Origin of the sequence: Parabacteroides distasonis ATCC 8503 (assembly GCF_000012845.1) — a bacterium.
GTDB classification, from domain to species: Bacteria; Bacteroidota; Bacteroidia; order Bacteroidales; family Tannerellaceae; genus Parabacteroides; species Parabacteroides distasonis.
This window is the reverse complement of the sequence record NC_009615.1, coordinates 3,470,172-3,527,842: the sequence shown is the minus strand read 5'-3', so window position 1 is coordinate 3,527,842 and position 57,671 is coordinate 3,470,172. Positions and strand designations below refer to the sequence as shown.

Sequence of the window (57,671 nt, the reverse complement as noted above, 5' to 3'; positions counted from 1 at the left end):
TGTAGCGGGAAAGTACCTCGATCTCCCGTTTCAGTTCTTCCATGGAGATATAGCTCCGCCCCACGTCTTGCATGAATCCTCGTATGCGGAAAGCGGGCCAGTCGGTGATCTCGCAGCCTTGGATGGAATATCGCTTCCCTTGCCGCTCGGTCAGTTGGCGCAAGGTTTGTATCGCCCAATAAGCTCCTTGCTCGGATACCGCCCGGATGGTTATCCCCCGGGAAGAGACGCTTAGTTGATAAGCCTCCTCGGAGTTGAGGGGGATTCCGTCCAATTTGTCAACCAAGGAAACCTCTATCTTGTATCGGCTGTCCGGTTGGACGCTTACCGGCAGCTCCTCCAAGAATTCCATTAGGATGGAACGGAGTTTCCCTTCGGAAGAAACCGCGATTTCCTTCGGATGGAACGAAGCGTTTGTCCGGACGTATTTTTGGGGCAAGGGCAATAAAACAGGATTCCGGGCCATCAGAGGCCCGGAATACAAGAAACTTAAAACAATTGCAAAATGCAGTATATATCGCATATACTTAGATTATTGATGAATGAGATCCTGTAATTTGACAGCTTGGAAGGTCATATGCGCTACGCTTGACTCGTAGAAGATTCCTACCGTTTCCTTATCGATCATCGAAAGACAGGAATATCCCCACCCCTCGGCCTCGTCTAATAAGACTTGATGCTCCGTGGGCCAAGTAAGTCCACCGTCCAGACTCGCCTTGATCGTGATATGATTACGCCCTTTCGTCGTGTTCGGGTTGGAGAAGAGTAGAAGGTCCTTGCCGGTGATGTTATCCTTGGCGTTTACCTTGATCAAGCTGGCCATACAAACGGATTCCTGTAAGGCGCTACGGCTGGAAGGATGCTCCGTCCATGTCTTGCCTAAATCCTTTGTAGTGGCTACGGCACGGCTACCGCCTCGGTTATCGCGCATATTTAGCATCAATACGCCCGGTTCTACCTCGGCAACTTGCGCCTCGGTGGTATTCGTGCGGGCCAAGTTGTGTAGATGCCATGTTTTCCCTCGGTCTTTGCTATACATGATACCGGCGTTCGGCACACGGGTAGCGTCGATAAACTGGATGGGGAAGACCAAAGTACCGTCTTGCATCGTGATGCCTCGTCCCGGGCCTTGCAATAAGAAATACCAAGACGGGTCTTTTACTTGAGACGTGATGTTGATCGGTTCGCTCCACGTCTTACCATCGTCCTCACTTTTCACGAGCATAAGTTGGGCGGTCTCGTCCGGTGTCATTCCCGGCATGGAGTTCCACCAAGCCCGTTCGTTACCCATACCATGCGTCCATGCGGCTACTACCCAGATCGTATTGGTCTTTTCGTCTACCAAGATCGATGGGTCTCCCACGCCGTTTTGTCCGTGGGGCAGGCCATCCGTTTGTTTGAAAGTCATGGCTACTCGCATCGGTTCCCAAGTTTGTCCCTTATCGGTACTGCGGCTTACTCCGATATCGATTTTCTCTTGCAGGTCCACGCTGCTATTATAGCGAATATCGTAGACTCCGAGTAATGTTCCGTTATTCGTCGTCACTAATCCCGGGATGCGGAAGGCCGCCGATCCGTCATCCCCGGCTTGGCGTACGCCGATACCTACATGGCGTTCGTCCACCTTTCCTTTCCAAGTGATGTTGATCGGTTTGTTGTTGATCTGGGCGTTAGGCATCGTGGTCGCTACTTTTGCCAATAAGGAAGTCTCAGGCTTCATCTGGATACTTACCCAGAAATAGTTGATGCCTTTAAGCATCGGTTGCTTAGAGGTTAGTTTTACCGTGCGCGACAAGGGGGCGGTAACCTCATCTTGCCGTACGGAATAAGATTCAAGAGCCTTACGGGTATTTCCCGGTATATGGCTGGATATGTACGTAACGGGACTGAAATGTTCCCCTTTGCGGGAAGGAGCTTCCACTCCGCTATAAAATAGACGTATCGCTTGGATGTCCGACAGGTCGACATTGTCTCCGATCTGTATCGTGATCTCGTTTAATACATCCCCTTTTTGGGCCGGTATCCGCATCTCGTAAAGTACATTGTCGATCCGGTCTATCAAGATGGGGATTTGTTGCTCTCGCACATAAATACTGTCTGCCGCAAAAGCCGTTTGTACGATGAAAAGAAGGCAGAAATACAGGAAAGTTTTTTTCATGATGTTTTTTGTTTGTAGGTTGAAATTAATAGATATGTGAATTCCAAAGGTAGCGATATTCATTCATATGAACAAAGCCCCTTTGGAATTCGTGCCAAAAACCTAGTTATATCCAATCGCCTTAAACCTATGTACGATTAGTATCCGGGAGTCTGTTTCAATGCGGGATTGTTTGTCAATGCCCCTTCATTGATCGGCCATAATAAACGTGATTCTTGTGCTGTGGTATATTTTAATACATAATCCTTACCGAAGCGTCTCAAGTCGTACCAACGTTTACCCTCAAAGAAGAACTCGCGAAGTCTCTCTTTAAGGATAGCTTCCATCACATTCTCGTCGCCCGCCTCAAACGGGTTATCGTTATAGAAACTTCCTTTGTCATTCGGATAAGCCACCTCGTTCTTATGTGCGTTAAAATATTCGGAACCGTAAGCACGCTCGCGAACGGCGTTGATCTCTGTAGAAGGATCTTCTCCGAGCAAGGCCTTAGCCTCGGCTAATAATAGCAAGGCATCCGCATAGCGATAGATAGGATAATCATCGTACCAACTTCTCTCGTTACTACCTTCCAAGGTGGTTCCTTGGAACTTGTATTGGATTGGTGCGATATACTCCAAGGTGCCGTCTTCGTGCTTTTTATAAACGGCCTTCAAGGTACCTTTCAAGCGGGTATCACCTTCGCGGAATGATTTTAGGTAATGATCTTTCTTTACTTGGTAGCGCATTAAGCCTTGTAGGTTGTATCCCGGTATTTCAAGGAATGGAGTTCCTGTCTCGTCACAGTAGCCTGCCATGTACTCACGTTGAGGTACCATATTGTTACGCCAGTTATAGTCTCTCCACATCATGAAATCATCCTCCTTACCACTATGGAGTGCGAAGATCATCTCGCTGTTCTCCTTATTGTTGAAAGAGAAAACGTCCGTGAATTTCTCTTGCAGCTTTAAGTTGCCGTTTTGTTGAAGATCTTGCAAGGCTGTCTTGGCTACGGTATAATCGCCCGTGCCGCCACCCATCTGGCGTCCGCTCCATAGATAAACCTCACCTTTCAGCATCAAGGTAGCGGGTTTAGACCAATAACACTTTCCTTGTTTATAAGAATAATCTCCGCCAAAAGCTTTTTCCGAGGCATCGATATCCTTCTTGATCAGATCCATCACCTCACTCGCTGGAGAAGCGGCCTTATCAAGGTGAGAGATGTCCAATTCGCTACCTAAGGTTGGCTCCGTAGTAATGATAACGTCTCCCCAAGAGCGTAACAAATGGAAATAGATATAGGCGCGTAAACCGTAAGCCTGCCCTAAGTAATAGTTCTTTTCGGCCTCGCCTAATAAATCGGTCTCGTTCGTTCTACGGATCATCAAGTTGATTTGGTTCAGTGTCGTATAAAAATTAGCGAAGTTGCTGATTCCTGTAAACTCTGCGTTGATCGTATTGTATGAGAAACGCTCTACGCCTTGGGTAGCCTCGCCTCCGAACGGCTGATCTCCGTAGATGTCCGAGCGAGGTTCGCCCAATACGAATATGTTATAACTGGATTGTGAACGGAGCAATCCGTGTAAACCTATGTTGAATGCCTTAAACAGGTCCGGGGATTTCCAATAGTTTGCGTCGGAAATACTACTTACGGGTTCCATGTCCAAGGAGTCGCATCCGCTGAAATTCAGTAATGAGACTGCTGCCATCATGGCTATAATTATCTTTTTCATAAATGTCTGTCTTTTTTAATGGGTTTGACTAAAATGTTACGGATAAACCAAGAAGAACCGTTTTAGGAGTTGGGTATCTACCGTTATCAAGACCTTGACCATAGGTAGTATCTACCGCCGGTTCCGGAGATACACCGGTATATCCTGTGATGTAGAACAAGTTTTGTCCGGTTACATAAACAGAGGCATTGCTCATCAAGGCTTTGTTAATCCATTTCTTTGGTAGGTTCCAAGTCAATGTGATTTCACGTAAAGCTAGATAATCACCCTTTTCGTAGAAGCGGGAGCTGTTGTTGTCAACTGCTGTCAAACCATTGTTGGAGCGAGTAATATTCTTCTTGCTCAACTGATCGGCATAGTAGAACTTAGGTATATCCGTATCCTGGTTTGTCTCCGACCAACTGTCTTTCACCATATCGATGATGTTAAACGAACCTTGATATTGTCCAAGTGAACGTGCGGCTAAGTCGTTATACAGCGTATGCCCTAACGCATAATCAAAACGAGCGTATAAAGAGAAATCTTTATAGCCTAATGTCGTGGAGAAACCACCGGTTACTGTCGGGAAAAGATTACCTACTTTCACGCGGTCTAGATTGTTGATTACGCCATCATTGTTCAAGTCGGCCCAACAAACGTCACCCGGCTCGATCGGTTGCTTACCTGCCTTATCCTTTAAAGCTTCCCATGCGGCGGGGCCATACAATTCTCCAATTGCGTCGTAGCGGTTATTGGCATTCGCTTTCACGTCATCCCAATCCTTGAAGATATGATCTTGCTTGAAGGCAAATAAATCACCCAGCTTACCACCTTCTTGTTTTCCGCCAACCCATACGACTTCACCCTTTTGCGGGTCGTATACTTGGTAACCTCCTTGGCGGTTATTTTCGTTCCCATTGGCCGGAAGCTTGACAATCTTGTTCGCTACCGTAGATAAGTTTGCTGATACATCCCAACTGAATCCGTTTACGTTGTTTAGGATATTCGCTTTTACTTCCATCTCGAAACCTTGGTTACGTAAAGTTCCCAAGTTGGTTTTGATGCTGTTGAAACCAGTGTAATTGGGTAAATCCAAATCTGTCAACAAATCGGAAGTCGTACGATTATAATAGTCTAGGATAAAGCTCAGGCGATTGTTGAAGAATCCTATATCCAAACCTACTTCGAAAGATTTACTTTGCTCCCAACGTAATCCACCGTTTACCAATTTGTCATTATAGAAACCTACAGAGCCATCATAGTTTGTTATGATCGATCCGTTCGCGTCTTTCTGCCCATAGCTGCCATATACGTCGTAGTATCCTAATCCGTTTACGTTACCGTTCACGCCGTAGCTGATACGAGGCTTCAGGTTAGAGATCACATCTACCAACTTCGATTCCTTAAAGAACTCCTCTTCCATGATATTCCAACCAGCGGAGATACCCGGGAAGAAGCCCCAACGGTTATCGCTCAACTTGGAGATTCCGTCATAACGAGCTACGACCGATAATAGGTATTTGTAATTGTAGTTATAGTTTACACGGGCAAAGCCAGAAAGGATACGATAGCCTTCCTTGTAGCTATAGGTATAGGTACGATTACTACCAGCGTTCAAAGTAGGGATGTCATCCGACGGAGAATTTTCGGTCCTTGCGTTCAGCGTATATTGATGCCAATTGAAATACTCGCCACCAAGCATTGCCTCCAGATTGTGTTTTTCTTTGAATGTGTCTGTGTACGTCAAAGTAACACTATGTTGCTGTTGGTTCTGCTTTATATATTTGGCCTCAGCCTTACGGGTAAGATTCGGGTTAGTGGCGTTTTGTTGTTGGTAAGATTTCTCGAACTTATCTGTTTGATCGTCTACGTGGTATAGGGCGCTATTCTCTTTCAAGATTAATTTCTTCGGGATGATCTCTAGATCAAAACCGATATTATAGGTAGAGCGGCGGGTTCCATTCGTATTCGTTAATTTATCTTTGTAGTAAAGAGGGTTTCCATCACCCGTGCCGAAGCCTGAAGCGGGAGATCCGTCTTCCATGTATGGGTTCCATGTAGGGCGTTGGCTCATTGTGCGATAGAAGAACTCATATGATCCGATCCAAAGACCCGGCTGGCGAGACCATGTATAAGTCGTTCCAGCGTTGACTGTCAAGATCGGAAATATCTTATAGGATCCATTGAATGTCCCGGAGAAACGCTCGTAGCTGGTTCCCTTAATGAGACCGTCTTCTTTGTAGTAACCTAAGCTGGCTGCGAATGTACCTTTGTCGTTACCTCCTGTGATATTGATATAATGATCTTGCGTGAAAGAAGGGTCTTGGAAGGCTGCGTCTTTCATTTGCCCTGAGTAATCCTTGAATAAGATTTGTTTATTCGGATCGGTTGGGTCTTGCATTTGTTGCCAACCTTCTGCCAAGAGGCCTTTGGTACTGTCATCCAAATAACGGATATCAAATAGGTCATTCCCGATACCGTATCCCATTTGGTTATCCATGCCTGAACGTCCTGTTCTTTGGTATCCTAAGCGATTGTAGTAAATATAATCGTGAGCGTTTAAGTAATCATAACCTGTGCGAGCAAAGTTGGCACCTCCCTTGAACTTGTAAGAGACGGAAGCGGATCCTTCTTTACCACGTTTCGTGGTAACCAAGATTACGCCACCATTGGCACGGGCACCGTAGATAGCGGTTGAGGCTGCGTCTTTCAATACTTGGATAGACTCGATGTCGGAGGGGTTGATGTCGGCCAATGAGTTGCGCACGATACCATCTACAACGACCAATGCGCCATTATCCTTACCTGTTATGGTAGCTCCGCCACGAAGTACGATATTTGGGTTTGCTCCCGGCTGACCGGTCGTGTTTACGACGCGCAAACCAGATACGGTTCCTTGCAAGGATTGTCCGGCGTTAGACATCGCTGCGTTTTCCAGTACGGCGTTATCCAATTTAGAGATAGAGGTTGTCAAGGTCGCTCTCTTTTGTGAGCCACCGTAACCGGTTACCACTACTTCGTCTAGCTGTTCGGCGTTTTCTTGTAGGATCACGTCTACTTTGGCTTTCCCAGCTACTGGAATTTCTTGTGTCTTGTACCCAATGAAAGAAAATACTAATGTGGCGTTTTTGTTGGATACGGTGAGAGTGTAATTACCGTCGAAATCGGTAATCGTTCCATTTGTCGTGCCTTTTTCAACGATAGACGCACCGGGGACACCCATGTTATAGGTATCCAGCACTGTTCCGGAGACTGTCTGCTCTTGTCCGTACATAAATGCCGGAAGTAGGAGCGCAAGCATTAAGAGCAGTAGATTCTTCTTCATAATGAATTACTTTTTTGTTGTTTATTTAGTTTATTGGATGAGATTAATTAGCATTCGTCGGTCATATTAGCGACTTTCGGACGTAAGAAGATCACTTGGATTAAAAGTGCGATGAGTACCAATCCGGCTAGCATGGCGAAGTCATGGCCAAGATTACCAGCGTCGGTAGATTTTCCTAGTATATCCGTGATGGCGGCTCCGGCAAATACACCGGTCATATTCATAATTCCATAGGCTGTAGCCCGATAACGGGGGGAGATGAATTGGCAAAGGATAGGCATATTATTGGCGTCGAATATACCATAACCGATACCGAAGCAAAGACCACCGCCGATAATCATCGGGAAGTTGTGCCCAAATCCTAGTAATAGGAGAGAGGGTATCGTTAATGCCAAACCGATGGCGCCTGTGTATACACGTCCCCGGACATTCCGCTGGATCCATTTATCGGATAAAATACCTCCGGCGATTACCCCTATAAAGGAAGAGATAGCGATCGTGAATGTAGATAACGGACCGGCCTCGGACATATCCAACGAGAGATTTTCAGCGAATAGGGTAGGGAGCCAGTTCTTTGTCGCCCAACCCGGTAAGCTCGGCGTGGCGAAATAAAGAAGAATGATCCAAAAAGCGATGTTCGTGAATAACATCCCTAATCCTTTAAACGCACCGGAAATCGGATTCTCTTTCGGATAATTTTCCAGTTTTACGGCTTGTTCCACATGATCTTTCTTATCGTGTAAGAAGATGATCAAGACCACGCTATAAGCGATGCCGATGATACCAAACCAATGGAAAGTCGTTTCCCACGTATAAGCGCTGGCCACCGTAGCTCCGAATCCCCCCAAGGCTTGGCCTACGTATAGACCTGTCATATGGATACCTACGGCTAATGAGCGTGTTTTCTCTTGGTGATAATCTGTGATAAGCGATAATCCGGCAGGAATATACAGGGCCTCACTGACCCCCATCAAGGCACGTAGGTAATAGATCTGATTGAAATCCGTGCAATACCCCATCATCAAAGTCACGAAGGACCAGACAAATAAGCTACCCACGATTAGCCACTTCCTGTTTACCCTGTCTGCCACCATACCGGCTACAGGGCTCATGAATCCGTAGATCCAGAGGAAGACCGCCATCAAACGTCCGAAGTTCGCCGCAGACTCTAGTTCCACGATATCCACCATCATAGCTGATTTCATGGTTGATAGCATCTGGCGATCCATATAGTTCAGTAAGGCGACAACCCATAGTAAACCGACTACGATCCAAGGATATAATTTCTTATTTTTCATTTGATTGAGGAAAATAAAAAGGAAAACAAAGCCTTAGAAACATCAGGAGCCACGGTTGTGACCCCTGATGTCAATTGACCAATTTTCAGTATTTTAGATAAAGTTATTTAGAAAGAATTTCGTCGCAGAGTAAACTACATTTGAGAAGCATTCTAGGAATGTGGAACGGACCTTTGAATAGATTGCCTTTGGCAGATTGAGAGAGACTACCATCGAAGTGTAGGTAGCCATACCATTCCCCATATTCTTTGTCGGGGAGATGATTAAATGTGTAATCGTTTATTAGTTTGTGCATTTCGAGATATTTGGCGTCGCCAGTCGCTTGGTAGGCGTAAAGCGTAGCGATAACCGCCTCGCATTGTGGCCACCAGAACTTCATGTCGTGCCAATACTCTTGGGGAGGGAAGTTTTTGCAATCCTTGAAATAGTTGATTCCGCCGTACGTCTTATCCCAGCCCCAGTCCCAAGACCAGTTGAGGATTTGTAAGCCCATCTCTTTCAGTTGAGGGTCCCATCCTCGGTATTTGGCCTCTTCTAAGATAAACCATGCGGTCTCGATGGAGTGGCCGGGATTGATGGTACGCCCGGCGATAGAGTCGATAAACTCACCGTTGGGTCCTACTGTCTCCAAGATAGCCTTGAATTCGGGATGCATGAAATCACGGCGTAGCTCGGCTATGGAATCATCGATTTGTTGTGTAAGTATGGGATCGTTTATGGCCTCACGGATGCGTGCCGCCGTATCGATCAGTATCATGCAGAAAGAATGGCCTTTCGCCACGAGACCTTCACGAAATTTAGGCTCCAATAATCCCGGGGTATTCTTATAGTGTAATACTTGCTTGAATAAGTTCACGGCCTTCTCAGCATAGCCTTTGTCGCCTGATGCCAATGCATAGTGAGCCATAGCGATCGCCGCGAAAGTCTCGGAGAATACGTAACGGCGTTTACGTACAGGGATGCCTGTCGCTGTCACCTCGAAGAACATACGTCCGTCCGTATCAAAACAATGTTTCTCGATGAAATCGATACCGTTTTTACAGGCTCTCAGCCATTCTTCGTTCTTCTCAATGTGATTATAGGCATATGCCAAGATAAAGGCGAATCGTCCTTGGAACCAAACGGATTTAGTGGAGTCCATCAGAGTACCATCCCGGTCTACGCAAGTAAAGTAACCGCCGTTCTCTTTGTCCAGTCCGTATTTCATCCAAAAAGGAAGAATATTGGAAAGAAGCTCATTCCGATAGGTCTTGCCCCAATAAGCTAGATATTCCGATGGATTAGATAAATTGTCAAACGCTGCCATACCTTAGAATTTATTACATCTTTCAAAGAAATTGATAGCCTCTAATTCCGCTTTCATTGCGGCCTCTTCTTCGTCCGTCATATTCCGGAACGGGGTACGGTTCTTGCCGAGATCTAATCCGATCAATTTCATGATGCGTTTTCCTCCGACGATATTACCACGGTAATTGCAGATAACGTTAATAACCTCCTGAGAGAAGTTTTGTCTCTCGCGAGCTGTCTCTAAGTCACCGGCTGCCCAAGCCTCTAGGATACCGGTTAATTCTTTTCCGTTATAGTTTGTGGTACCACCGATACCTCCTTGCGCTCCACCCATCGCAAGGCAAGGAAGAATCGTTTCATCCTGTCCGTGCAACATGTCGAATTTACCATCCTTGTATAAACGACATTGATTGTATTCGTATAAGCTCTCGTATGTATATTTGATACCGGCGAAATTAGGGATACGCCCGTCTACTGCTTTTAAGAAATCCAGCATAGGGAGGAAAGCGTTGTTAAACGCAGGGATATGATAGTAGTAAAACGGTAAGGCAGGAGCGCCGCAAGCGATCTCCTCGCAGTACTTTACCAATTCCTCAATTCGACCGATACGAGGGAAAGGGGTAGCCATAGCGCCAATACCCCAAGCGCCGATCTTTTGAGCATGTTCCGCTAAATTACGGCTAGACTTAACGCATGTGCTACCTACGTGCACGATTACCTTAAAGCCTTCCGGAGCTGCTTCCATCCATTTCTCGGCCAATTTCATGCGTTCTTCCTCTGTCAGCATATAACCTTCTCCGGAAGAACCATTGATGAATACGCCTTTCAGCCCGTTTTTCACAAGAAGTTTCGCATAATCTTCAATGGGCTCGTAATTAACTTCCCCGTTCTCGTAGAACGGAGTAAAGGGAGCATCGATCAATCCTTTAATTTTATCCATATCTGCGTTATTTTTATGAGTTTTAACCTCTGATTTTAATTATGCTGCAAATATAAATAAAATATTTTAATAATATAGTGGTGTTTTATCGAGAAAATGAAATAATTATTTATTTTTTATTTAATTCCTTTGAAATACATATTAAATCATACCTAGAATTTTAGATCGAGATAGCAGGCAGGCTCCTAATATACCCGCTCTTTCACCTAATTTGGATACTTTGATCTGAGTATCACGGGTTACCAAGTTCAAAGAGTACTTCCTGACGGCACTTTTAATAGGTAGGCTTAAATATTCTCCCGTCTGCGACAAGGGGCCGCCCAGTACGACCAGTTCCGGATTGAAAATGTTCATCAATCCGGCTATTCCTTTACCTAGATTAAAACCGATCTCCTCCAGTATCTCAATGGATAGCATATCCTCTTTGTGAATGGCGTCGATCAAGTCAGAGAGCCCGATGTATTCCCCGGCATCGATTTTACTGGCCAATATGGTGTTGCTACCCTCTTTATACCGCTCAAGGAGGGTACGGTATAGGGCAGAACCGGAAGCTCCAGTCTCGAGGCATCCTTTTTTACCGCAATGGCAAAGAATCTCATTCTCGAAGAAGCTGAAGTGCCCAAATTCTCCGGAGAAACCTGATTTCCCGAAATAAACCTTGCCGTCTATGATGATACCGATACCTAATCCCCAAGATATATTGATGAATAGGATATTTTTCTCTCCTTTTACGACTCCTTGAAGATATTCGCCGTAAGCCATGGAACGGGTGTCATTCTCTATATAGATCTTTATATGTAGTTTTTCCTCAAGGATTTGAGACAAGGGCTTCTCCTCAAAGTAAAAAATGCTATAGCTATATCCGGCGAAAGGATTTACCCGTCCGGATATATTAATGCCAATGCTTAATATTTTTTCCCTTGGGATCGGCAACGAGTTTATAAATTCATTGATGCATTCGCAAAGATGGTCTAAAGCGGCTGGTGTGTTTTCGAGTGTATAAGGGATATTCTGCTCAATGCGGATCTTATCTCCTTTAAAATCTAATATGGCTAGATTCAGTTGATCTTTCAGTATATCTACGCCCACAAAATAGCCGGATATGGGATTGAGCCCGTAAATACTAGGTTTACGCCCTCCGCTAGTCTCTTGTTTTCCAAAGTCGAGTATATAACCGTCCTCTTGTAATTCGCTAATTAGCTTAGTGACGGTGGGGATACTGAGATTCATTTCTTTACATACCTCCGCTATAGTAGCGTCTCCATTGGCCATATAATAATGTATGATCTTCTTTTTCAGAAGGCCACTGCGAGTATTGTCATCGGACGAGAGCAAGAACTTAGTTGTCATGGTTATACCTTTATTGAGTGATTAGGGCAAAGGTACAATAAGTTTTTTCAAAAACTAAGCGTAATAAAATAAAATTTTTTCATAAGGAGCTATCTTAATTGTAAGAATTTGTAATAGAAGTTGAATACCATAGTCTGCGGCGGACTCTGTCACTCGTGACATCTGTGATAAACGCATAGGAAAGAAAGGATAATATTACACTAAAATCCTTCTTTCACGATCCGTTTGATCGGGAGGAAGAATCGTTCGATCAGGCGTAATTCTTCCGTTACGATCTCCGCGGAGGCTTGCGTCTCGGGCGAGACGGGCAGGTCGATACCGTAATTGGTTCTCAGCCCCTCTGGAAAATCGATATCCGCCGTATAGTACTCGTCGGTGGGGACCAATGAGATATTCGATACCACGCCGTTTACCACTCCAAACTCCTGATCCGGGAAATTGGAGAAACGGACGATCGCCCGCTGGCCTCTCTGGACTTTTCCCGAGCGTGCTATCGGTATGCGCACCTTCCCCACCAGCCGGCCCTCGCCTTGCGGCACGACGGTGAAAGCCACCTCTCCGGATGGGATATATTGGTTCTCATTCCAGTACTTGGTGAAAGTCACGACACCCCCTACCGGGGCGATGAGGCAATAACGCAACCTCCACTCGTTCATGCTGTTCAGCAATTGTTCCCGGGCGGTCTGTAATTCCTGCCGTAGCGTAAATTCTTTCTCGCTCCGCTCCAGCGTCAGATCCAGCAAGGATTGCTCTTGCTCCCCGATCTGTATCCGGAGATTCTCGGCCGAGGCTGACGCCCCTTCCAGCGAATAACGGCTTTGCAGCAGGGAAGCCCGTGCGGTCTCATGCTCGTAGGAAGAAATCACGGACCGGCTATACAATAATGAATCCCGGGCGTATTGCCGCCTTGTCAAGGCGAATTGCTCCGAGAGGGTCTTCCGCTGCCGTTCGGTCTCGTTATAGTAAGCCTTATACAACGCTATCTGTTTGCGGATGGAGGCCATTTTTTGCGGATAATAATCGATCTCCCTGTAATTGACGCAGGCATGGAGCGCCGACAGTAGTCCCGAGTAAGCCGCTTGCATATCACCCAGCGATAGCTCCTTGTACTTTGATAATGCCTTGTCCAGGCTATCCACGTCGCTTCCGGATCGTTCCAACGCCTTATCCAGATAGATGGCATCGTCCGTGTCGGCGTGATTCTCTATGACCGCCAGCCAATCCCCCTGCCTTACCGGACGATTATCCCTGACGAGCAGCTCCTGTATCTTCCCCGCCGCCCGTGTCACCACCGCCGTTGCGGGATGTTGCCCCGTCAATGTCATGTCAGCCGTGATCACGTCAGGATACTTGAAGAAACAGCTCCCCACCAGCAACGCTACGACCACGAGGAATAACAGCGTTATCCCCCACCGTACGATCCAGGCCGGCACTTGCCCCATCACCTCCTGTACCTCCTCGCTACGTAACTCTATATCTTTATTATTTTTCATAAGGTGGTTTATTTCGTTTGGTGGTAACTACGATAATCCCTCTTTTCCCTTTTGGACCGTATATAGCAGCATCAACACCTTTTAGGATAAAAATTTCTTCTATTTCGGTCACAGGAAACGAAAGTATATCATAATTTTGATATGGAACGTCATCAACGACAAATAAAGGTGGCTCATAATTTTTTACAGGATCCGTTTGGAATGAAATGGCTCCATAATCTTGAATAAACACACATTCCTTATACACATGATCTACTACATACCACGAAATGTTAACACTCCCCAATAGATAAAGTAAGGACCTCATATCCTGTATATGCCATTGTTCTATGTTTTGTCGATAGATTACACGACTGGATGGCAAAGATCCAGAATACAATCCATTATATTTTTGTTTTCTTCTCATGCTTGCGATAATAGAAACTTCATCGAGATTTACGGTTTTCCATATATCCGGATTTGGTTGTGATAAGTTTTTAATGGGAGTAACCTCTAATGTCATAGCTATTAAATCCCAGGCCAAACTCAATCGTGAGGGATCTGAATCTATTTGGTTCTTAAGTGGAAGCAATCCCATTCGGAAGTCTGGAGGCAATGACTGGAAATCAGTCTGTTCTTGTATGTTTAGTACGACACGGCCACACAATAGATTCTTCATAGAATCTACTAAAGCGAACGAGGATATCCCTTTTGGAAAATGTTTTTTGTCAAAAACTAAATAAGAATCTTTAGGATTCCAGACTTTTTGGAAAAAAATAGAATCTTCCGATTGGGCCACTAAATATAATAATTTCATTGGCACTTCCCTCGAAGAGTTGATAACGGATAAGAGCCATTGTTCTTTATTTTCAATTATTTTAAGACCAAAGCCATTTTCACTCATCATTGGCAAATAAAAATTCTTACGGATTCTATCTCGATTTTCGCATTTTAAGATATATCTTTCTCCTGGATTTGCATAAATATGAAAGTAGCCTATTCCGGGCAATAGCGTTTTCACGGATTGAACCGTATCCCCTCTCTCATTTATAATTACTCCAGTGATGGATATCTTTTTCTTGTCAATTCCTTCCGCTGTAAAAACTATTTTACATGAGATATTTTGAAGAATAGATCCACTTTCAGGATAAAACGTAACAATATAGTCGGTCTCCCGTTCCGATGCAGAAACGGGAGATACCAAAAAAAGAATTTGGATAATACTAATGATAATAGATTTCATAAATTTATATATTCATTAGTACCGGCAAATCAGGTAAGCGACGTTCAGGGCACACTTCTATGTTGGGAGAACAAGTTCCATAGTTTCTAGGGCAATTAGTACCATCTCGAAAATTTCCACATGGATCAGAAATGCCAAAAGCCGCATTACATGAGTATCCTGTTGCTCCACAATTTGTATTACGCTCGTTACAAGGCCGTCCTCCTATAAGTTTAGCCATTGTAAATTCATTTAGACGGCTTTTTTCAATCACTTTAAAATTTTTCATAACGCAATGATATTAAGTTTTTAAATAAATAGCCTTTTTATTATAATCTTATTCAGCTATTTTGTGACAAATGAATTTTTATAAATTCTTTGAGAGAACCCTTAAGGTATGTACATGTATCATAATGTTTATCTTTAAATATATTTTCTATCCGTTTATGGGGGCAACCTCCAAAACAAATAGGAAGATAAGGACATTTAGAACATGTTTTATCTTCCAGTGGATCTGCGGCATAGAGGTATCGGTTAAGAATTTTCTGATCTATGGATTGAATAGTTCCTTCTGAATCCAATTTTGCTATGGCATATTTTTGATCGCCTATAATTTCCCAACATTTATATAAGTATCCTTCTGGATCTATTGTAAATGTGTGTTTATTTCGAATAGAACATTCTGTAAAAGAGGAATCTGGATATCCACATAAATTGGTTACGATACCTCTGTCATAGTAGAGCTGTTGTATAAACTCAGATTTCTCTTGTCTATTGAAAAGTAAAGAACAAGAAGAACTTGATTTAGAAGAAGTAGATGTTATAAAAGCAGGATAAATTCCAATCAATGGGTTGCTCTTATATCGTTGTAATATGAAAGAATATAAAGTTATAAATTCAGAAGAATTCTCTTTATTCATATTTACTCGTATACTAATTCGTATTTCTGGGGCAGAAGATGCTAGCAAGTCTATATTCTTTATAGTTCTAGAAAAAGTATCGTTTTCATTTTTTGTGAATTTTATCTTGTTGTGAGTCTCTTTTAATCCATCTAGCGTAATTTGTATGTGTTGTAACTTCATCTCCTTAAAGAGTTTTATAATATCCGGTGATATCAAGAACCCATTAGAGATTATTGAGAAAGAATAATTTTTATCGGGAATCAGAATCATCTTACGATAAAGTGATTCTATTTGCTTAATGCCTAGAAGAGGTTCTCCTCCAAACCAAACTACGTGAATATTTTTAATGTTTTCATATTGTTCTATGAATTTAATAATTGAGCTTATGACCTTTTCTGTCATATAAATATTACGTTTGCAATTTTCAAAACAGTAAGAACACGAGTAATTGCAATCCATGGTTGGAGCTATCGTTAGATTTAAGATATTGATGGAGCGTCCTGCTAGGATAATACTTTTATACAGTAAGAACTCATCCCGATCATTTTCAGTGATCATATGGTTTTCTTTCAAAGTTTGATAAAGTTCATCACATCCCAAGTCTTTCTCTTGTAAAGGTGTATGTCTATTCTTGTTGACTAATAAAATCTTATATGTATCCTCTGCTATTTCGATCAAGGCATTAGACAATGTATTATATGCATAAAATTTACTGTCTATCTCAAATAGGAATGTGTACATTGATATTTTCATGGTATTTGCATATTTAGATTGTTAAGTGATTAATTCCCCAACTCCAACTGGTTCTTCACCAACTTATAATAAGTCCCCCGCAAGGCCGTGAGCTCCTGATGCGTCCCTTCCTCCACGACGCGTCCCTTGTCCAGCACCACGATCTTGTCCGCGTCACGTACCGTGCTTAGCCGATGCGCCACGACCACCACCGTCCGTCCTTTGTAGAAGGCGTGCAACTGCTCCATGATCTCCCGCTCGTTGTTGGCGTCCAAAGCGTTCGTGGCCTCGTCAAGGAAGATGAAGTCGGGATTCTTGTACACCGCCCGGGCGATCAGGATACGCTGTCTCTGCCCTTGGCTCACTCCGTTTCCCTCCATGCCGATCTTCGTATTATAGCCCAACGGGAGAGAATCGATGAAATCCCGGATATTCGCCACCGTCACGGCATGCAGCAGGCGTTCCTTGTCCACCACCTCTTCGCCGGGGGCGATGTTGTTGGCGATCGTATCCGAGAAGATAAAACCATCCTGCATAACCGAACCGGTCTTGCTACGCCATACGTGAGGATTCAAGTTCTTGAGGGAGGTATCGCCGATCCTCACATCCCCCTTGTTGGGGTTGTAAAAACCGAGCAGGAGTTTCACGATCGTCGTTTTTCCGCTCCCGCTGGCCCCCACGATGGCGGTCACCCTGTTATGGGGTATCGTCAGGTTGATATCCTCCAGCACGTAATCCCGGTCCGCGCCGTCATAGCTGAAGCTGAGGTTTTCCAGCCGTAGCGTCCTGTCATCGGGAAGAACATTCAGCCTTATCCCGCCTGCCTGTTCCTCGTCCTCCTTCCCGTGTATCTCGCCGAGCCGCTCCAGACTGATCTTCGCGTCCTGTAGGGATCGTGAGAAATCGATCAATTGCTCGATAGGCGAAGAGAGCTGCCCCACGATGTAGGTCACCGACATCATCATACCCAGCGTCATATCCCCTTGCACGACGGCCCGCGCCGCGATGAAGGAGATGAGTATGTTCGTGGTCTGGTTGAAAAAGACCGCCCCGAGTTGCTGATATTGTTGTAACGCCAACCCCTTGATCCCTATCTTGAAAAGTTTTACCTGTATCCGTTCCCATTTCCATCGCATCTTGGTCTCGCAATTATTGAGCTTGATCTCCTGCATTCCGGTGATGAGCTGGAATAGGTTGCTTTGCTCCCCGGCCGCTTGCGAGAAACGCTTTACGTCCAGCTCCCTCCTCCATCTCATGAAGGCGAGTACCCACGCCACGTATAAGCCGTTACCCGCCAAGAAGAGTCCCAGTATGGTCCAGTCATAGTAGGCGAGCACGAACCCGAACACGATGAAGTTGACAAAAGAGAAGAGCGTATTGATGGATGTCCCGGTCATGAAAGCCTCGACGCGGTCATGGTCTCCGATGCGCTGCATGATATCGCCCACCATCTTGGTATCGAAGAAATGCAGGGGCAGGCGCATCAGCTTGGCGAGGAAATCGGAGATCAAGGCGATATTGATCCTCGTGTTTACGTGCAGCAATATCCAGCTCCGTATGAAGTCCACGGATAGCTTGGCGATAAAGATCACCAATTGCGATATAAGGATCAAGGTTATGAAACCTAGGTTGTTGTCCCGTATACCGGTATCTACCAAGCTCTGCGTGAGGAAAGGCAGGATGAGTTGCAGTACGCTGGCTGTCACCATGCCCAGCACGAGCTGTGCCATCTCCCGCCTGTAGGGCGATATATATCGGAAAAAGAATCCGAGGTTACGTTTCCTGTCTCTCTCCTCGTCCTCCATCCCGTAGAACTCCGGCCCCGGTTCCAGCAAGAGCGCCGTCCCGGTATCCTGCCCGTCCACCTTGGTACTGACCCAGCACCGCTTGAACTCCTCCCTCGTATAGGTGATGAGTCCCGCCGCCGGGTCCGCTATGTAGAACTTCCCTTTCCTTATCTTGTAGCAAACCACGAAATGCCATTGGTTCCAGTGCAGTATGCAGGGTAGGGGACATTCCTTTTCCAATTCCTCCACCGTGATCCGCACGCCCTGTGTTCGGAACCCGATCGCTTCCGCCGCCTCGCTGATACCCAGCATGGAGACTCCTTCCCGTGTGATGAAGGCTTTCTCCCGTAAGTTCTGGATCGAGTACACACGACCATAGAACTTGGCGATCATACGGAGGCAGCTAGGACCACAGTCCATAGAATCCAATTGCTGATAATGTGGAAACGATCTTAGCATAAATTAAAACATTAGGATATAGACATGATTTAGTTCTTATTTCTTATACTTGATCAGCATTATGACGGGATTGGAATCCTCATTCAATTTCGTCGCGATTTCGTTTAGCCTACCTTTGAGCTTCCCTTCTTTATAAGCCTCAATCAGTTCAGGCGCATCAAAGGGATACCAGTTCGCGATATCTTGATTAATAGATGAAATCCAATAGATCGGTCTTTGATATAAAAAATCAGTATTATATATTTGATATTTGAATATAGAATCTTCCTGTTTGTCGTATACCAACCTACTCACCGGTATTTTTCTCGTTTTAATATCGAGTTTTTTTCTACGGTTCTCATAAAATAATAACGGCTTGTCACCTCCTCTACAAAAAGAAATATTTCTGTATCCATGGAATATATAGAGGGTGTCCTCACGATAAAAGGTTTAATATGACCATTTGGCGAATAGGAATATAGGGTATCGGATGAGAGATTCATAAGTATCCAATTATCGGAAGTGGCGGTTGTAGCAAAAAAAGTAGGAATTACTTTTTGATCATTATCTCCGAATATAACCAGTGTTTTCTGTTCTTTAGAAGGAATTGTAATTTTCTGGATAATACTTCCGTCATACTTTGAGATAATCAAATGATAAGGCTGTTGGTCTGCCACCATTCCATAGCCTTTGTTATCATAAGTGATCAGATTATCCTTGTCATAATTAAAAACCTTAAGGTAGTCACTTTCGGGGTCTAGGAAATTAAAGCTTCTTTTAAAGTCCCCGTCTAAATCATATACTGATATTTTCCCTGTATGTGTAACAAATAGCTCATTGTTTTCCTCATCTAGTGTAATTCCTGCAATCCCCGGATATTCCTCGACACCTTGTCCTAAACGGTTTATTTTCCGTATAGCTTTTCCCGTTTTCCGGTCAAAAATGAATATGTTCCCGTCGTTTGTGTTGTTTTTTACTATTATAAATTTTTCGTCGACATCCATGACATTACCATGTGTGATAAATTCGTCAGTCGTTTCCAGCGCAATATATTCCACATCCATAATATCCTGAAGGATTAGCTCCTTTTCTGGGTAATCTTTGCTAACATTGATCGTGACAAGCTCGTCTGTCGATTGCTTATCTTTTCCACATCCCGCTAAGGCAAAGAGGAGGACTACTGAAATTAAATTTACTTTCATGCTAGTATTTATTTTTCTTATGTTTTATCAGCATAATCACCGGATTAGACTCTTCATCCAATGTAGTTGCGATCTCTTTCAGTTTGCCTTTCAATCGTCCTTTCCCGTAAGCCTCGGCAAGTTCGTGGGCTTGCAATGACTGTCCGATTACGAATTCCGGATCTAAAGGTCTCGACGTCATATCCACTTCTCTTTTGCTGGTATAATCACCATTGTATATTTTAGGTATGAATAAAGAATTTTCCAGTCTATCGTACATCAATCCGGAAATTGGAAACCCTCTCCCTGTTTCAAAATTAAATTCCGCTTTCAACAGGCTCATGAAATAATAACGGTCGGTAAAAACGGTTGGTATAAGAAATACTTCAGGAGGATCCATGGAGTGTATGGAGGGGGTTCTTACGATAAGGGGGATTGTCGTATTAGCATCCGGCAAATAGTGGTATATGGTATCGGATGATGTCTCCATAAGTACCCAATTGGTATGATCTGGAACTATTTGATACATGGCGGTTGGTACTGGAGCGGCCCAGTTCTCCCAGTTTTCCCCATCTCTTGCGACCGGGCTTTTAACTTCATCAAAAGGAATTGATATTTTCCGGGTGATACTTCCATCCTGCTTGGAAAAGATTAAATAATATGGAGGTATGGCGTTTGACGGGTTTTCCAGACTATTATCTGGTACATAAGAGATCAAATTATCCCGGTCGTAATTAAATGTATTTATATGAGATTCCGTACCTTCGGCTTTGAAACTCCTTTTAAAATTTCCGTATAGATCATATACAGAGATTTTACTTCCGGTATAGGCTATAACAAATATTTCCTTGTTTGCCTCATCCAGAACAACCTCCGTAATACCTACATATTCCTCGCCACCTTGCCCTTTCCTGTTTATCTTCTTCAAGGCTTTGCCGGTTTTTCTGTCAAAAACAAACAAATTCCCGTCGTTGGCCCAGTTGGTTATTAATATAACTTCTGCACCAATGGCCATTACTTTGCCTTGGGTAACAAACTCATCATTTGTTTCCAACGGGATGTATTCCACATCCATGAAATCCTGTAGTGTCAATTCCTTTTCAGGATAATTCTTTGTAACATCAACTGTGATGAGTTCATTTGTTGATTGTTTATCTTTTCCACATCCCGCTAACGCAAAGAGAAGGATCGCTGAAATTGTGATTATCCATTTCATTATTCTTACGATTTAAGGTTAAACACTTAGGGCGATACATTCGCTCAATCATGCCTAATTACAAAAATAGGTTATTTTTTCTCGATATCTCTTCTTTTTGCTCAAAACTTATAGCGGTGAATGGAATTCTATCCGTTATTTACATAATTTAGGCAAAGGCTTAGCAATGGATGTTGTTTCCTCTCGCTATCTTGCTATCTTGTGGGTCACTTATCAAAAGGTCGAATAGTTCGTTTATTTCCGGGTCGTTGATTCCCAGATCATCCTTTTCGGACTCCAGATGCCAGCTGACCCATGTTTGTCCTTCCAACTTATCCAGTCTTCGCTATCTAAAAAAGCGATATACTCACCTTGGGCAATCTCCAAACCTGGGTTACGGGCAGCGGACGCTCCCTCGTTCTCTTGATGAATCACCTTGATACGATCCTCTTTCTTAGCGTATTCGTCAGCGATCTTTCTGGATAAGTCGGTCGAGCCATCATCCACCAAGACAATCTCCAAGTGCAGATCGCCTTGGTACATCAAGGAATCTATGCATGTGGTCAAATATTTTTTGCTTCTTGGAAGGCCCTTGTATAATCACCGTTACCGGCTATCAGCAAACGACTATTAGGATGAGCTTCTAAGACCATATGGAACGCTTTGATCAAAGAACTCACACCCTTTATTTCGTCAATCCGATCGGCAAAAAAAATAATTGTTTCTCAATTTTTGTATTATAAGAGACAGCCTCCATTGGATTCATAACCATTAGGGATTGGTTTGTTTTTTGTGTTTTATTAACATGATTACCGGATTGGATTCTTCATCTAAACTTGCGGCAATTTCTTTTAATCGTCCCTTCAACTTCCCTTTTTCATAATCCTCAATGAGCTGGGAAGCCTCGATACTTTGCCAAGATGCGATTTTATCGTCTACAGGAAGTGATTTCATATTCACCGCTCTTTTCTCAGAATAATCGTTGTTATATACAATATATTCAAAAATAGCCTTTTCTTGTTTGTCATATAATAAGTCTGTAGTGGGAAATCCCTCATGTGTCTCGAAGTTATATTCTTTTTTAACCGTTTCCATAAAATAATAGCGGTTAGTAAGAATCCCTAGGAAGAGGAATACTTCCGGATTCATGGATTGTACGGATGGGGTCCTTGCTATAATCGGTATCATTTTATGGTCTGATTGGTACTTATATACTGTATCGGATGATTGTTCTACAAGTACCCAACAATCAAAATAGGGAATTATAGGATTATAGTTATCAGGGATCACGTTGTAATATATATCCTTTGCTTTATCAGAATAGTTTACAGCCATTGATATTTTTTCTTTAAATGGAATCTGGATTTGTTTGGTTGTTCCATCCTGTTTAGATATAATAGTAAAAGCAGGCTTGTCTGTTACCCAATAATTATTAGTTATTAAACTTGTTTGGTTGAAATTGTATAAATGAAAGAAATAGAGTTCATCACCTCGTTTAAGGCTTCTTTTAAAATTCCCATCTAAATCATATACTGATATTTTCCTTGAAAAATGATCGAGTACAAATATTTCATTTTGTTTTTCATCAAGCACAATTCTTTGGATGAACGTATATTCTTCTCCACCTTGCCCTTCTCTATTTATTTTTTTTAATCCTTTTCCCGTTTTTCTGTCATAGATAAAGATATCTCCATCTCTGATTCGGTTTCTGGCAAGAATAATATCCTTTCCGATTGCTAGGACAAGACCTTGGCAAATAAAATCGTCCTTTGTTTCCAAAGGAATATATTCGACATCCATAAAATCTTGAAGAATTAGTTCTTTTTTAGGGTAACTTACCGTAACATCAACAGTGATAAGCTCATTTGTCGATTGCTTATCTTTTCCACATCCCGCTAACGCAAAGAGGAGGATCGCTGGTATTGTGATTATCCATTTCATTATTCTTCCGATTTAAGGTTAAACACTTGGAGCGATACGTTCGCTCAATCATGCCTAGTTACAAAACTAGGTTATTTTTTCTCGTGATCTCTTCTTTTTGCTCAAAACTTATAGCGGTGAATGGAATTCTATCCATTATTTACATAATTTCGGCACAGTCTTAGCAATGGATGTTGTTCACCCTCGCTATCTTGTGGGTCACTTATCAAAAGGTCGAATAGTTCGCTTATTTCCGGATCGTTGATTCCCGGATCATCCTTTTCGGACTCCAGATGCCAGCTGACCCATGTTTGTCCTTCCAGCTTATCCTGATCATTCTCTAGCTCATAATGCAATGTGGGAAGGTGGAAAACGACTATAGTCGCCTGTTGGAAATATTTCCTGTCGGTGGTTATCACCCAATCAACGGGTACATCCTCTATTTTCAACTGTAGATCTTCCCCATTTATCGTGTTGAATACGAGCATCACTTTTTTACCAGCCTTTATTTGGCAATCTACGCCTGCTACCCAATCAGACACACGCCAATCCGTATATTCTTTCAGCCCGGCTTCTGCCTTGTAGTAATAATTTCTGCATCTTTGTATAGATTCCGGAATCATTTGCCCGCAATCCCTCCAAAATCGATCCAGATAATGTTTGTGTACTATGTATGAGGAATCTTTTATGTTGGGAAGTAGTGTGAATGCCTTAGAATAAAGCCTGAGGATGTTTACATACCACCAGCTTCTCAAGTCAACGCTCGTCTTAGAGGAAACAAATTGATCAGAGAATTTAATCAATCCCTCAGTAACTTGAAATAATGATTTCAGCCTTCGGGCTAGGCTTGTCGTATGCATGACCGATTCTTCGTTCTGGCGGTAATAATAAAACTCAATGTTGGTGATAACCATCCTCTCCGCTTGGCAAAGGACGATGGGACACCATAACTCATCCTCATGCATGATGCCTTCCTCAAAACGAGCCTGTATTTTATGCAGATATTTCCTATTGTATATGTATTTGAAGGGCATGGGCAAATAGAAACAAGTTTTGACTAATTCTATGAAACTTTCTTTACCGGAAAGCAATTCTTTTATAGATCCGTTGGAAATACATTTAAAAGGTTTATCCATACTTCCGTCTTGATGACATAGCCACATATTTCCCATCACGACATCGGCATGATGTTTCACCGCCTCATCATATAAAAGAGATAATGATTCATCTTTAATCCAGTCATCACTATCTAAAAAAGCGATGTACTCTTCCGTGGCAATATCCAAACCAACGTTGCGGGCTGCGGATGCTCCCCCGTTCTCTTGATGAATCACTTTGATACGCTCCTCTTTTTTAGCGTATTCATCAGCAATTTCCCCTGACAAATCAGTCGAGCCATCATTAACCAATATAATCTCCATACGAAGGCCACCTTGGTTCTTCAACGAGTCGATACAAACCGTCAAATATTTCTCCACGTTATATATCGGGATAATGATCGATATGTCGATTTGATTGAGCGTATCCATATAGTATCAGGTTCGTTGATTATTATTTACATTCTTGGAATAAGGATTTATAAAATGCGATCATGTTTTTCCCGAATACTTCCGAGGAATATTTCTCCAAATACCGTTTGCGACCGTTCTTCCCGAGTCGTTTCGCTTCTTTCGGGTTCTGTAATAGGTAGACGATCTTCTGCGCTAACAGGGAGGTGTCGATCTCTACACTATCAGGAGATACTATTAATGGTACTTTCAATCCGCAAGATTCGTCTACGACCTCGTTCAACCCGGATGTGGCGGTTGCGACGATGGGTAATTCATGCATCATCATTTCGACAGGTACATAACCAAAAGGCTCGAATAGGGAAGGTACGACACCGACATCAGCTAAACGGTATAACTCAAAAAGCGAGGTTTGATCAACGAAACCAGTGAAAGTTATTTTGGAGAAGATAGGATTGGCTTCGGAGAAAGAATTTTGATAATCGCCATCACCAACTATCCATAAACGGCAATTGGGGCTTTCTTGTAAAATTAATTGAAAGGCTCGAATCAAGAAATGAGTTCCCTTGATCTCTTCTAACCGTCCGACAAAAATAATCATTTGTTCTTCTGGGTACAAGTGCCATTTTTTTCGTAATCTCTTCTGGTCAACTTCTTCTTTTATCTTGTCGCTCATTCCGTTTGGAATAATTATTATACGATTTATATCTACTCCATAATCGTGATACAATAATTCTTGCATATAGTTTGACAGGCTGATCACTTGATCCATTCTTTCATAACATGTCCTTTCCTCCTCGAATGATTTTTGGATTAAATCTTCCAATTCATTTGTTTCTTTTTTTCGTAAGATAATTCGAAGTTTTTCTAAGTTATCATGAATAACTGAACTCCATTCAGAAAAATGAGTGACAGTAATCACTTTGCAATCAAATGCAATTTTTAGTTCTAATGCAAGTGATTTATCTCTGTATGAATTTAAATGAAAAACTAGATTTTTTTGGTCTTGAATATAATTTCTGAGTAGATAGACAATATTCCGAGAGTAAACTTTTCGTTGTTCTTGATCTAGAAGATTCCATTCTTTTGAGATCGGCTCTGGGAAATACCAGTATGAAACATCTTTCACTTCTTTTTTTTCGATTTGAAGTTGGTCACATAATATGTGAACTACATGGATGTGGATACTATTACTTTTACTTCGCAAGGCGGTAATCAATTCACGAATATAGGTACCTACTCCGTATAAGCCACCTCGACTTTTGTTCGAGAAAATATATAGATTAATCATTTTTATGGTATGTTGATAGAATATACTTACAACTTATATTATAAAAGCTGTTGCCACGAAGTCTCAATTGCTCCAAGGGCAGTCAATCTATACATGCCCTCACCTGCATAACCACCAGATAACCCCATATTCTCCAATGTTAAACTAGGTTTAAGCTTCGGAAATATTCTGTTCGACTCTAATTCTCTAGTGTGTGCACGCAAAAAAAGATATATGTCTTGTTGTTCATTTGCTGATAGATCATTTCTATTATTTTTGATACTCTCTGTGATAAAAGATAAACATTCGTTGCTCATTTGGCTTTTGGCACGATGAAGCCAATACCATCCATATCCAATCAATCCTTCATCACGACTGTAATTAGGGAAAGGGTCGTGAATGACGGCTCGGTACATCCGCTTATCGAAATCCTCAAATAAATCTTCCTCAATCTCAATAAGATTATTGTAGGATAAATAGTTGATCCCTACCCCAATACCAGCTATGCCTTTCTCATAATCTGGACGATAATTTACATGGAGCTGTTCTTGGATTGCCATGATCAAATCCCATGCATATTCTTCGAATAATGTTTTTCCTGTATAACGAGCATAATGGAAGAAGAAAATAGCTATTCCTAACTTGCCATGTAGTAATCCTGGGCATTTTGTTAATGTCCCATTTAAAAGAAGCCAATCTGCAATTTTTGTTAGTTCCATAATAATTACTCTAGGCAGTTACTTCTTTTGTTTATATTTTGCAATCATAAGAACTGGATTGGATTCCTCATCTAAGCTGGCTGCAATCTCTTTTAATTTGCCTTTTAAATTCCCATTTTTATAGGCATCAACTAGATCAGGTGCTTCTAATGTTTTAACAAAGGCTATTTCTTTATTTATAAAGGCTATTCCTCCATAACCCAAACTTACAAATTCTTTATGCACATAATCAGCATTATAAAGAGAGTATTCATAGATAATATTTTCTTTCATATCATACATTAAATCTGTTCTTGGAAGTCCTACCCGACTTGAAAAATCATATACTTTTTTTACTGTCTGCATAAAATAGTAGCGATCAGTAAGAACTGATGGATATAGAAATATCTCGGTTCCCATTGATTGTATGGAAGGAGTTCTTGCTATAAAAGGGACAACTCTTTTATCAGTAAAAACCCGATATATCGTATCTGATGAGTGATCCATTAAAATCCATGAATCATGAAATGGAACAAATTCTTCATTTCGAGGTCTTGCAGATTTAGTCTGTTCCTTATTAATAATTAAACTGGTTTTTTTCTTGTCATATGGAATATGAATTTCTTTGATAAGTCTTCCGTCCTGTTTTGAGATAATATAAAATATGTTTTTGATTTCATCGGTAAATAAATTGTCTCCATCATTACAGATTAAATAGTCACTTCCTAAATTGAAAACCCGATCATAGGATGCCCCTTCTATATTTTTAAAACTTCGTTTAAAATTACCTTGTAGATCATATATATATACTTTTTTAGATCGATTATCAACTACAAATAATTCTTCATGTTCTTCATCTAGGGTAACTCGCAAAAGAAAGCTATATTCTTCGGAACCAGAACCTTGCCTATTTATTTTTCTAATACCTTTCCCTTTTCGGTCAAAAATGAATATATCACCATCTGAAGATAATTTCAGATTTCTGACAATAATCATATCCTTACTGATATCTTGCATATACCCCATAGTCGTAAACGTACGACTGGTGTCTAGCGGGATATAATCTATATCAAATATATCTTGGAGAGCAAATTCTTTTTGAGGGTAATCTTTTGTGACATCTATTGTGAGCAAATCTTTACTTTGTTGCATATTTACACAGCCTCCACTCAAAATAGAAAGGAGGACAGATAATGCTATAATTTTATTTTTCATTACTTTTTATATTTTAGAATTAAAGATTCTCACAATTTGGATTATGAATATTTACATGACAAAGGTTAGTTTGCCCAATCATTATTTCATAATCAGAAGGAGACGGACATAGCCATTGATAAATACATGCATTGCAAGGCTCTTGATTGCGTACTCGCAGCCAAGATTTTCCTTCTTCTATTTCTTTCTGTATTAACTCAAAAATACTATGAGTACATATGTTGCCTAATGCTGGATAATTTATATTCGAATGCACATCTCCATTTGGCATTATGTTGATTTTCCCAAAGTCATTATTATTTATCATTTGTTTGATAAAAAAGTCTTTAATGGACATTGATGTAGATAATATATCGCTCTTTTTTAGAAAAACATTTTCTTTGAAAAAATCGATATTATACCCTGTGTATATTGGATTAAATTGATATTTGTCAATTTGATATTCTTCGATAATTTCCCAAGCTTTTAGATAATCATCTAAAGATGCTATATCAAAAATAAGTTCAAATAGATTATTCTGATCTTTTAACGATTGTGTAGTTATGATTAATTGTTTTATATCTATAGGAAAATGAATATGTATTTTGTATAAAAAAATATTTTTGCATACTGATGCTGGAATTGCAAAATTAATATAATTGCATATTATTTTTTTTGACGAATTATATTGATTCAAAAAATCAACAAGCTTGTCAAATTTAGCAATGTGTTTTAAATCCCCACTGATGCTATATGTTATATTATCTGGCATTGACTGCAAATAATCAATTAGCTTATCTTGATCTAAGATATGATCAAGATGAATGATTATTTCGTTTAAAAAATGCAATAAGTTGGCATTTTTTATAAAATTATACTTTTCGTTACGTTTATTGCAGAAATTAGTATGTGGTAATATTTGTATAGGTTTCCCTTTAGATAAAGATATATCTATAATATCTCCCATGTATTTTTCTCTTAAATTTGTAATAAAAGAATGTATATCATTTTGTCTATATTGCTCATTTTTCAATATGGTAACACCGCAATTTTCATCTTGAAGTAATTCTTCTAATAGATTAATTACTTTTTCATTATTAGAGATTATGGTTTCTTTGTCTAATGTGTTATACAATAACATATAGCCATTTGCAATGTTTATATGCACATAAGGCTCAATCATAAACCAATAGTCACTTGTTCTTTCCATTACTCTGTTATTAAATGATTAATTATTTGAAAGAATTCACTAGGACATTTTTCCAAATATGAAAAAATGCGATTTAGTTTATCTTCAAATGTTTTTTGATTCTGAAAGTCTGGACAAACAAATTCCTCTACACCTAGTTGATCCAGATTATCCAAACTTAATAAGCAAGTGGAGCAAGCTCTTCCTCCGTAGCAATATTGACAAACTTTTTTGCAGTGTACATAATAAGAATTGTACCTTTGTACAATTTCAGGAATGTTAATAAATACATGATCATTTACTTTGCCTAAAAAGTTTTTGTAGCTAACTTTTTCACAAGGTAACAAGTTATTGTGCGTGTTTAAGAATATTCTTGTTTGAAAGGGCAAACAAGTTCCCGTTGGGAAGGAATCTATCAAATCATACAATAAGTAGAGTGTGTTTGAAAGATACAAATTGAGAGAATAATGTTTCAAAAACTTTTTTGATTCATTAAATGGGATCAATCGATTACTTACTATGGGTAATACGTCAGATCCTTCCTTTTGGAATTCCTTCTCGCTTATTTTTCTGGAATGAAAAATATCATCAAAAATATTTTTTTTATTAAGATTTATATGATCTGAGCTTAATTGTGATATTCTTGGAATTTTACCATATCTATTATAAATGAACTCGTAAATTCCTTTTATGGAATTGCGATTATTTAGTACTGCATTAAAATTCACATATTTATCGAAATAACTAGGATGTTTTAGTTTTATCATATCGGTATTCATTAAAACATCATGAAATGAATTTTTGTTGTTGCTTGCATAGGTACGATAACTATGAGCTTTTTCGTTTCCATCAAAACTGATTAATAACTCTATATTATTTTCAACTATAAAGTCGATATATTTGTGTATTAAGGTGGCATTTGTTGTCATATTGAACATTAAGTCCAATTTTTTGTTTTTGTTTAAAAGTTTCGCTTCTTCTATTATTTGTTGTATAGCAGGAAAATTGACAAGTGGTTCTCCCCCAAAAAAGCTAATTGTTAATTTGGTCTTTTTATGTTTTACATTGAAAATGTATCTTAGGAAATTTAAAGCGTATTTTATATTTATATTTTTGGATTCTTTTTTTGAGAAGTTGTATAAATCACCTAGTGAACAATATTTGCATTTTAAATTACAATAATCTGTTATTTCAAATACAATAACTTTCGTTTGAGTGATATTTTCCTTTATGCTATTTTCGCTAATATTAGCTTTAAATTCAAAAGGTTTTGCTTCTCCAAAAAAACCATGATTTACAAGATAAGAGTATTTTTTCAAATAATAAGCATCTATATTTATATCTGTCGACTTTTCATGAATTTTTTTTAATTCGGGATGTATTAACATAGATAGTATGCGTTGGGTATCATACAAATAGAAGTTGTTATTTTCAGTGGAATGTATTATTGATTTCATTATAGTAGATTAATTAAACAAAAAGTTCATTCTATGCATTACATTCAAAAAATATTCAAGGTCGGTAAAGACCTTGAATATGACAACTTGGAGTCTTTGTAATAAGATAATACTAGTCGTAGATGTTGATAGCAGTAGATTATGAATACTTATCAACAGTTGCATTCGATATGCTGGTATTTGGAGAGCAGCCATCAGGACAATCAGATCCACCTTTTAGGATTCTCATTTCACGTTTCTCCAACTCATTCTCACTAAGCTTATTCAGCTTTAATTTTCCAAGGATTTGCTTTTTGTCTTTTTCCATAACTATTCGTTATTAGATTGTTAATAATTTGTTCTTTACAGAAGTAATATTACAAATGTATAGTATTTAATGCGCAAAAACAATAGTCTATTTGGGCTTTTTTTGTTTTTTTTGCGCAGAAATTCACCTTCTTAGTAGTTTCTTTATGATCCAACTGCGAATTGTACTTTCTGCGATATCGACCATGGAAGCAATTGAGCGGATGCTTTTACCTTTATCTAATAATATTTGTATTTCACACATCAACTTTTTATTGATTTTTTTGGGGGAGCTATGTATTGTTTCATTTGGAAAATCGATCTTTTTTTCTTTGTATGGGTGTAGGAGGTTACAATGGTTTGCTCTTTCGATGGCTTCTTGTATAGAATGAACATTCAATTTAACGAATAGGGCCTTGATTTGATTTTGTATCGTATGTTTACTACGACATAAGGTTTCTGAAATCTCATTTGAATTTAGTCCTTGCCGGGAAAGATTTAATAAAATTCGTTCCCGCTCGTTTAGGAGACTCATTGTATGTGTGCTCCAAGAACCGACTGCAGGTTCATATTTTTCATAAGTTAGCGAGTTTTTGTAATGTAAGTAGAAGCCGTTTTTTTTATATGCTACACTTTCTACAGAACAGATTAAATAGCTTATTTTTTCATTCTTCCAAACAGGAATCATTCTTTGGTAGAGCACTTGTGATAGTGGATCTTTAGTATAAGAGTTCTTACGAATCAAGCGGACTGTACATGAAATATGATCTATCTCATTTCGCTTTTCATGTAATGCTTGTAGGTGTTGAGGGATAATTTCTAAAAAGTTGTTCCATAAAGATAGATCTTCAGGATGGATAATCAGAGGAAATAAATCAAAGTTAAGTTTCATAGCTTCCTTTACAGAATAACCACATAGTAATAAATCATCCGGTTTGATATAGATGAAACGTTTTTTTGATATATCTAGTACGTAAAAACTACCAGTAATAACCGCAGAAAACATTCTACAATATTGAATCAGAAGAGGTTCTTGTTCTTCTGAAATTTCAATTATATTATTTATATATTGGTAGATCGACTCTTCAATGGGGTTCATAACAACATCTATTTATCAGTTATTTTCTATTAGTTTAGCCAGCTGCCGAAAAAGTAATGTATGGCAAATGACTTCTCTATCTTACTCTCTACATTCTTGGTTGTTTCATTGTTTATGATTGTTTTTATATCTGTATAGGTTAGAGGTGCTATTAGTTCTGCTGGAATTAATGTCACACGCTTTTGATAATTGCTGTTTTTGTATACTTGAGTGGTCATGCAGGGGCCTGTTGTATTAAGAATCAACTCGCAAAGATCAGAGTACATGTTGCTATTTTTCTCAGTACAAAATACAGTATCGATCAGCTCTTTGAAATAAGGATGCTCCGGAACTGTCGCCATAAAAGCATTTCCAACAATGTAAGGCACATGGATACGGAAAGCGTGAGCTTCCGGTTCCAATCCCATGGCACATTCTGTATTACATAATATAGGAGTGATATTTTCCGTACATTCATAATCCATGTCTACATATAGACCACCAAACTTATAAAGTATTAAATACCGGATTGCGTCCCAACGTTGTACATTATGTGGAAAAGCATTATAGGCCGGAATAAATTCCGGATAATAGGTTTTCAAAAATGTCTCTATATCATTTTTATTCCAAAACCGATACTCCCAATCGGGATTTAGCTCTTTCCATGATTGGGAAATCTCGACTAAAGAAGGAGGTGGTCCCGCTAAATCCTCATAGATCTGATGAATGATCTGTGGAATTTTAGGATGTATATGATTATTTCGGATTGCGGTGACAAAGTGCTCTTTTAAGTAAAAGTATTCTTTAGGCATATACAGTTCCTCGAAAGATGTATTATATTCTTTGGTTTGTGAATATAAATCGGCTTCTATGTCCGGACAGATGAAAGATGGATGAACAATATGGTCGATTTCCTCGTTTTTGATGTTTGTAAAAGGATGATTCTTTATGGCATGGGGCGTTTTGTCATTATATGCGATCTTTGTTATTAAATTTTTGTTTGGAATGATCGATAATCTATTATTGATAAGGTTTGTGTAAGCATATTTGGCCTCCCAAAAACCTTCATTGTCATGATTCGCCATATTGAAGAGTCTGTTCCAACGATATTGGAATGGAGCGTGAGAGGGTAAATTTGATAAGTAATCTAATTGTTTAAAAAGGTCGTACTTGTTTTCGTGAAGGCAGTGCTCTTGCCAAACTCTTCTCCAACCAGCCCATCCGGATACGTGGGTTAGGTTTGAATAATAGAAAGTACCGTCTCCCCTGTTTTTCCCGAATTGGTAATTGCTTCCGGATATGTGTCCGATGCGTTCATCGTGTCTGAACTTTTCCAGCAATGTCGTACAAAAACCAAAGAATGAAATGGAAGGTACACAATCATCTTCTAGAATGACTCCTTCTGGCTCTTGCTCGAAGAACCAAGAAATCGAATCAAAACAGTGTTTGTCGTATCCTTGATTTTTTTCCTGATATAGTTTAAATACTTGGCATTCCCAGTCAATGTGGGAAACAATGAACGTTGTTTCCTTACTTATTTTACGCTGTGTGTCATTAGTTGATCCATCTACTGCGATATATAGTCTTCTCGGTTTCACCACTTTGATGCGATCAAATACTTGCTTTATATTTGATCGATTAAAAGCTATAAGGAGAATCGCTATTTTGGGGTCGTAGATTATCATAATATGTATTAGTTCTTGATTAATGACAAACTTAGTATTTTTGTTAGGTTACGCTTAGAATTCCTAATAACATAGTTCAATGCAAGCATTCAGGAAAAACGTATCATTGGGGGCACTGTACAGTGATTATCACAATAGTGATGGATCAACTATATAATACTGTTTAATCCTGAAGCTTGCATATGATAAAGAATAATACCTAATTATTTTGTATGATGAATTCTCCCATAAGCCAACCTAACTGATGCTCTAACTTTACGTAAAATCGTCCTGTACTCTCATTGTTTAAAATGATAGTTATACATTCTCCTGTTTCACCAGAGATGTTGTCTTCCATTATTACAGTACCTTGTTCGTCGGTTATAGTGATGGTTAGGTTTTCAAGCGCATTCATAAAATCCACACTCAAAATGTTCCCTTGTATGGATAATGAAGGTGGAAGAGGATTAATTGAGCGATAATATTTATCCCCCCATTTCCCTCGTGTCTCAACCGGATCTCCATAGACCAACTGCACAGAAAGAAGAGCTATAAGCCCTAATAAAATAGCAAATCTTTTTCTCATGGTATTAAATTTTCTTGTAGGCAAATGTAAGACTTTAAGGATGAACTTGTTTTTATAAAACTGCACATTTTGTAATAAAAATTTGTGCAGTTTTGTAAAAAAATAAATGTGAAAGTGTTATATATCAAGTATATATCTATCAAACTCCTTAGCCGGAACATCTTTGTTGAATGCTTTTTTATATAATCGCTTTCGTAGCATCGTAATATTTGTATCGCTACAACATAACAATCGAGCAATAACTGTTGGCTTTACTTGTATCTTTAGTAGATAACATAAACGTTTCTCTGAGATGGTTGATCCGGGTAATGTTTTACTTAATGTAGAAGCAAGCGTAGGATAAATGAGATCGATTTTATCGAGAAGAGCTTGCCAGTCTTCCGGGGCCGGTGTCCAATTTTTCTTATCATGGAATTGTGCATATAATGATGAATTTTTAAAAGCTATCTCTTCCGCACGGTTTTCTTGAATATGCTTTTTATGTTTGAGTGATTGTATCTCATTCTCCAAGTGCGTGCGCATAGTATTCAAACTCTCTATTTTCAAGTTTTGATCTTGTAAATGTTCTTTCAAAGAATGTAAAGTTTGCTCATTCAAGGCTATTTGTTCTTCATAGTCGTGAATCTGGTTTTCATAGATGGACAATCGTTCTTTGTTTTGGATATCTTTTTCTTGTTGTCGAAGAATTAGCTGACTTTTTTCTTGTTTGTGTTTAAAATAAGCATAAGTTGATAGCGAAATTACTAAAAAACAGACTATCATAACGATTATGATCCTCAAATTAGATACCGCATTCTTGGCTTGTTCTTTTGTTAGTTTTAGTTCTGTCTCTTGATGATCATAAAGTGCTTGATATTTCCGGATAGATTCCATTTCTCCTTGTGCATGAAGAGAATCATGCATACTTGTATATTTCTGATCTAACAGGACGTATTGCTTCCAGTCATTTTGCTTATAGGCTATTTTTTTGAGGGTGGCATATGCGGAAATACGTGTGTCTAGCCTTGTCGTTTGTTCTTTGCAAATATTCAAATAGAATAAAGCGGAATCTAATTTATTTACTTGATTGTAATAGTCTCCTAATGTCGCATGAAAGGAAAAATCGATATTGTCAGAAAAATTATTCGCTTGCATTCTATCCAAAAATGATTTCATTTTCATTAAATACTGATTCGCTAGCGAATAATCTTTCTTTTCTATATATAAATTTCCTAACTCCGAATAAATAGACCATTCATCGAAAGATCGTATTAGGGCAATTGCGTCTAAGTAGCAAGCGATTGCGCTATCAGGAAGTGCTAGCATTTGATAAACACGGCCTAGATCACGTGAAGCGTAAGCTTGACCGATAGAATCGTTAATCGCACGAAAATTTGAGACAGCTTTTTTCTGGAAAGATAACGCTTTTTCGTAGACATCTTGAAAAGTGTAGAGTATTCCAATATAGTTATTTACTCTTCCCAGTAAAGCGTGATCTTTTATCGATTCTTCATCCCGTAAGGCTTTTAGATAACACTCTTGGGCCTTTAGTGGATGGTTCTGATCTTGGCTGATTCTTCCCCTATAATACCAAGCTTTCGCTTTTCGTTCCAGATCGTCTGTTTCCTCATAATAATCCGTTGCGATCGTGATCAGCGAGTCGGTTTCATGCTTAACAAAAGTTTTGTCTTGCGCTTCCGTCAGCAATAAATAATAATGTGCCTTATCTTTTCGGGATAGGTTTTCTTTGTTCTCTATTTGCTCAAGGAGCATTAAGGCGCTATCCGGATGTTGGGGCATAAGGTTCTCTATTTTTCGGAAGTCTATGGTTTGATGGCCCATTCCGTCGCAAGAGATCCATATAATAGGTATTAGAATTAACAGGAAAACAATGTTTTTCTTCATCTGCGTATTATTTGTTGGCGATAAAGATAATACAAAAAGGCGAGGATATTCCGGCTGGAAAGTCCGACTTTTTTGAACGGTTTTTATTTATGTTGTAAATGCATTGAATAACAGATTGTTACGCTAGGTGTAAACTGTCTGTTTATGGCTTGTCAAATGAATAACTTACGGTTTGTCAAGTGAATAACTTACGAGTAGGGGTAGCCGTAAGCTTACGAGTTGGGAAATGATTAGTTATTCACTTGAGGAGCCTTTTGGGGGAGAAATATACTTCGATGCCACTTGAAGTATATCTTCTCCGGGCATAGGATATATACTGTATCGGCAAAGTAAGTATATCTGGATAAAAACATGACTTTTTCACCCAACCAGCCACTTCTCGATATTGCGGGTCTCGGAAGAGAAGTTCACGCCGATCTTGAAGACTTCCCGGTCGTCTCCGGCGAAGGGTAGGGCGTAGCCTTTCTCCTCGATCTGCCGCAGGGCCTCCTTGGCGGTTCCGTTGAGCTTGAACTCCATGATATATACATAGCGATCGGTTTGCAAGACGAGGTCTATACGCCCGTTCGAGGTATGGTACTCCACTTGCGTGTACAGGCCGACCAGCTTGAAGACGATGAAGAGGACGTTCCGGTAATGCAGCTCCGTGTCTCGTTCCGGCTTTTGCCCGGCGATCACCTCGTAGGGTGTGTCGGCGAAGAAGCTTTGGAGGCGGTGGAAGAAGGCGTCGTAATTGCCAGACCGTATCTCCCGAACGAACTGTCCGATCTCGAAGGGGGTCTTAGAGGCTTGTATGCTCGTATAGAAAGGAAGTAGGTATTTGACGAAACCTTCTTCCACCTCCTTGTTCGGGAAACCCAGTCGATAAATGCCAAACTCAGGATCATAGCCCTTGATGGTAAGATACCCGCTTTGGTAGATGACGGGTATGGGATTGTTCGAGGCGGAGTCGATGCTGTTGAGCACGTCGGCGTCGGTTTCCGTGTTGGCCATCTCGTAGAGGTCGTAATGGGTGTGCTTGAGCAGCTCCACGAGGTAGGAGGGTGTTCCGGTCTCGAACCAGTAGTCTCCGAATTCCATCTTAGCGAAGGTATTCAATAGGCTGAATGGATTGTATATACCCTCGGACTTGGCGGTGAAATGGTATCCGTCATAGCGTTGCTTGAGTTTTAGGCAGGTTTCCTCGTAGGTCGTCATTTGGGTATCAGCCAGTTCCTTCACTTCGTCTTCCAGATAGGCATGTATCTCTTTCTCTGTGATGCCGCATATCTCGACGTACCGATTATCCATCGACAGGTCCATGAGGTTGTTGAGGTCGCTGAACACGCTTATCTTGCCGAACTTGGTCACACCTGTGAGCAGGGCGAAACGGATGGCCCTATCCATGGTCTTCAATACGCCGTAGAAGGGTTTGAGCATGTTCCGGAGCCGGTTTTGCATCTCCTCGTCGTGCAAGTTCTGTAGCAAGGGCTTGTCGTACTCGTCTATCAGGATCACGGCCCTTTGTCCGGTTTTGCGGTAGGCCCGGTCGATGATTCCGGCGAAACGGAGGGGCAGGGTCACTTCCGAGGGACGTGTCCCATATTCGTCTTCGTACCGGGACAGGATGTCGTTTAATATCTTGTATAAGCTATCCGGAGAGTCGTATTGGGAGATATTCAGGTCAAAATGGAGGATCGGGTATTCTTTCCAGTCCTTTTCCAGTTTCTCCATGGCCAGTCCTTCGAACAACTCCTTTTTCCCTTGGAAGTAGGCCTCCAGCGTGGACAGCAACAGGCTTTTCCCGAAGCGCCGGGGGCGGCTGAGGAAGTAATACTGTCCGGTAGTAACCAATTGATAGACCAAGGCTGTCTTGTCAATATAGAGATAGCCGTCCTTGCGAATTTTCTCGAAGTTCTGTATGCCGATGGGATAAATTGTCTGGTTCATATCGTCCTATATTTTATGCGACTTATAAGCAAAGTTACATAAAATATAGGAGAGGAACCGTATCTTTAGAAGTAAATTTTCAACAATAATATCTTACTATGAAGTCGATTTGTAATTCGCTGATAATAAGATAGATAAATATGCTTGTCGGATTTCCGTAAAAACACGTACATGTTTTCACGGATTCACGTACGTGTTTTTGGGAATTCACGTACGTGTTTTCCGAAAAACATGTACGAATAAAAAACAAGTCTGGAAAAATAGACAATAAGTAAGAAGTTTTTTACTCCTTATACTTAGCCACCATAATCACGGGGTTGGATTCCTCATTCAATCCCGCTGCGATCTCATTCAATCGGCCTTTCAGCTTACCTTTCTCGTAGGCTTCCACCAACTCATTGGCTTCTAGTTTCTTTATGAAAGCGATCCCATCGTTATTGATGATCTTTAGTATTCCGTGTTCGTACCACATATTAACGGGTGTCTGATCTACGAAATCGTTATTATATACGACACACTCAAAGATAGCGTCCTCTTGTTTATCATATACCAAGTCGGTTCTGGGGAATCCGGTTTCTTTCTCAAAATCCCATTGTTTCTTTGTTGTTTGCATGAAATAATACCGGTCGGTAAGAATACTTGGATAAAGAAATACTTCCGGGGCCATAGAGCGGATAGGTGGAGTCCTTACGATAAAGGGTTTGATAGAGTGATCTTGCGAATAACTATAAATCGTATCTGTAGATGGCTCTACTAAAACCCAACTTCCATTTTGGGAAATTAATTCGGTATTACGAGGTCCCGCGGCCCAACCTCCTTTCGATAAAAACGGTGATATCTTATGCTCATAAGGGAGTTCGATTTCCTTGACAATGCTCCCGTCTTGTTTGGACAGGAGCCAAAATGCGCTTTTTCTCAGATTTATATAATTGCCAATCTCATCGTAGCAGATTAAGTTGTCTTGATCGAAATTGTATGTCTTCCCGCTATTGAAATTAAAATCTTTATCGTACTTTAAAGTTCGCTTAAAGTTTCCGGACAGGTCGTATACGATAAACTGGCTCGAGTAGTAGTTGTTGATAAACAGCTCACCTTTCTCCTCATCGAGGGCAATAGACCCGATATTCGTGTATTCTTGGCTACCTTGGCCGCTGCGGTTGATTTTTCTCTGGCCTTTTCCGGTCCGGTCGAAGATAAATATATCTCCGTCTTGTCCGTTCTTGTTTCTAAGGATTATGAGATTTTTGCCGATGGCTTGCATGCTGGCTGAGGTTATGAATTCCTCATTCGTTTCTAATGGGATGTATTCCACATCCAAAAAGTCTTGAAGAATCAGTTCCTTCTTCGGATAATTTGCCGTGATATCCACGGTTAAAAAGTCGTTAGCCGGTTGCTTGCCACTTTCGCATCCCGTTATCAGGAACAGGATCATCGCAGAGATTGTGAGTATAAGTTTCATGGTAGTATGTTTTTAAAGGTGTTCTTTTAGCAAACATATGCTTTTCTCACTGTCAGAAAAATATTTTATACATCTTATTTTCGTGAATGTGTTGTTTAACATTATCTTTGCAAGTCAATGAACGTGAATATGGAAGATGATTTTGATATAAGGGATGCCCGGATGCCGGAAAACGAGCGAGAGTACGAGAACGTGCTTCGGCCGCTTTCGCTCCGTGACTTCAGCGGGCAGGCGAAGGTGGTGGAGAACCTGAAGGTGTTCGTCATGGCTGCCCGCATGCGTAAGGAGGCGCTGGATCATGTGCTTTTGCATGGGCCTCCCGGGTTGGGAAAGACGACGTTGTCGAATATTATAGCGAACGAGTTGGGGGTTGGTTTCAAGGTCACGTCGGGGCCGGTGCTGGATAAGCCGGGAGATCTGGCCGGGGTATTGACCTCGCTGGAGAAGAACGACGTGCTTTTTATCGATGAGATTCACCGGTTGAGCCCGATCGTGGAGGAATACCTGTATTCCGCTATGGAGGATTACCGGATCGATATCGTGATCGATAAAGGACCAAGCGCTCGCTCGATACAGATCGATTTGGCTCCGTTTACATTGATTGGCGCTACGACCCGTAGCGGCTTGCTGACTAGTCCGCTGCGTGCCCGTTTCGGTATCAATATGCACTTGGAGTATTATGATATGGAGACGCTGACGAAGATCGTGCTCCGTAGTGCTAATATTTTGAATGTAAAATGTGAGTTGAACGCCGCTAGGGAGATCGCTTCCCGTAGCCGGGGTACGCCTCGTATCGCCAACGCTTTATTGCGCCGTGTGCGTGATTTCGCTCAAGTGAAGGGGAACGGAGATATCGATAAGGCGATCGCTTGCTTCTCTTTGGAGGCGTTGAATATAGATCGGTATGGCTTGGATCAGATCGATAATAAGTTGCTGACGACGATCATTGATAAATTCAAGGGAGGCCCGGTCGGATTAACGACGATCGCCACGGCTTTGGGCGAGGACCCCGGAACGCTAGAAGAAGTGTACGAGCCTTTCTTGATCAAAGAGGGCTTTATCAAACGCACGCCCCGTGGCCGTGAGGTCACCGATTTAGCTTATACCCATCTGGGACGTAGCCGGGTGGGGGAACAAGGTTTTTTATTTGATTAGACAGATAGATATGGCAGGAGGAATGAAGCGGCTCGCTAAAGAGACAGCCGTTTATGGATTGAGTAGTATAGTGGGGCGTTTCCTGAATTGGATGTTGGTACCGATGTACACACGTGTGTTGGCCGGAACAGGGGATTATGGGATCGTGACGAATTTATATGGTTGGACAGCCCTGTTGCTGGTCTTGCTTACTTATGGCATGGAGACGGGGTTCTTCCGTTTCATCAATAAGAAAGAGGAGCAAGAGCCGATGCGGGTGTATGCTTCCGTGCTGTATTGCTTGCTGGGAAGTTCGGCGCTGTTTAGCGTAGCGGTTTTCGCCTTATTGCCATCTATTAGCGCCGGCTTGGGATATGGCGACCATCCGGAGTATATCGGGATGATGGCGGGTATCGTGGCGGTAGACGCTTTTTGTTGCATTCCGTTCGCTTATCTTCGGTATAAGGGGAAAGCATGGCGTTTCGCCGGGATTAAGTTGCTGAGTATTTTCTTGAATATTATCTTGAATATATTCTTCTTGATCACTTGTCCGTGGTTGCATACGCACTATCCGGAGGCGATAAGCTGGTTCTATCGTCCGGATTATGGGGTAGGCTATGTATTCGTGGCGAACGTGTTTACGACACTGATAACCTTATTGCTTTTGATCCCGGATATCTTGCCGGGCATACGGGCGAAAGTAGACGGAACGGTATTGAAACAAATCTTGCGTTATTCCTTCCCGATCCTTATTCTAGGTATTGCCGGTATCTTTAACCAGACGGCAGATAAGATCCTGTTTCCATTCTTGTTTGATGATAAGGAGTATGCGAATGAGCAATTGGGTATATACGGCGCATGCTTCAAGATCGCCGTGGTGATGGTGATGTTCACGCAGGCTTTCCGGTATGCCTATGAGCCGTTTATTTTCGCTAAAAACAAGAGCGATGATAATAAGAAAGCCTACTCGGAAGCGATGAAATATTTCATCATATTCGCCTTGTTTATCTTCCTCGGGGTAATGTTCTATATCGATATCTTGAAGTACTTTGTCGGGCCGGCCTATTATCCCGGATTACGGGTGGTGCCGATCGTGATGTTGGGCGAGTTGTTCTTCGGTATTTATTTCAACCTCTCCTTATGGTATAAGCTGATCGACCAGACACGATGGGGCGCCTATTTCTCCACGATCGGATGTGTGGCCACGGTCTCTATCATCTTGCTGTTCGGTCCCTCGTACGGTTATATGGCTTGTGCGTGGGCATCGTTCTTTTGTAATTTATTGATGATGCTTTTATCCTATTTTGTAGGACAAAAGAAATTCCCGATCGAGTACGACTTGAAATCCGCGTTTCTTTATTTCGGAGTGGCGACGGTGTTATACGTGGCAGGCATGGCACTCCCGATACAGTCTGAATGGCTCCGGTTGGGATACCGTACAATCTTATTAGGCGTATTCATCGCGTTTATGGTTAAAAGGGATTTACCTTTACGAGAACTCCCGTACGTAGGACGTTTCTTTCGTTAATCGGTAGGTTCGGAGGGCTTGGACGGCGTGGCGATTGGCATCGTGATAACGAAGCGTGAGCCTTTCGTATAAGACGGATCTGTCTTTATCTTACCGTTTAGCCGGTTAACGATCAAGCGACATAGGTAAAGCCCCAGGCCAGAGCCGGGAATGAAATCATTGGTCTTCGTGAAACGCTCGAATATCCATTCCTGCTTGTCTTGAGGGATGCCGCAACCCGTATCTGTTACCGACAGGGTCACTAAATTGGCTCCGCTATCCAGATGGTATGAAAGCGTGATGCTTCCTTTCTCCGTGAATTTATTCGCGTTTGCCAGCAGATGCGAGATGATCAAACTGAAATAAGCACGGTTGGTCAAGACCATATCATTCTCCTTATCGCCTTCCACCACATAGTTGATCTCCGGCTTCTCTTGATATTTCTTTACCTGTTGCATCTCATGTATACAAAGCTCATGGATACGTGTGGGAACAAGAGGAAGGGAATCATTGCCGCTATCGAGCTGGGCGATCTCAAGGAGATTGTTCAGCATGGAAGTCAAATGGTAACAGTTTTCATAGATAATACGGCTGAAAGCCTGTTTCTCGTCCATGGAGATATCGTCGTTGGTGATGAGTTCCGAGAAACCGTTGATCGCGTTTAAGGGAGTCCGTATCTCATGCGACATATTCCGGATGAAGGCGGTCTTCATCTCCTCGCTCTCTTGTGCTTTCTGGTTCGCTATCAAGACCAGCTCGTTAGACTTCTGCAATGCCCGATAGAGGGATCTCATTTTGCCTAGCCGGAAAAAGATATAGAACACGGCGCATAAGGCTAGAAGCAATAGGGATATATATAGGTAATTCTCCTTCTTGCTTTTCTGCAATTCCAATTCCAATGATCTCTTTTCGATCACCAACTCGTTCGCCCCTTTCTCGATCTCGAGATTTTCCATTTTCTTCCGGAGTTCTTGCATACGCAAGGTATCTAGCAATACCGCATACTCTTTGGATGTCTCATAGGCCTCCTTGTACATCCGGAGGCTGTCGTAGGCGGCGGCTTTTGCGGATACATAGGCGATTACATGCTCCTTGTAAAGCGGTATTTGTTTGGAGAAATTGATCAAGGAGTCGCTGAACTCAATGAATTTCATGTAGTCCTTGATGTTTAGGTAATAATTGGCGGAAGTATAGTATAGCTCGTATTCCGGGGTGGTGCTAGCCGCCTCCGGATAAGCCTTCAATAACTTTTGGAACTCATGGAAATAAGAAGTGGCCAAATCCTTCCCGATAGCCTCGGCGCTGATGGCGAGGTTGGAGTAGGCGCTTAGCAAGTGGCGCTTGTTAGTCGCGTAAGGACGTTTGCTCATCTCCGGGATATTGGAGTATCCTAAGATCGTATTGAGATAGCGGGTTGCGTATTTCCCTCTCTCCCAAGGGTCGGCAGCGTAGGCGCATAGCATGAAATAGGTGTTAGGCAAGAAATTGTATGCGTATCGTAGGGGCAGTTTTTCAGCCTCGGTCAAGACGTTGTCGAAATATTCTTTCCCTTGCTTGAAGTCCTCCTTAAGCATGTTCTCCTCCATGACGCTGTTGCTGACAGCCATACCAAGTACATAATTGCAGGCTATTTTCTCATAGGGAGACAATTTGTCGGGTTCCTCCAGCTTGAATAGGCAATTCATGAGGACTTTCCTTCTTGGTTCACCGGATGTGTAGAATATGACGCGCGTATCTTGGATCATTTTCATGAACGATACGAGGCTGGTTCTGGCTTCTCCTTTTAGCTCCTGCTCGGCTTTGGCGATATAGACATTTGCGCTATCGGTTTGGTCCGTGTTGATATAATGCCGGAGAATCTCGGTCAATGCCGCTTCCTTATAGTAATTGTCATTCGCTTTTAAGGCTTCCTGATAGAGTTGTTTAGCGTTTACTAATATGTCATCGTTTCGTGAGATATCCATCAAGTTGGCGAGGATTTCCAGCCTTGTGCGCTCGGAGGTCGTTTTTTGCAAGGCGCTTTTAAGCGAGTCTGGTGTAGTCGTTTGAGATGAAACGACAAAGGACATAAATAATAAGCATAAATGTATTAGATATCGTTTCATACAAATAGAATCTCTTGTTGTGTTTATTGTATTACAAATGCAAATATACGTAATCTCACCATAAAAAAGCTATTAAATAGTTAGAAAAACAAACAATTGAAATATCTTTGCATAAATATGGGACAAGATTAATACCGCATGGAAAAAGGATTGCTACATAAACAGATTATGGATTTTTTTGTCCGTAATTTCGACGTCAGGCAGGACAAAGAGGATGAACTGGACACGATAGAATCTATTAAGAAGGGAGTCGAATTTAAGGGGACAAATTTATGGGTACTTATTTTCGCTACATTTGTGGCCTCTCTCGGATTGAATACGAACTCTACGGCCGTGATTATCGGCGCCATGCTGATCTCGCCGTTGATGGGACCGATCATGGGATTCGGCTTGGGATTGGGAATCTCCGATTTCGAGTTGATCAAGCGTTCGTTCCGTAATTTCGCTACCGCTACTATTTTTAGCGTGATTACCTCCACCTTATATTTCTTGATCTCACCGATCAGCGAGGCGCAAAGCGAGTTGCTTGCCCGTACGCAACCTACGGTATACGATGTATTGATCGCTTTCTTCGGCGGTCTGGCCGGAATCGTGGCGAGCTCGACAAAGAGTAAGGGTAACGTGATTCCGGGTGTAGCTATCGCTACGGCTTTGATGCCTCCGCTTTGTACGGCTGGATTCGGGTTGGCGAGTGGCAATTTGTATTACTTTTTCGGTGCTTTTTATCTGTATTTTATCAATACGGTTTTTATCAGTTTGGCTACGTTTGTTGTCGTTCGTTTGTTGAAATATCCGAAGAAAGTTTTCTTGGATAAACAACGGGAAAAGATCGTGACTCGTTACGTGGGTATCATTGTTTTTTTCACGATCGTGCCGAGCCTTTTCTTGAGTTATAACTTGATCCGGAGTAGTTATTTCAATGATCGGGTACGTAACTTCGTATCGGAGGAGTTGACTTTCCCGAATACGCAAATCTTGAATAAGGTCGTTACGGATACGAGCGAGAAAAAGGAGGTGAAAGTAGTCTTGATCGGCCAGACGGTACCGGATGAGATGATCGCTAACGCCCGGGCTAAATTGCCTAAGTATGGATTGAAAGATGTGCATTTAGTCGTGCAACAAGGCTTCGGACAAGAGGCCACGGATATCAATGAGTTGAAAAGCCTCTTGATGCAGGATTTATATAAGAATAGCGAGGAGGTGCTACGTGCGCAGACCATCCAGATAGATTCGTTAAAACGACAGGTTGACAAATATCAGAGTTATAGGCGTTTGACATCCGAGTTGATCCCGGAGATGAAGGTTCTTTTCCCCTATGTAGTCGAGGCTTCTTGCTCGAATACGTATATCGTGAATACGGAGACGGCGAAGCCGGATACGGTTATGCTGGTTTATCTGAAAAGTAAGACGATCATTAAAGATGCGGAACGTAAGAAGATCAAGGAATGGCTGTCGGCTCGTGTGGAAATGAAAAATATTAAATTACTAATCGAATAATTTAGACTAATCAGAGTAGAATGAAGTTGATGAAAAGAGTGTGGGCGGCTTTGTTGCTTTTAGCCGCTTCCGGCCAGTTATATGCCGATGAGGGCATGTGGGTGCTGAAGGAATTAAATAAGCAGAATTTGGCGAGAATGGCCGAGTTGGGTTTTACCCCATCCTATGATCAGTTGTATAGTGAGACGGATCCTTGCGTGGCGAACGCCGTGGTAATCTTCGGTGGGGGATGTACTGGTATTACGGTCTCTAACGAGGGATTGATCTTCACGAATCACCATTGTGGTTTCGGAGCCATCCAGCAGTTGAGTAGTGTGGAGCACGACTATCTGAAAGATGGTTTTGTCTCTCAAAGTAAACAGGAAGAACTTCCGGTTCCAGGCTTGACAGTACGTTACCTGAAAGAGACCGTAGACGTGAGCGATCGTATCAACAGCCAGATCTCCGGTATCGAGGATGAGTTCCAGCGTTTGTCGGCGGCTGATTCTATCGGTCGTGTGATTTGTGATTCCGTGGGAAATAATGAGTTCCTAGCGGCTGATGTTGTCCCTTTCTATAGCAATAATAAATATTTCTTGGTAGTGTACGATGTTTATCGTGACGTGCGTATGGTTTTCGCTCCGCCTAGCTCTATCGGTAAGTTCGGTGGCGATACGGATAACTGGATGTGGCCTCGGCATACCGGTGATTTTTCCGTATTCCGTGTGTACGCCAACGCGGATAATAAACCGGCGGAATACAATGCGGATAATAAGCCTTATACCCCGAGATATGTAGCGGAGGTGTCTATGCAAGGCTATCAAGATAAAGATTATGCCATGACAATCGGTTTTCCGGGAAGCACGGATCGTTATTTGTGCTCTTGGGGCGTGCAACAGCGTATCGAGAATAGTAATAAGCCCCGTATCGAGGTGCGTGGCATCAAGCAGGGCATCTGGAAAGAGGCGATGTTGGCTAGCGACGCCGTACGTATCAAATATGCCTCTAAGTATGCGGGAAGCTCCAATTATTGGAAGAACTCGATCGGTATGAATAAAGGATTGGCGAATCTAAACGTGATCGAACGTAAACGTGCGGAGGAGACGGCCTTCGCTGATTGGGTAGCGAAAGATCAGGCCCGGGGCGCTAAATATGGCGAGGTCTTGAATTTGCTGGAAAAAGGATATACCTCGACCAATAAATATAGAGAGGCTTTGACCTATTTGAATGAGGCGTTTTCTAGTGGAGCGGAGATTATTCGTTTGGCCCGTATGGTGCAATCGGTGGATATTGAAGGAGCTACCCCGGAAGAGATTACTGTCTTTTTAGAGGATCGTATCCAACCGTTCTTCAAGGATTACGAGCCGTCTTTGGATCAGAAGGTACTGGCCGCGATGATGAAGATCGCGAAAGAACGTGTATCTCCGGAGTTCTTGCCGGATATTTATACGAGCGTTGATAAGAAGTATAAAGGAAATTATGAGAAATATGCGGCGGATGTATTTAAGAAGACTTCCTTATTGTCGTACGACAAGATCGCCGAGATGTTGAGAAATCCGAAGCAATATGAGAAATTGAGAAAAGATCCGGCGGCGGAACTGAGCTTGTCCGTATTGGTGTCTATCTTCCAGTTACAGCAGTTGATGGGTGATGCGGAGTATGATATCGCTAAGGGAGAACGTTTGTATTTCGCGGGCTTGAAGGAGATGTATCCGGAGAAAGCCTTGTCTTCCGACGCTAATTTCACGATGCGTTTGAGCTATGGTTCTATCGGAGGGTATCGTCCTTATGATGCCGCATGGTACAATTATTACTCAACGGATAAAGGTATCCTAGAGAAAGAGGACCCGACGAGCGATGAGTTCTGGGTACAACCGGAGATACTGGATCTGGTTCGTAGCCGTGATTTCGGACCTTACGCGAATGAAAAAGGGGAATTGCAGCTGTGCTTCCTCTCGAACAATGATATCACGGGTGGTAATTCCGGTAGCCCGGTATTCGATAAGAACGCCCGTTTGATTGGACTTGCTTTCGACGGTAACTGGGAGGCGATGAGTGGTGATATCGCTTTTGAACCGGATTTGCAACGTTGCATCGGCGTAGATATCCGCTATGTCCTTTTCATGATCGATAAATGGGGTAAATGCCCGAGGTTGATTGAGGAGTTGAAACTGGTTCGATGAGAGAAAAAAGAGATGGGCATCCGTGATTTCCGCGGATGCCCATTCTAAGGAGCTTATAATGCCCATCGTAAGGTGCTTTGAATGCCTATTGTAAGCGCCTTACGATGGGCATTGTACTAAATGCCTAATTTAGACTTGATTGCTTTCGGTATTGCGTCCTTATGCACCATGATGTAAATCGTCTTGGCACGGACAAAGCTATCTGACATGTTGAGGTAACCGCCGAATGTATTACGTTCGGTTCCCCAAGAGTTCTTCGTGATATAATATTTCGTGCCGTTTTGATCCTTGGCGATGCCGGTAAGGTGCATCAAATGGTCATCGGTCGTGACGAACGCCTCGAAGCCTTCTTGACGGACCTGCGGGGTGACGTTTACTTCCGGGAAAGGTTTCTCGAATTTGTAGACTTCCTCCAGACGTTCCTTCTCGTCCATTTTCTCGAAGCGGGCACGGTCGGTAGTCGAGTAATCTTCCACCTTCTTTACCTCCGGGTTGATCGCCACGCCATTCTTGAAAGAGAAGCCTTTCTCGCTCACGTCGCCATCCCAGCATACCGTGTAACCGTTATTCAACGCATAATCCGCTACTTCCATCATTTCATTCAATGGTAGGTTATACATTTGCGCATGCTCCCAGTTATCGGGAACCTCTACCTCGAATTTCTGGTAATACGGATGATGCGTGAAGCTTGTCAGCTCGATATAATCGTCCATATTCAACCCTAGGGAGGCGGCGAATGTCTTCGGGGTATATTCCTTGCCTTGATAGGTGAATTTCTCCGGAAGCTTGCCTAGGTAGGTATCGAATAGGTTATCGATTAGTTTGTAATATTCCGGGCTCCGTTTTTTCATATCCACGGCGGTCGTTGCGATTGCCTTGATGTATTTTACCATCTCGGCATGATTGTGCCGGTCGGAATCGTAGTTGATACCCGAGTACACCTCTTCAGGAACGATACCTACTTGGTTGAAAGCGTTCATGAAGGTGTGGGAGAGACTTCCTTGACCGATATTACCTCTACCTTGGCGGACATAATTATCCTGCAACTGGTTCATGTATTTCTGGCGGACGATAAACATCTCGGAGAGATCGTACGTCCCTTTTCCCATACGGAGTAATTCGGACTCCATGAAAGAGGTCGTGGCGAAACACCAGCAGGTTCCCGTGGATGCTTGATTCTTGACTGGCGTGGCGGGTACCTTTACTACATCCGTAAATTGGTAGCCTTGGGCGAATGTGCTCAAGGAACCTAACGCTAAGGCGCATGATAGAATGAATGTTCTCATTGTATATGAATTTAAGTTTATATTATTATTGTAGAGACGGGGCGTGCCTCGTCTTTACTATCGGATGTGGTGATTAGAAGCCTCTTTCGAATTGGGTCCAGAATGAGTCTCCCATTTCTCTCCAGCGTAGCATCGTGGCTCCGGCGAAATCGGCGGTATATCCGGTTAGGTATTCTTTTGCGGCCTCCTCACCTTGTTGGGTAAGAATCTCTTTGTAACGGCTCTCTACGAAAGGAAGTTCTGTCTGCCCTTTCTCCGTAAAATGGGCGATAGATGCTTTCATACGATCTTTAGTCGCTCCCCAACGTACGGTGGCGAGTTTGTTGGCACGACGGAAAGCCCATACGGCGGCATCTTCCCGGTAACGGTGCTGTCCGCAAACCTTGAAGCAAGCCGGGAGATCTTTCGTCCCACAGAAGATGGGGATGCGGGGGCTTTGTCCGGGATTATCATAGGCCATCCAAACCACGCCGCCTACCGCGTCGGGCAGCCAGTCACGCAATTGGATCACGGTAGAGTAGGAGCATTGCGGCACGGCTACAAGGCGGTAGCGTTTCACGGCATCCGGTCTGAGTCCGTTTAACATGTTTACCATATCCGTAGTCATCCACGGATTCGCTACCGGGCTGATAATGGTATCTGTCTCGTTACTATCTTTTTTCTTGACGGCGACTTTCAGGTTCTTCGTCATATCATATTCCGTCCCCTCATACGTCTCGGAGAGAAGGGCCATCACGTCGGTCACGTCAACCGGTTTTTCCGGTTTTACGCTGATCGGAAGTTCCTCGGCATCATAAGAAAGATGCAAGGATGGCGCCAGCTTATTCAAAATGAAAAACTCGCGGATGCTGAAGGATTTCAATTCTCCCGAATAGTTCCCGCCGCCATAGGCCTCCCAGAAGCGGAACGGTTTCTTCCCGTCCCAGAAGCCCATGCGCTTGGCTACCTCGAATACGTTGGCGGAAGCCATGCAATTCTCCTTGTCGCTCGGATCTACCTTGGAGATACGGGGGATATTGGCCGATACGCCCACATGATCGTCGGGGATGCGGATCGCCGCCCATACGCCACCGATCTTATCCGGACCCTCGCCGAAGACCTCGAAATGCCATACCTCTTTCGGATCCGCTATCGTAAGGCACTCGCCCCAGTCGCCATATCCGTATTTCTCGATCAACTCGCCCATTAAGCGGATCGCGTCACGGGCGGTCGTGCAACGTTGCAAGGCGATTCGCTGAAGTTCCTCGATCATGAACATACCTTTCTTGTTGACAAGGGCTTTCCGGCCGGTGATCGTTGTCTCGCCGATACCCAACTGCTTCTCGTTGAGGCAGGGATAGGCGGTGTTGAGGAATTGATACGTAGACCGCGCTTCGGGCAGCGTTCCTTTTGCGATCATCCCCCGGGTTCCCTCGGCGTATTCGGTATGCATACGTCCGGTATAGACCGTGGTTGTCGTATCGTGATCGTACGAGGCGGAAGGTACGATATCCATCCAAGTGCGGTAATTGCTATCGCAGGTGTGGCTGGTCATCACGGAACCATCCGCCGAGGCTTTTTTCCCGACCATGATACTCGTACAACTCTCCGGGTTTAACACCGGCTCCGGATACTGGATCTGTTGCGCCACGGAAACGGATAGGCTGGCGTAAAGCATGATTACATAGGTAAAAAGTTTTTTCATCTTTCTTGTATTTTAAATGTTTGTATCAATTGTCCGAGAAGATTTTTATGACCGTAAATATACGATTTATTTGTTAATTCTTGAATACGATACGACTATAAGCATGGTATAAGACGGAACAAGTCTACTAAAGTCATGAAATTATATATTAGGTGAAAGTGAGAGCGTGCTAAGAAAGGCGGATTGCCCTAAAATCACTTTCTGGGCAATCCTATAGGTTATTTCAAATATGAATAAAACGAATGGCCTATTCACGTCCTCCGCCTAAGGCTTGATAGAGGTTAATAACCCCTTGGATTTCCGTGAAACGATTAGCCACTTGGGTTAGTTGGGCATTTAATAATCCTTGTTGTGCTGTGAGTACTTCTAGATAGGTTGTCGTTCCGTGCTGCATAAGTAGGGAGGTACTTTTATAGGCTCTTTCGAGAGACTCTATCTGTTTTTCAAAGTACACAGCCTTGTCACGTGCTGTATGATATTGCACCAAAGCATCGTTAACCTCGGTTCCTGCGTTCAGTAAAGCTTGCTCAAAACTCAACCGGGCCTCTTCTTGTTGCGCTTTGGTGATTTTCAGTTGTCCTAGAAGTTGTCCTCTGGCAAAAAGTGGCTGGGTGAGTGAGCCTACTGCCGAGGCCAGAAACTTACCCGGATTGGTGATGACTGCACCTGCCGAGTTAGTCCAGCCGGCCGAACCACTTAGGGTAATAGAGGGATAAAAAGCGGAACGGGCTTGATTAGTGGCGTAAAATGCACTTTCCAGAGCATGTTCCGCTGCCCTTACATCAGGGCGGTTTGATAATAAATAGACGGGTATGCCTACTGAGAAATGTTTCGGCAGTTGCTGGTTTTCCAATTCACCTCTTTGTATGGTATGAGGTGTATCAGCCAGTAACAATACAAGGCTGTTCTCTACCTGATTGATTTGTTCTTTCAGGTCGAGGATGGATGTACAGATGCTGTAGTACGTAGCTTCCATTTGGGAAACAGCTGTTTCGTTTACTATGCCTGCATTCATTAAGGCACGGGTGGAATTGACCGTCTCTTTCCAGGAGGAAGCGGTTTGCTCTGAGATCTTCAACTGAGCATCCAGCATAAGCAGGGAATAATAAGTATTAGCTATTCCGGCGATTAGCTGTGTACGTACCGCTTGCCGATAATCTTGACTTTGTGCGTAAAGAGCTTGCGCCTGCTTTTTGGCATTGCGCATTTTACCAAATATATCCAGTTCCCAACTGGCTGTTATCGGAATCGAATAAGTCTGTGTAGCCTTATGGGAGTCGAAACTGCTCACCGCTCCTTGAGGAGCGAAAGCGAAGGCAGGCAGGAAAGCTAGCTTGGCTGACAGTAAAGCTGCTTCAGCCTCCTCTACACGGAGTTGTGCGGAACGATAGTCTGTGTTGTTTGCTAGGCCATGCTCAATGAGTGTTTGGAGCTGCGGGTCGGTGAAGACCTCCCGCCAGCTCATGTCTCCCAAGGATACAGTATCCGTTTGAGCGGTGGCCTCTGAGCCGTACAGATCTGCGGAAACCTCAGAAGCCGGTTTGTATTTTGTATATATACCACAGCTGTTTAACATAACGCATGATACAGCTAGTGTGATGATATGTCGTTTCATTCTTTTTCTATAATTGTAATTAATGGGATTCTCCCGATTTATTTATGATTCTCGCGTTCGTTTGCGCTCTTTTCTTGCTCTTGCAATACCTGTAGGTCTGCCTCTACTTCCATCGGCTTGCGGATCTTCTCTTGTAAGAACTCGAAAGCGATGTAGAATACTGGTACAACGAAAAGCAAGGCCAATGTACCGATAGCCATACCGCCGACTACACCAGTACCCAACGAGGAGTTACCGTTGGCGCCGGCTCCACTCGCAAACATCAACGGAAGCATACCGAAGATCATCGTCAATACGGTCATCAAGATAGGACGCAGACGTACTTGGGCGGCGGAGTAGGCTGATTCGATAATACCCATGCCCTTCCGACGGCGTTCGATGGCATATTCCGTAATCAAAATGGCGGTTTTTGCCAATAGGCCGATTAACATAATTACACCGGTTTGTAGATAGATATTGTTTTCCAATCCGAATAACTTAGCGAAGAGGAATGACCCCATCAATCCGAAAGGTACGGAAAAGATGACAGCGAACGGGATTAGGAAACTTTCGTATAGGCATGCGAGAATCAAGAAAATCAACAGGATACAGATCGCATAGATGAATATAGTCTGTGTACCTCCGGATGCTGCCTCTTCACGCGATATACCTCCATATTCGTAGCCATAACCGGCAGGTAGGCTCTGGTTGGCTACTTCTTTGATTACTTGCTGCACCTCTCCCGTTGAGTAACCCGGAGCTGGGTTCACGTTTACGGTAATGGCACTGAATAGGTTGAAGCGGTTCTCCACTTCTGATCCCATAATCCTCTTAAGAGTGACGAACTGACTGATAGGAGCCATCTCCGTCCCGTTGCGTACGAACATATTGTCTAATGCTTGCTCATCGAGACGATATTCAGGAGAGGCTTGCAACATCACGCGATACACTTTACCGAATTGGTTATAGTTGGAAATATAGGCACCACCGCAATAGCTACCGAGAACATCCAATACGGAAGCGGGCGAGATACCGGCTCGTTTACATTTGGCGGCATCTACATCTACAGAGATCTGCGGGAAGTTCATGGCGTAAGAGCTATAGGCCATCGCTATTTCCGGGCGTTGGTTCAAGGCTCCGAGGAATTGTAATACTGAGTTATAGAAAATCGTCTTATCGCCTCCGGTCTTGTCCTGCATGTTCAACTCAATGGAGTTACCCATGCCGTAACCCGGGATCATACTAGTTTGGAAACTAAAGATCTGTGCTTCCTTGATTTGATGGAATTGTGCGTTGAGCCGGGCAATCACCGCATCGGCGGTGTGCTCTTTTCCCTTACGCTCATCCCAGTCTTTCAGTCGGATGATAACCGAACCGTAAGAGGCTCCTTGTCCGGAGATAAGCCCATAACCGGCAATGCGGGCATAATGCTCGATCTCTGGCGTACTTTCCAGGATTTTTTCTATTTTGGCCATTATTAGCTTGTTTTCTTCTAGCGTGCTACCCGGAGCGATGGACATGTTTACCATGATCGCACCTTGGTCTTCTTGAGGGACCAAACTGGTTTTTGTGGTCATCATCATCCAGACCAACAGCACAAGCGTAGCGATTAATGATACCCATACCATCCAACGATGGTGGATGAAAAACATCACGCCTTTCTTATATTTTTCTAGCACAGCGTTGAACGAGGCGTTATAAGCGGCACGTACACGGCCGTTGATACTCTTGGTACTCTTGTTGCCATCGGATGGACGCATCATAATAGCGCAAAGCGCCGGGCAAAGTGTCAAAGCCGAGATCATGGAGATACCAACGGAAGTTGCCATGGTCACACCAAACTGAGTATAGAAAATTCCGGATGTACCTCCCATGAAAGTTACAGGGATGAACACTGCCATAAATACGCAGGTACAAGAAATGATCGCCATGGTAACATCGCCCATGGCATCTTTAGTCGCTTGATAGGGCGACTTATAGCCGACGTCGAATTTCGCCTGTACCGCTTCTACTACGACGATCGCATCATCCACCACCGTACCAATAGCCAATACCAACGCAAAAAGAGTCAAGATGTTGATACTAAATCCTGCCGCAACCAAGCAAGCGAAGGTTCCGACCAATGAGACAATGATCGAGATAGAGGGAATTAACGTACTCTTGAAATCCTGCAAGAAGAAGTAAACCACTAAGATCACGAGAATGATTGCGACGATTAGGGTCTCCACCACATTATAGATAGAGGCGAAGAGGAAGTCATTGGAACTCATCATAGTCATGAAAGAAGTTCCTTTCGGCAGATCCTGCTCAAGTTCGTTCAGCAAGTTGGTGATCTGTTCGTTCACGGCGGTAGCGTTAGAGCCTGCGGTCTGGAAAATCAAGAAGGTTACGGCTGCTTTACCATCCATTTTATTATCGAATCCATAAGTCAAAGTTCCGAGCTCTACATCTGCGATATCCTTTAGCCGTAGGACTGATCCATCATTTTGTGATCGGATGACGATCTCCTTAAATTCGTTGACATCTTTTAGGCGTCCGCGGTATTTCATCGTGTATTGGAATACGTTTTGTGAGTTCTCGCCTAATTGGCCTGTTGGAGCTTCCAGGTTCTGTTCGCCTAGTACGGCAGTTACGTCTGATGGTACCAATCCATATTGAGCCATACGATCCGGCTTGAGCCAAATACGCATACTGTAAGCATCACCTAACATCATCACATCTCCCACACCTTCGATACGTTTGATTTGTGGAATAATGTTAATGTCCAAGTAGTTGGCAAGGAATGTTTGGTCGTAGCGACCATCATCACAGACTAATGCGTCGATCTGTAAGAAACTCGTCTGGCGTTTTTGAGTGGAGACACCAATCTTGGTTACCTCGGCCGGTAGTAAGCCTTGTGCCTTAGAGACTCGGTTCTGCACATTAACCGCTGCCATGTCGGGATCAGTTCCCTGTTTGAAGAATACCTCGATAGTTGCAGTCCCTGCGTTTGTAGCGGTAGAAGTGATGTACATCATATTTTCCACACCATTGATGCTTTCTTCCAAAGGCATGATGACACTGTTCATCACAGCGTTGGCATCTGCGCCGGTATAGGTAGCTGATACATTTACTGTTGGCGGAGCGATATTCGGATATTGCTCAACAGGTAACGAGAAAAGCGAAATCAGCCCGACTACCAAGATCAGGATGGAAATGGATATAGCCATAACAGGCCGTTTGATAAATATATTCCCTTTCATAATGCACTGATTTCTTTTCATTTAACTTGTGTTCCCTCACGTACCAATCCGGCTCCTTGTGATACGATTTCTTCACCGGCTTTCAGTCCGTCTAATACGACATACTCGCGTCCATCGTTCAATTCAGCTACCGTGATCAAGGATGAGACTGCTTTGCCATCCACTACTTTATATACCATTGTTTTATCCTGTAGACGTATTGTCGCTTCCTGTGGGATTACGATACAATTCTCATATGTACTGGGGATGATTACCGCTCCAGAGGCTCCGCTATGTAGTAGGCGTGCCTCGTTTGGGAAGACAGAACGGACGGTTACCGTACCGGTCTGGCGATCGATCACGCCGCTGATCGACTCGATCTTTCCTTTATGTTCGTAGATGGAGTTGTCATTTAGTCTAAGTTCTACTTCCGGCATGTTCTTCAGTGCGTCATCCATGGAACCATATTGACGGGTCAAGGATAAAAGCTGGTTCTCATTCATAGAGAAATACACATACATGTTCGAGTTGTCGGATACTGTAGTCAATGGCTGTGGAATATTGGCGCTGACTAAGGCTCCGACCCGATAGGGTAACGCTCCTACCACTCCGTCACTCGGACTTTTTACTTCGGTATAAGAGAGGTTGTTGCGGGCGTTTGTCTCTTGAGCCTCAGCTTGTGCCAAAGCTGCTTGTGCGGTGAGATAACTGTTCTCGGAGGTCTTTAGGCTGAACTCTGATACTACTTTCTGGGCATATAGCTCTTTATTGCTGTTGTAGGTTAATTCCGCCGTGGCTAAGCCTGCCTTTGCTGATTTAACGTTGGCTATAGCCGTATTCAAGGCTGCCTTGTAGGGTACTTGGTCTATGACGAAAAGAATTTGTCCTTTCCGGACTTTCTCACCTTCTGTTACGCAAAGGCGCTCGATAGTTCCGGATACCTGTGGATAAATATCGATATCCTGCCGTCCACGGATCGTGGCTGAATAAGAGGTAGAGAATTTCTTGTCACTTACTGTTATTTTCATTGTTGCATAATTGGCATTCATTGGAGCTTGAGGTGTTTGTTTGCAAGACACCAATACTGCCGTAAAACCGACTAATCCTATTAGTCTCATCCATTTTGAACTCATAACCATTTGTATATCCTTTTAAAATTCCGCGCAAAGTTAAAAGGAGATAGCTCATTTTTATATACCAAATGTGCTGGTGAAGTGTTCTGATTGTAATATCTTGTAGTATGGTTTCTCAAAAAGAAAGTATGAGATGCTTTTATAGCTTATTTATAAGATGCTTTCTGTATTGGGTAGGCGACATACCCGTGTGTGCCTTCACGTATTTCCCGAAATATGAGAGATTGGGAAACTCCAAATAATTGGCTATTTCCTTAATGGATTTTTCAGAGTATTTAAGTAGCTCGGTGATATCCTCTATGATAAATTCATTAATGATATCGAAAGCTGTCTTTCCACATACCTGTTTACATATCACCGAGAGATACTTGGTAGTGATAAAGAGCTTATCCGCATAGAAAGAGACGGAGCGTACTTTTACTTTTGATTTAGATAGTAATTCTATAAATCGATTGAATAAAAGATCGCCTTGCTTGAACATCGTGTTGTTTCTGGATATACAATATGTATCCAAATTACCTAGCAACTCATAGAATATAGCGCTGATAAGGGCAGACATGATCCCTTTCTGATAAGGATTGTCTGTTGCTTTTATCCTGGAACCAATTAATTTATGATATAATTCGAAGATTTGTGCTCCCTTTTGTCCTATTGGCAGGACTGGGTTTTGTTCGAGATAAAAAAACTTGTCTCGTGTGCCACCACCCAAGCTGACTAATCTCCTGACTATATTCATGGAGATAGCGATCCCCTTGCATTCCAAATCATCACTACCGATAGCATTGCGAAGTACGGTCAGAGGAAGGCAACACAGAACTTCGTTGGCTCGGATTATCCGTGTCTTGGTATTCACGTCTACTTGCAATGTGCCTTTTGTGCATATCAACAATTTTAATGCGTCAATCTTGACAGGCTTGGCATGGGGCACATGAGGAAGGCGGAGGCGATTGGCAAATGCTATATCTCCATCAATATAGTCAAGCACAGCGTTTTGCGATAAATCTTCTATGGTTAGCTGACGTACTAGTTCTGTTTGCATGTCTTCAGGACTTTTTCCAGTTTTGGCAAAAATAAGGAATTAAGTACCACAAACTTTGTAGGTACGCATAATTTAAGACCTTTATAACCTTAATTAAAAAATGAGCCCGGTTCGATGCCGAGCTCATTAGGAAGGGTTATGAATATCTATTTTTATTTACTGCGTTTTTTCTTTCCACGAGGAGCGTCCTCATAGAATTTACGCTTCGGTTTG

General features: G+C 42.4%; 42 protein-coding genes and 1 pseudogene (2 of these 43 cut by a window edge). 4 read left to right on the top strand and 39 right to left on the bottom strand.

Features of this window, described 5'->3' with window-relative positions; translation table 11 throughout:
• The 31 genes and pseudogenes from BDI_RS14715 to BDI_RS14580 form a co-directional block, all read right to left on the bottom strand.
• Nucleotides 1-523: the 5' portion of a family 20 glycosylhydrolase gene (locus BDI_RS14715; protein WP_011967073.1), read on the bottom strand. Its footprint begins 1,496 nt before the window's first position; the window shows 523 of its 2,019 coding nt (coding positions 1-523); the start codon lies at nt 521-523; its stop codon lies beyond the left edge, outside the window.
• 9 nt (nt 524-532) lie between these two features.
• Nucleotides 533-2,158 carry a sialidase family protein gene (locus BDI_RS14710; RefSeq protein ID WP_011967072.1) on the bottom strand — a complete coding sequence of 542 codons (1,626 nt, stop codon included), beginning with the start codon at nt 2,156-2,158 and terminating at the stop codon, nt 533-535.
• Between the two features lie 137 nt (nt 2,159-2,295).
• Entirely contained in the window at nt 2,296-3,867 is a 1,572-nt protein-coding gene (gene nanU / locus BDI_RS14705; protein WP_011967071.1) for a SusD family outer membrane lipoprotein NanU, read from the bottom strand.
• A gap of 28 nt (nt 3,868-3,895) precedes the next feature.
• A complete protein-coding gene (locus BDI_RS14700) occupies nt 3,896-7,171 on the bottom strand; it encodes a SusC/RagA family TonB-linked outer membrane protein (RefSeq protein WP_011967070.1) in 3,276 nt (1,091 codons plus the stop codon).
• A 47-nt stretch (nt 7,172-7,218) separates the two neighbouring features.
• Nucleotides 7,219-8,469 (bottom strand): MFS transporter, encoded by a 1,251-nt coding sequence (locus BDI_RS14695; protein WP_005860494.1) that lies wholly within the window; start codon nt 8,467-8,469, stop codon nt 7,219-7,221.
• A gap of 103 nt (nt 8,470-8,572) precedes the next feature.
• On the bottom strand, nt 8,573-9,775 hold the full coding sequence (locus BDI_RS14690) for an AGE family epimerase/isomerase (protein WP_005860496.1): 1,203 nt from the start codon (nt 9,773-9,775) through the stop codon (nt 8,573-8,575).
• Between the two features lie 3 nt (nt 9,776-9,778).
• Nucleotides 9,779-10,696 carry a dihydrodipicolinate synthase family protein gene (locus BDI_RS14685; RefSeq protein ID WP_005860498.1) on the bottom strand — a complete coding sequence of 306 codons (918 nt, stop codon included), beginning with the start codon at nt 10,694-10,696 and terminating at the stop codon, nt 9,779-9,781.
• A 141-nt stretch (nt 10,697-10,837) separates the two neighbouring features.
• Nucleotides 10,838-12,046, bottom strand: coding sequence for an ROK family transcriptional regulator (locus BDI_RS14680; RefSeq protein ID WP_011967069.1), 1,209 nt, complete (start codon nt 12,044-12,046; stop codon nt 10,838-10,840).
• Nucleotides 12,047-12,246: 200 nt separating this feature from the next.
• Complete coding sequence (locus BDI_RS14675; RefSeq protein WP_011967068.1) at nt 12,247-13,539, bottom strand: HlyD family secretion protein; 1,293 nt, start codon at nt 13,537-13,539, stop codon at nt 12,247-12,249.
• Nucleotides 13,529-14,761, bottom strand: a complete 1,233-nt coding sequence (locus tag BDI_RS14670) for a TonB-dependent receptor (RefSeq protein ID WP_005860505.1) — start codon at nt 14,759-14,761, stop codon at nt 13,529-13,531. Before BDI_RS14670 ends, BDI_RS14675 begins: the two co-directional genes overlap by 11 nt.
• Nucleotides 14,762-14,765: 4 nt before the next feature.
• Nucleotides 14,766-15,029 carry a hypothetical protein gene (locus BDI_RS20430; protein WP_005860508.1) on the bottom strand — a complete coding sequence of 88 codons (264 nt, stop codon included), beginning with the start codon at nt 15,027-15,029 and terminating at the stop codon, nt 14,766-14,768.
• A 52-nt stretch (nt 15,030-15,081) separates the two neighbouring features.
• Nucleotides 15,082-16,395, bottom strand: a complete 1,314-nt coding sequence (locus tag BDI_RS14665; RefSeq protein WP_005860510.1) for a radical SAM/SPASM domain-containing protein — start codon at nt 16,393-16,395, stop codon at nt 15,082-15,084.
• Nucleotides 16,396-16,424: 29 nt separating this feature from the next.
• Nucleotides 16,425-18,620, bottom strand: a complete 2,196-nt coding sequence (locus BDI_RS14660; protein WP_011967067.1) for a peptidase domain-containing ABC transporter — start codon at nt 18,618-18,620, stop codon at nt 16,425-16,427.
• 36 nt (nt 18,621-18,656) lie between these two features.
• Nucleotides 18,657-19,801, bottom strand: a pseudogene (locus tag BDI_RS14655) (6-bladed beta-propeller).
• A gap of 1 nt (nt 19,802) precedes the next feature.
• Nucleotides 19,803-20,996, bottom strand: coding sequence for a 6-bladed beta-propeller (locus BDI_RS14650; RefSeq protein ID WP_011967064.1), 1,194 nt, complete (start codon nt 20,994-20,996; stop codon nt 19,803-19,805).
• 234 nt (nt 20,997-21,230) lie between these two features.
• Nucleotides 21,231-21,542 carry a glycosyltransferase gene (locus BDI_RS14645; protein ID WP_008778897.1) on the bottom strand — a complete coding sequence of 104 codons (312 nt, stop codon included), beginning with the start codon at nt 21,540-21,542 and terminating at the stop codon, nt 21,231-21,233.
• Nucleotides 21,539-21,691 carry a glycosyltransferase gene (locus BDI_RS20425; protein ID WP_226768339.1) on the bottom strand — a complete coding sequence of 51 codons (153 nt, stop codon included), beginning with the start codon at nt 21,689-21,691 and terminating at the stop codon, nt 21,539-21,541. The genes BDI_RS14645 and BDI_RS20425 overlap by 4 nt, the downstream gene beginning before the upstream one ends.
• A gap of 55 nt (nt 21,692-21,746) precedes the next feature.
• Nucleotides 21,747-22,916, bottom strand: a complete 1,170-nt coding sequence (locus BDI_RS14640) for a 6-bladed beta-propeller (RefSeq protein ID WP_008778896.1) — start codon at nt 22,914-22,916, stop codon at nt 21,747-21,749.
• A gap of 128 nt (nt 22,917-23,044) precedes the next feature.
• On the bottom strand, nt 23,045-24,424 hold the full coding sequence (locus BDI_RS14635) for a glycosyltransferase (protein ID WP_005860519.1): 1,380 nt from the start codon (nt 24,422-24,424) through the stop codon (nt 23,045-23,047).
• Nucleotides 24,425-24,446: 22 nt separating this feature from the next.
• A complete protein-coding gene (locus BDI_RS14630; protein ID WP_005860521.1) occupies nt 24,447-25,694 on the bottom strand; it encodes a TIGR04157 family glycosyltransferase in 1,248 nt (415 codons plus the stop codon).
• A gap of 38 nt (nt 25,695-25,732) precedes the next feature.
• Complete coding sequence (locus BDI_RS14625; protein ID WP_005860523.1) at nt 25,733-26,392, bottom strand: lanthionine synthetase LanC family protein; 660 nt, start codon at nt 26,390-26,392, stop codon at nt 25,733-25,735.
• An 18-nt stretch (nt 26,393-26,410) separates the two neighbouring features.
• The gene (locus tag BDI_RS14620; RefSeq protein ID WP_005860525.1) at nt 26,411-27,586 is read right to left on the bottom strand and encodes a 6-bladed beta-propeller; all 1,176 of its coding nucleotides are present in this window, start codon (nt 27,584-27,586) and stop codon (nt 26,411-26,413) included.
• 19 nt (nt 27,587-27,605) lie between these two features.
• Nucleotides 27,606-28,775 (bottom strand): TIGR04150 pseudo-rSAM protein, encoded by a 1,170-nt coding sequence (locus BDI_RS14615; protein ID WP_008778895.1) that lies wholly within the window; start codon nt 28,773-28,775, stop codon nt 27,606-27,608.
• Nucleotides 28,775-30,211 carry a radical SAM peptide maturase gene (locus BDI_RS14610; RefSeq protein ID WP_005860531.1) on the bottom strand — a complete coding sequence of 479 codons (1,437 nt, stop codon included), beginning with the start codon at nt 30,209-30,211 and terminating at the stop codon, nt 28,775-28,777. The genes BDI_RS14615 and BDI_RS14610 overlap by 1 nt, the downstream gene beginning before the upstream one ends.
• Nucleotides 30,212-30,350: 139 nt before the next feature.
• Entirely contained in the window at nt 30,351-30,518 is a 168-nt protein-coding gene (locus BDI_RS20420; protein WP_005860533.1) for a TIGR04149 family rSAM-modified RiPP, read from the bottom strand.
• A gap of 123 nt (nt 30,519-30,641) precedes the next feature.
• Nucleotides 30,642-31,595, bottom strand: a complete 954-nt coding sequence (locus BDI_RS14605) for a helix-turn-helix transcriptional regulator (RefSeq protein WP_005860535.1) — start codon at nt 31,593-31,595, stop codon at nt 30,642-30,644.
• Nucleotides 31,596-31,624: 29 nt separating this feature from the next.
• A complete protein-coding gene (locus BDI_RS14600; RefSeq protein WP_005860537.1) occupies nt 31,625-33,259 on the bottom strand; it encodes a glycosyltransferase family 32 protein in 1,635 nt (544 codons plus the stop codon).
• 199 nt (nt 33,260-33,458) lie between these two features.
• Nucleotides 33,459-33,824 (bottom strand): DUF3244 domain-containing protein, encoded by a 366-nt coding sequence (locus BDI_RS14595; RefSeq protein WP_005860539.1) that lies wholly within the window; start codon nt 33,822-33,824, stop codon nt 33,459-33,461.
• Between the two features lie 117 nt (nt 33,825-33,941).
• Nucleotides 33,942-35,708 carry a tetratricopeptide repeat protein gene (locus BDI_RS14590; RefSeq protein WP_005860541.1) on the bottom strand — a complete coding sequence of 589 codons (1,767 nt, stop codon included), beginning with the start codon at nt 35,706-35,708 and terminating at the stop codon, nt 33,942-33,944.
• 360 nt (nt 35,709-36,068) lie between these two features.
• Nucleotides 36,069-37,637, bottom strand: a complete 1,569-nt coding sequence (locus tag BDI_RS14585; protein WP_011967063.1) for an ATP-binding protein — start codon at nt 37,635-37,637, stop codon at nt 36,069-36,071.
• Between the two features lie 283 nt (nt 37,638-37,920).
• A complete protein-coding gene (locus BDI_RS14580) occupies nt 37,921-39,096 on the bottom strand; it encodes a 6-bladed beta-propeller (RefSeq protein ID WP_009016496.1) in 1,176 nt (391 codons plus the stop codon).
• A gap of 129 nt (nt 39,097-39,225) precedes the next feature.
• On the opposite strand from BDI_RS14580, the gene ruvB reads away from it, so the two are divergent.
• Nucleotides 39,226-40,251 carry a Holliday junction branch migration DNA helicase RuvB gene (ruvB, locus tag BDI_RS14575; protein ID WP_011967062.1) on the top strand — a complete coding sequence of 342 codons (1,026 nt, stop codon included), beginning with the start codon at nt 39,226-39,228 and terminating at the stop codon, nt 40,249-40,251.
• Between the two features lie 10 nt (nt 40,252-40,261).
• Nucleotides 40,262-41,758: a lipopolysaccharide biosynthesis protein gene (locus BDI_RS14570; RefSeq protein ID WP_008778664.1), complete on the top strand. Its 1,497-nt coding sequence runs from the start codon at nt 40,262-40,264 to the stop codon at nt 41,756-41,758.
• On the opposite strand, the gene BDI_RS14565 is transcribed toward BDI_RS14570, so the two are convergent.
• Entirely contained in the window at nt 41,755-43,842 is a 2,088-nt protein-coding gene (locus BDI_RS14565) for a sensor histidine kinase (protein ID WP_011967061.1), read from the bottom strand. The genes BDI_RS14570 and BDI_RS14565 overlap by 4 nt on opposite strands.
• Nucleotides 43,843-43,980: 138 nt before the next feature.
• On the opposite strand from BDI_RS14565, the gene BDI_RS14560 reads away from it, so the two are divergent.
• Both BDI_RS14560 and BDI_RS14555 read left to right on the top strand, forming a co-directional pair.
• Nucleotides 43,981-45,339: a TIGR00341 family protein gene (locus BDI_RS14560; protein WP_009016492.1), complete on the top strand. Its 1,359-nt coding sequence runs from the start codon at nt 43,981-43,983 to the stop codon at nt 45,337-45,339.
• A 29-nt stretch (nt 45,340-45,368) separates the two neighbouring features.
• Complete coding sequence (locus BDI_RS14555) at nt 45,369-47,501, top strand: S46 family peptidase (protein WP_009275523.1); 2,133 nt, start codon at nt 45,369-45,371, stop codon at nt 47,499-47,501.
• Nucleotides 47,502-47,617: 116 nt separating this feature from the next.
• On the opposite strand, the gene BDI_RS14550 is transcribed toward BDI_RS14555, so the two are convergent.
• The 7 genes from BDI_RS14550 to BDI_RS14520 all read right to left on the bottom strand — a co-directional run.
• The gene (locus tag BDI_RS14550) at nt 47,618-48,787 is read right to left on the bottom strand and encodes an aminopeptidase C (protein WP_005860557.1); all 1,170 of its coding nucleotides are present in this window, start codon (nt 48,785-48,787) and stop codon (nt 47,618-47,620) included.
• A gap of 73 nt (nt 48,788-48,860) precedes the next feature.
• A complete protein-coding gene (locus BDI_RS14545) occupies nt 48,861-50,471 on the bottom strand; it encodes a dipeptidase (RefSeq protein WP_005860559.1) in 1,611 nt (536 codons plus the stop codon).
• Between the two features lie 247 nt (nt 50,472-50,718).
• Nucleotides 50,719-52,086: a TolC family protein gene (locus tag BDI_RS14540; RefSeq protein ID WP_005860561.1), complete on the bottom strand. Its 1,368-nt coding sequence runs from the start codon at nt 52,084-52,086 to the stop codon at nt 50,719-50,721.
• Between the two features lie 38 nt (nt 52,087-52,124).
• Nucleotides 52,125-55,307, bottom strand: a complete 3,183-nt coding sequence (locus BDI_RS14535; protein ID WP_005860563.1) for an efflux RND transporter permease subunit — start codon at nt 55,305-55,307, stop codon at nt 52,125-52,127.
• A gap of 17 nt (nt 55,308-55,324) precedes the next feature.
• Entirely contained in the window at nt 55,325-56,425 is a 1,101-nt protein-coding gene (locus BDI_RS14530; protein WP_005860565.1) for an efflux RND transporter periplasmic adaptor subunit, read from the bottom strand.
• Nucleotides 56,426-56,558: 133 nt separating this feature from the next.
• Nucleotides 56,559-57,458, bottom strand: coding sequence for a helix-turn-helix domain-containing protein (locus BDI_RS14525; protein WP_005860567.1), 900 nt, complete (start codon nt 57,456-57,458; stop codon nt 56,559-56,561).
• Nucleotides 57,459-57,610: 152 nt separating this feature from the next.
• Nucleotides 57,611-57,671: the 3' end of a DEAD/DEAH box helicase gene (locus BDI_RS14520; RefSeq protein ID WP_022191843.1), read on the bottom strand. It continues 1,715 nt past the right edge of the window; only the last 61 of its 1,776 coding nucleotides appear in the window; its start codon lies beyond the right edge, outside the window; it ends in the stop codon at nt 57,611-57,613.

Excerpts from the sequence above, each read along its gene's own strand:
- BDI_RS14585 (WP_011967063.1), bottom strand. The coding sequence starts at position 37,637 with ATGAACCAGACAATTTATCCCATCGGCATACAGAACTTCGAGAAAATT.
- BDI_RS14620 (WP_005860525.1), bottom strand. The coding sequence starts at position 27,586 with ATGAAAAATAAAATTATAGCATTATCTGTCCTCCTTTCTATTTTGAGT.
- BDI_RS14700 (WP_011967070.1), bottom strand. The coding sequence starts at position 7,171 with ATGAAGAAGAATCTACTGCTCTTAATGCTTGCGCTCCTACTTCCGGCA.
- BDI_RS14535 (WP_005860563.1), bottom strand. The coding sequence starts at position 55,307 with ATGAAAGGGAATATATTTATCAAACGGCCTGTTATGGCTATATCCATT.
- BDI_RS14665 (WP_005860510.1), bottom strand. The coding sequence starts at position 16,395 with ATGAAAATATCAATGTACACATTCCTATTTGAGATAGACAGTAAATTT.
- BDI_RS14635 (WP_005860519.1), bottom strand. The coding sequence starts at position 24,424 with ATGGATACGCTCAATCAAATCGACATATCGATCATTATCCCGATATAT.
- BDI_RS14545 (WP_005860559.1), bottom strand. The coding sequence starts at position 50,471 with ATGAAAAAACTTTTTACCTATGTAATCATGCTTTACGCCAGCCTATCC.
- BDI_RS14540 (WP_005860561.1), bottom strand. The coding sequence starts at position 52,086 with ATGAAACGACATATCATCACACTAGCTGTATCATGCGTTATGTTAAAC.
- BDI_RS14610 (WP_005860531.1), bottom strand. The coding sequence starts at position 30,211 with ATGAAATCAATAATACATTCCACTGAAAATAACAACTTCTATTTGTAT.
- BDI_RS14560 (WP_009016492.1), top strand. The coding sequence starts at position 43,981 with ATGGAAAAAGGATTGCTACATAAACAGATTATGGATTTTTTTGTCCGT.
- BDI_RS14640 (WP_008778896.1), bottom strand. The coding sequence starts at position 22,916 with ATGAAATGGATAATCACAATACCAGCGATCCTCCTCTTTGCGTTAGCG.
- BDI_RS20420 (WP_005860533.1), bottom strand. The coding sequence starts at position 30,518 with ATGGAAAAAGACAAAAAGCAAATCCTTGGAAAATTAAAGCTGAATAAG.
- BDI_RS14555 (WP_009275523.1), top strand. The coding sequence starts at position 45,369 with ATGAAAAGAGTGTGGGCGGCTTTGTTGCTTTTAGCCGCTTCCGGCCAG.
- BDI_RS14530 (WP_005860565.1), bottom strand. The coding sequence starts at position 56,425 with ATGGTTATGAGTTCAAAATGGATGAGACTAATAGGATTAGTCGGTTTT.
- nanU (WP_011967071.1), bottom strand. The coding sequence starts at position 3,867 with ATGAAAAAGATAATTATAGCCATGATGGCAGCAGTCTCATTACTGAAT.
- BDI_RS20430 (WP_005860508.1), bottom strand. The coding sequence starts at position 15,029 with ATGAAAAATTTTAAAGTGATTGAAAAAAGCCGTCTAAATGAATTTACA.
- BDI_RS14580 (WP_009016496.1), bottom strand. The coding sequence starts at position 39,096 with ATGAAACTTATACTCACAATCTCTGCGATGATCCTGTTCCTGATAACG.
- BDI_RS14675 (WP_011967068.1), bottom strand. The coding sequence starts at position 13,539 with ATGAAAAATAATAAAGATATAGAGTTACGTAGCGAGGAGGTACAGGAG.
- BDI_RS14605 (WP_005860535.1), bottom strand. The coding sequence starts at position 31,595 with ATGAACCCCATTGAAGAGTCGATCTACCAATATATAAATAATATAATT.
- BDI_RS14670 (WP_005860505.1), bottom strand. The coding sequence starts at position 14,761 with ATGAAATCTATTATCATTAGTATTATCCAAATTCTTTTTTTGGTATCT.
- BDI_RS14525 (WP_005860567.1), bottom strand. The coding sequence starts at position 57,458 with ATGCAAACAGAACTAGTACGTCAGCTAACCATAGAAGATTTATCGCAA.
- BDI_RS14650 (WP_011967064.1), bottom strand. The coding sequence starts at position 20,996 with ATGAAATGGATAATCACAATTTCAGCGATCCTTCTCTTTGCGTTAGCG.
- BDI_RS14550 (WP_005860557.1), bottom strand. The coding sequence starts at position 48,787 with ATGAGAACATTCATTCTATCATGCGCCTTAGCGTTAGGTTCCTTGAGC.
- BDI_RS14590 (WP_005860541.1), bottom strand. The coding sequence starts at position 35,708 with ATGAAGAAAAACATTGTTTTCCTGTTAATTCTAATACCTATTATATGG.
- BDI_RS14600 (WP_005860537.1), bottom strand. The coding sequence starts at position 33,259 with ATGATAATCTACGACCCCAAAATAGCGATTCTCCTTATAGCTTTTAAT.
- BDI_RS14710 (WP_011967072.1), bottom strand. The coding sequence starts at position 2,158 with ATGAAAAAAACTTTCCTGTATTTCTGCCTTCTTTTCATCGTACAAACG.
- BDI_RS14660 (WP_011967067.1), bottom strand. The coding sequence starts at position 18,620 with ATGCTAAGATCGTTTCCACATTATCAGCAATTGGATTCTATGGACTGT.
- BDI_RS14695 (WP_005860494.1), bottom strand. The coding sequence starts at position 8,469 with ATGAAAAATAAGAAATTATATCCTTGGATCGTAGTCGGTTTACTATGG.
- BDI_RS14680 (WP_011967069.1), bottom strand. The coding sequence starts at position 12,046 with ATGACAACTAAGTTCTTGCTCTCGTCCGATGACAATACTCGCAGTGGC.
- ruvB (WP_011967062.1), top strand. The coding sequence starts at position 39,226 with ATGGAAGATGATTTTGATATAAGGGATGCCCGGATGCCGGAAAACGAG.
- BDI_RS14685 (WP_005860498.1), bottom strand. The coding sequence starts at position 10,696 with ATGGATAAAATTAAAGGATTGATCGATGCTCCCTTTACTCCGTTCTAC.
- BDI_RS14565 (WP_011967061.1), bottom strand. The coding sequence starts at position 43,842 with ATGAAACGATATCTAATACATTTATGCTTATTATTTATGTCCTTTGTC.
- BDI_RS14570 (WP_008778664.1), top strand. The coding sequence starts at position 40,262 with ATGGCAGGAGGAATGAAGCGGCTCGCTAAAGAGACAGCCGTTTATGGA.
- BDI_RS14690 (WP_005860496.1), bottom strand. The coding sequence starts at position 9,775 with ATGGCAGCGTTTGACAATTTATCTAATCCATCGGAATATCTAGCTTAT.
- BDI_RS14630 (WP_005860521.1), bottom strand. The coding sequence starts at position 25,694 with ATGATTAATCTATATATTTTCTCGAACAAAAGTCGAGGTGGCTTATAC.
- BDI_RS14595 (WP_005860539.1), bottom strand. The coding sequence starts at position 33,824 with ATGAGAAAAAGATTTGCTATTTTATTAGGGCTTATAGCTCTTCTTTCT.
- BDI_RS14625 (WP_005860523.1), bottom strand. The coding sequence starts at position 26,392 with ATGGAACTAACAAAAATTGCAGATTGGCTTCTTTTAAATGGGACATTA.
- BDI_RS14615 (WP_008778895.1), bottom strand. The coding sequence starts at position 28,775 with ATGGAAAGAACAAGTGACTATTGGTTTATGATTGAGCCTTATGTGCAT.